Source organism: Roseibium alexandrii DFL-11, assembly GCF_000158095.2.
Taxonomy (GTDB): Bacteria; Pseudomonadota; Alphaproteobacteria; order Rhizobiales; family Stappiaceae; genus Roseibium; species Roseibium alexandrii.
The window spans coordinates 1,982,513-2,038,179 of the sequence record NZ_CM011002.1 but is presented as its reverse complement, the minus strand read 5'-3'; the positions used below and the strand labels follow the sequence as shown (position 1 = coordinate 2,038,179).

Here is a 55,667-nt window from a genome sequence, read left to right as displayed (position 1 = left end):
CCGCTCTTTAACGACTGGATAAGCTCCGGGTCGCTGTCTTTGTTGATGGCCATGTAAAGACCGCCGCTGATGTCGTCCAGCCGATAGATCCGATCAAACAATGCCGGATCCATATCCTCCAAATCGAGGTAGTATTGGAAAGCGGCTTCATCGAAGGCGATGAGATCCAGCCGGCTGAGCGCCAGTTTCCGGATGTTCAAAACATCTTCACCGACGATATCGAGATTTGTGAAGTTCTGGCTCTTAAGGTACTGATAAATCACATCCTCAACCGAAACGCCGATGCTGAAATCCTTTGCATCGGACAATGACTCGACGGTCAGATCCGTCCTGCTGGCCAGTTTGTAAAGGGACGTGTTGTAGGGCGCGATGACGCCGATCCACTCAAAAAGATCTTCCCGTTCCGGGATCCGGCCGATCGAAAAGATCACTGTGTTTTTGGTGTTCTGCGCAGTCAGATACGCCCGCGCCCAAGGCAAAAACAGGAACTCGGCGGCCAGTCCGGCTTGTGCAAGAACGGCTTGCACGACCTCACTCGAAAGACCTTGGGCCCGGCCGTTGTCCGAATAGTTGTAAGGTGGGAACTCCTCGGTGACGATCATTATGTCCTGCGCCCGGACAGGGAGCGCAAAGCACATGAAGATCAACGCCGCGCGCAGAATGCGCACCAGTGAGGATAAATACGCAAAAACCATGGCTCATTACCGCAGCAAATCGCCAAAACCTGCAAGTTGTGAAATCTGTCAGGAGCCGCGGCTTTAGAGCTGGTCAGGCACCGTGCAGGCCAGGAGAGTTCCCTACGCAATCGAAAAAGCCCGCGGCCAACACCCCCCAATTTCTCGTTTCTGATTGCCGCCTCCTGGCGAAGTTGAGGGCCTGAAATCAACCTTCGGGATCCGGCGCTTCTGGTATGCCGATGCAAAACTCTCAGGACTGGTGGTCAAACAGGCAGGAAGGGCACCGTGTGTGTCGGGGGAAGACAGATCCATCGTCTGTTGGTGGAAAAACTGGGCCAAGTCAAAAATCCCCTTGAACTCATGGGGTTTTGTTCGTAAACGGGGCCTACCGGAGAGGTGGCCGAGTGGTCGAAGGCGCTCCCCTGCTAAGGGAGTAGGCGGGCAACCGTCTCGAGGGTTCGAATCCCTTCCTCTCCGCCATTTCTCATAAACAATAGCGTTTGCGAACCCGTGTTTGGCGAGATCAGAGCAACACAATAGAATTTTCGAACCACTTGTAATCCGGTTTTACCTTATGTTGGCCAGTTCTTGGGCGAACTGTTTTCAAAGTGCGGCCAACATCGAAGGCAGCAAAGCGGACAATGCCGACGCAGGATCGCGAAAATTCCAAGCAACTTCCTTAGCTTGGTTGCACCCGTGCGGCGGCGATCAACGATAACAGGCGATCAAATTCGCGTCGCGTAATGAGTCGATGATCAATGCAAAACTCGGTTTCGCGAGTTACGGCCTCTCGACATGAAAGTATGAGCTTCTCAACGGCGGCTTCTCCTGTCATGCCGTCATCTCGGATCATTGGGAGGAAGCGGTTCCAAAACTCTGTCGTGTCCGATTGATGGACAATCACTGTATCCCATTCGGGGATGACGATGAGCGCCTGATTTCCTAGACCCCATGCCCAGAACGACCCTTCCGGTAATCCGGTATTCGGGCCAGGAATCCACCACAAGTATCCATGGCCCCATCTCAGGCCTTCCATGCCCGTCACGGTGAAATCGCTCGAAATCTTGTCAATCCAGGCTCCTGGAAGGATCTGTTGGCCATCAAAACGGCCTCCATCGAGATATAGTTGACCGAACCTTGCGAGGTCGCGGGCCGACATCTTGAACATCGCCGCTTTGTGCACAGAAAGGCGTGTATTGGAGATGTACGAAACCGAACCGGCGTCGAAATCGTCCATACTGATTGGCCGCGCGATCCCCGTTTCGAACGCCTCAGCGATACCGATGCCCGTTTCGTTTTCGAAGACCGTTGTAAGGGCGTTATAGTCCCAATTGTTGTACGCCCAGATCGTGCCCGGCTCGTTCTCCTTATTGCCCAGACGTCTGTCTATTTCCTCCTGCAAGCTGCCCGATGCAGCAGCGGGATGATTAATGCCTGAGCGGCTCATCAGCAAATCACGAACGGTCGTCTTCTTCTGCATCGTGGTCAGAGGTATCGTCGCGTCATCGAGACCCAACTCCTGCAACGTAGTTTCAAGCCGAATCTCGTTTGCAACCGACCCCCAGTGCCTTCCAACCAAAGCGCTCAGCACCGACTTCCGTATGGAATGAACGTTGTAGGGCTTTGAGAGATCGCCAAAAACACCAACGACCTTTCCATCAGTAACGATCATCAGAGTGTCAGTGCTCAAGGTAGCGACATCGGCAAACACCGCATCCAACCCTTGCGCCTTCCAGCCCAATCTTTCTGTATCTGTCTTGCTAAGCCGTGTTACGTCGAGGGTCCGAGCAGGCTGGGTCTGCTGCCCAAATCCGCGCTCTCCGGTCTGAACGAGATAACCAGCAAAGCTGACGATCAGCAGCGAGACGAAAAGATATGAAAAATGTCGACGTTTCATTCAGCATTATCTCCCGTGCATTCAACCATTTGATTTCGACTAATCGCTATTCGACTGTCCCATGCCGGGAAATCGGGTTCGAAGCAGCAGGTAGCGGCATCGCATGTGGCGCGTCAGTTGGACCAAACCCTTCCGAAGCGCAAAGACCAGCAGGAAGCCGCCACCGATAGAGGTTGCCAAATGACCGAAACTGCGGAGAACGAGGTAAGTCGCCGATCCTTGAGCCGGATCATGGCTGTCTGAAATCACATCTAAGAGAGTGCCAATCCCAATAATCCCTAGCAGCGATAGGACGAAGAAAAGGATCAGCGCTGTCAGCCCGAGCATCAGCAAGCTTGGAAGAAGGACCACGAGGTCAACTGCTGCCACGCCCCCTAACGCGATCACTGCCTTCCAGAAGTTTTGGGGTGTGTGATGCTCCTCCCACTGACGCAAGTCCATCTCGGCGCGCAGTTCCTGCGCCAACTGCCGCGGGTCGCCATGGGCTGCAACGACATCTTCGATGTCTCTGCCAGCGGCACGTGCCTCATCAAAATAGGAACAATAATCCGCAACAATTTCCTCGATGTCGTCTCCAGGAAGACCTGACAATTCATGACGTAGATCTTGAATAAATTTTTCCCGGGTCATTGGCTTTCTCCCAATATTCCATTGACCGCAGCTATGAAGACTCTCCAATCGCTCTTTTGTTCTTCAAGTCTCTGCCACCCGGCTTTGGTAAGGGTGTAATACTTCCGGGATGGCCCGCTACTCGTCTCCACAAGGCGAGACGCCACAAAACCGTCCTTCGCCATACGGCGCATCAAAGGATAAATCGTGCTCTCTCCCATTCCGACAGCGTCCGCGAGCGTACTAGAAATCTCGTAGGCATAGCTTTCCCTGCGGGACAACATGGCCAACACACACAACTCCAAGGCTCCCTTTTTGAGTTGTATTTGGGCGGCGTCGGACCCTGTCGAGCTAGTTTTCATAATATATATCTAATGCAGGGTACCTTGCATTACAAGGTATAGTGATGATCCCATAAATGGACTCGTGCGAGCTGATAGGCTCTGCGTCGGAGATTTGTACGCCCCGTGCGAAGACATGTGGCATAGCTGCGCACCCCCAAATGGCTTGAAAGGGCTAATTTTGACCCGCACCAAAGTCAGGCAGCGAGCTTAAAATTGCTTCCCAGTCTTCCAGATCTTTGAAAAGATAATCGAAAAAGTTCGGACTTGCTCCCAGCAGGTCCGCCACTTTGCTTCCAGAACAACACAGCTATCATCGCGCCGCGCCCCAGGAAAAGGGTGTACGGCGGCTGAGATCTGTTGCCTATCGAGCCGGTGCCGTTTATTCCGCTCTCAGCGCACTTTCAGATCGCTCTTTGGCTTTGGGGTGTCGGCGGTTTCGGTCCAGGTGAGGCGGAGGTCGATGCGGTTGGAGCCGCCGGAGCGCTCGGCGCGGACCCGCACCGTGATCAAGCCGCCAGGTTCCAGAACGATCTCTTCATCGCCGTCACTCAAGGTCAATTCGCCTTTGCCAATTCCCTTGGTCACCGCCTCCAAAAGGGCCTTGATGGACTTGCGGCTTTGAAGGGACTCGTGGCGGAAACTGCCGTCGCCGTTCTGCATCGGTGCACTCTTTTCTCAAAGATGATGTTCTGGCTTGAAATGTTTGACCCTTGGATAGTCGGAACTCAAGCCCACAACATCGCCGGAGGGGAAAATAAGCGTGGCGCCCGCGCCGATGCCGGTGAGGCCCTCCAGGCGCCGGGAGGTCCGGTCCAGCGTGATGTCGCCTTCCAGGTGCAACAGCCCGTTCTTGGCAAGGATCCGCTGGCCCTTGTGGTTGTTGACGTGGCCCTGAACGATCATCTTGATGCCAGCCTGATGCAGGAGCGCAACGCCTGAGGCCGTCAGTTGTCCGTCAACCGGCCGGTATTTGGTGCGGACCAGATTGGCAACCGGGCCGGAATAAAACGCAAACGGATCATCTTCGGCTTCCAGCCGGTAGCGCGTGTTGACAGCGGCGGGGCCGTCTTTGGCAAGCAGTGCGCACATAGTGTCGTCGATCCCGGCATGCAGAAAGACGATGGATCCGATCTGCTCGACCACATCCATGGCGGAATAAAACCAGCTGTAGGCACCATCCGGGCTCAAAAAGAGATCCCGGCACCGCAGGGACGCCGCATAGACCTCGCGCATGGTGAGGCCTTCCGCGTCCGCCTGTTTGGCGAACTGTTTTGCCTTTTTCTTCAGTTTCTTGAGCTCTTTTTCGATCCCCAATGGCGTCAGGTATGGCCCGGCCGCGGCCGGGAAGGTTGCCTTCCAGCTCGAGGACGGAAAGATCCGCTCCTGGCACTCCGCCTCTTCCGGCAAGCATGCCAGGTCTTCCGGTGTTACGTAGCGGGTGTTGATTTCGGCTAAGAGCGGCAGGATCTTGCGCCCCATCCGGACAAAAAGATGTTCGGTGAGCGGGGCTTTCGGCAGGGTCAGTGCCCGGATCGCAAGGCGCAGCCGGAGATCATGATTTCCCGCAAGCAGACGGACGTCGGCACCCAGATCAAACAGGCGGTTCAGCGCGTTCAGCATGTCGAGGTTGGACGGACCCTTATCGAGGCAATCGCCCCCGACGATGATTTTCGCCATCCGGCCGAAGGGCGTCAGGACAAACCCGTCGTTAAGGCGGCGGACCGCACCGGCTGAAACGAGGGAGCGCAAAAAGCCGTCGGCATCGGCATGCGGATCGGAGATGAAAACAACCGGTTTCTCCGGCCAGGTCCAGGTGCCGTGTGAGGCGGCTGCGATCAAGCTGTCGCGAACCGCGCCGGCATTGCCGCCTGAATGATCCTCATGGACCGGCCAGCGTTCAAGGTTGCGGGGAAGCGCTGCGAGTTCACCCGCATCATCGAAGACAGGGGGCAGCATTGGGTGCGATCTTGCTGCGCGACCGGTTTGTACTGCCATGATTGAAGGCCTAATCGAGCGTCTTGTCCGTTAGCTGGCGAATCTTCCACGTGCCGCCAGTTTGGGCCCATGTACCATTTTCTATGTGACAGAGATGTAACGGCCGGGCGTGGTGCATGCTGTATTGAGCGATCTGGTCACGGGTCAAGACACCGAGCTGGTGCGCCGCGTGCCGGAAAGAAGCACCATGGCCAAAATGCAGCGTCACCGTTCCAGCGGGTTGCTGAGCAGTTGTCCGTGTCAAATGATCTGCCACCCGCTGTCCCGCCATTATCAGCGATTCCGCACCTTGCAGCGGCAGGCAATAGTCGCTGTCCGATTTCCATGCCACGGGAGGCGTGTCAAAGCGGGGGTCTTCGGTAAGGATCGTTTCAATCTCCTCGAGCGTCAGGTTTGCTGCGCTACCGACCGAGCGTTCGGCCAGGGAAGGTGTCTGCTCGATGGTCAAGGTGTGCCCGTGTTTGATCAGGACATCACACGCGAGCCGGGCCGTCTGCCAGGCCCGTAGCTGACAGGACGAATAGACGATCGGATTGAGTGTCAGGCGTTGGTCTGAAAGCCACGCGGCAAGATCTTCGCCGCAGACTTCGGCTTGCGTTTTGCCCTTCTCTGTCAGGGGAAAGGGCTGCAGGGCACTGGGCACATTCTTGCGCTGGTGGTAGTCTCCGTGGCGGATCAAAACCGCGATGGGGCCAGTGGCAGCCGATCCGGTCATGCAAAGAGGTCCTTGCCCGCGGCGGCCAGTGCATCGAAATCGATGGCGCCGGTCACTTCGCGAATCCGGACTCTCTTGAGCTGCTGGAGATAAGCGTCCGGCTCCAGCGGTTCGTCATCGCGCAGGAAGACACCATTGGCATCCTGAAAGAACGGACCGGCACTTTTCATGATCGCACCCAGGAGATCGGGCCGCTCGGTGAGGTCTGCATCCACAAGGCGCGTTGGCTCAGTCGAAGAGCGGCTCCAGTTCAACACCCAGAATTCGGTGAGGGGCGCCGCGAATGACATGCGGTCCGGGCCATAGATCTCACTGATGAAAAGATCGTGCTTTTCTTCCAGTTGCCAAAGGTCTTCCGGCGGCATCTGCAGCAATTCCGCCTTTCTTTCGTCGGAAAGCAGAGGTGCCAGGCGCGGATTGTGCAGGATCGTCCCTGGGTTGATGCGCGGATTTTTAGGAATCCCGAGACCTTCTGTGCCCTTCGCTGCCGCGCGCACCATCAACCTGTCATTGGTGACAAAGCGGGTCGTATCGAGATCCATCATGCGCAAGATGGCGGTGGATTTTCCGCCGCCGGACAGCCCGGCAATCGCAAGGCCCTTGTGCCCATCGGTCACCGCAGCGGCGTGACAGATCTCCCATCCATCCCGCTTGCAGATGTTGAGGATTTGCGTGTTGATGAAGTTGATCACCTGATTGGGATAGGCGAGGCAGGGCCCGAACGCGGCAAGAGCTTGCGATGATTGCAGGAAGGTCATGCCCGTGCGGATCTTGTGCACCAGCCGGCCATCGTCCAGATCGACATACGCGTCCTTGCGGCCAGCTTTGCCCGGTTCGCGCGCCCAGTCGATCCAGTCCGGTTGGACGCTGAGGTTTTGTCCTTCCAGAACGTCGATGGTGGCCGCAACCGGCCCGGCTTCTGCGAGCGCTTCTTTCAGGTGGTGACGCAGCTCTACGGCCATCGGCACCTCGCAACGGACTGCAAGGCGCACCGGACCGGTTTCAAGATAAAGCGTTTCCGGCAAATCACCGCGGTTTAGCTGGGCAAGGACATCGGCGGCGGTCCTCATTGCGTCACCTTTGCAATCACATGATCGGCAAGGGCTGCGGCTGCATCGACACCACAGCCTTCCTTGGCTCCGCGATATCCGCCGAAGGCAGACACTTCAAAGACGATTGGTCCCTCGTCGGTCAACGCCACGTCGACGGTCGTGAAATCAAGGCCGAACGGTGCCTGTGCTTGCCGGGCAAGCTCGATCAGGCCGGCATCCGGCTCAAAGGGCGCATATTTGCCGCCGCTGTGGATCGTTGTGTTCCAGCTATCGGATTGGCTGACCCGAGCGTAGGTGCATAAGTAGTCGCCGCCCAGAAACACCATTCCGAGATCCTGGCCGGAAAGGTTCAGTTTTTGCTGGATGTACATCACCGGATGGTCTTCAGCGAACGCGGCGATCTCGGTCCGGGCGTTGGCGCCCGCTTCGATAATGCACATGCCGCGTGCCTTGGTGGAATACAGCGGCTTGAAGACGGCCGCGCCATAGCGCTCCACCGCCGCTTCGGCAGCTTTCAGATCTTCGGTCACAATCGTTGCCGGCATCGGCGCACCGGCCGCGCGCAGGGAAACCGTGCAGGCAAGCCGGTCGATCAGCCGCAATACGGCCTCAGGGCGGGAGAAGATCTTGACGCCGCGGCTTTCGGCAAATCGCAGAAGCTCCAGCCGGTCGAGCGCATGCGGGCTGTAGACTTCGCTGATCTTCTTGATAATGAGCCCGTCAAGCGCGCAAAGATCCTGTCCCTGGTACATGACAGAACCGGTTTCCAGATCGAGCGTCACGGCTGCCATGTCGGTCACCAGACGGTAGCCGGTTTTGGCCTCGATCACATCGGCAAGCGCTTCTGTGGACCATTTGCCGGGTATGCCAACGACCCCGATCTTGATGTCAGTCAACGAACAACTCCTTGATGGGCAGTTTGAACCGCTCCTCTTTTCCCTCAGGACACGCCAGCGCCTGTTCGAGCAAGAACCGGGCGCGGATGAACATGCGCCGGGCGTGAGACTTGTCGAACACGAACCGCGTGGAGGTGGCAAAGCTGCGTGCAAGGCCAAGGGCGAGGCGGTACTCATAGGTCCGGTCTTTCTGGGACCGGGCGAATTTTGCAGCGACCGATTGCAGGTCGCAGGCGACTTTGGCGAGCCGGCGGCGCACCGGAATGTCCTGGATTTGCAGCCGGTAGTTGGAAATCATGAAGACCGAGACGTCCTGGACATAGTCCATATAGCGGGAGCGGTGCAGGTCGATGAAATGCAGCTTCTTTTCGGCGGGGTCATAGATGACATTGTCGAGATTGAAGTCGCCGTGGATGTGGACGGAAAAGGCCGCTTCCAGTTTGTCTTCGCGCTCCGCGGCTTCCCGGACGAGTTCGTCGAAACCCTTCAGGCGGAGACCGCCGAAACCTTGCGGGTCAGCGCGGAATTCCGGATGGACGCGGTAAACCTCCGGCAGGCGCCGGGACAACTGGCGCATGGAGGCCATCACGGCTGGTTCTTCCATGCGGGTGCTGCGCCACACGTCGTTCAGGGTCATGGCCAGTTTCTTCTGGGCTTCCGCGAGAAGAGCGTCGTTTTCGTTGAGGACCAGCTGCTCAAATGTGTAGCCCGGCAAATGCTCGATCAACAGGGCGGCTGACTGGCCGTGTTTCTGATAGGATAGGATCTTGGGGGCCAGTCCTGGATAGATCGCGTGCCAGCTTTTCACGCCCGCCCGTTCTTCGCGCACCTTGCGCAGTTCTCCATCTTTGAAAACCGCATTGACCGGTTCCCCGTTTTCGCTGCGCGAACGGACGGAAGAGATCGCACTGCCGGACCGGGTTTCTGCCAAGGGCACCATGTCGACCGGCTCGTCGTCCTTGGTCGATGGCAGGAGGCTTTTCAGCGTGAAATAGCGTTCGAACTGGACCGGCTGCCCAAGATTGACCGATAAGATGGCCTCTGAAACCGATTGCAGCGCGTCTCCGATGCGCCGGACTTCGTTGGCAACCAGCAGGCTGTTTGCAAGATCGGCTGTGTGCTTGGACTTGCGCATGTCCTCCGTCAGTGTGCGGAACACCCGATCGTAAAGGTCCTCCATCTTTTCGCGGATCTGTCCGATCCGGACGGCGGACTTGCTGTCTGACCTGGCAAGGGCCGGCTGAATCAGCTTCAGACTGTCGCGAACCTGTTTGAGCACCTTGGCGTAGGTGTCGCCTCTTAGATACGCCTTGCGGTCCACAGTCTCAGCGTAGGTCAGGCTGCGCCGGGCAAGGCGGCTGATCAGGTCAAGGTTCTGCGCAATCAGTTCCACATTCCGCAGCAGGTTCTGCTGTTCGGAAGTGACCTTCTTCTGAGACAGAATTTGCGTGCTGGCTTTGGTCAGTTTTGAGGCGAGATTGTAGGAATACCCAGCGCGCAAAATGACCTTTTGCGCGGCTGCCTGGTTTGGGGACTTGAAATAGTCCTGCATCCCGGCGAGCTGGCCATCGATTTCCACGCTCAAGAAATACAGGTTCTCGTCAATGGATCGGGGGAGTTTAGCCATCAAAAACTCCCAGATAGACCGGTGCCGTGTCGGTCAGCGCTGCCGCGTAGGCCGGGCGGAACTCCGCCGCTCTTGAAGCCGGAGAGGCCCAGGTCGTCCCGACCTGAGACGGGTCGGGATGGGGTCCCATCACCGGCACATAGTTGTCGGACACCTCACAGGCGAACAGCAGCTCCAGCTGGTGCCGTTTCCCGTCCGCTTTGGTCTTGAAGACTTCGGCAACATGCAAAAGGGGCCCTACGGTCACGGTCGTACCGACTTCTTCCGCACATTCTCGGATTAACGCCTCTGCTGCCGTCTCTCCGGGATCCTGCTTTCCTCCCGGCAAGGTCAGATAGGCCGCAGAGCCGCGCTTTTGCTTCACCTGTACCAAAAGATCTCCGCTTCGATAGATGACGGCCCGGACGGTTGGGCGAATTGGTTCCAGAACGTTGGTCTGTTTCAGTATCATGGCGGTGTACAGTGGCTCTGAGAAGGAAACGTGACAGCAATTCAGAACCGTTGATAACACCGAATCGTTGGGCTGGTCTAAATGCTTCAAGGGCCTCCGCATATACGCACCGTGATAGACTTACAGACAGCCTGTCGGTGGAGACACTTTGAGATGAGGAAAATGGCCACGGAGTTGTTGCTTCTCTGCGCCGGCGCTGGTGCCAAGAATTGGGACGGTGCAGAACCGGACCGCCCCCTGCGCACTAAGGGAAAACGTCAGGCCCAGAAGATCGGGGCCTGGATGGGGCAGCACGGCTTGCTGCCTGGGAAAACGCTCACGTCAACCGATGAACGTGCTATGGCGACCGCGCAGAAAGCGCTAAAGGCTGGCGGCTGGTCTGCGCAGGGTGTGGTTCAATCACCGGATCTCACGAAGGGCGTCATGCCAGCGATTGCAGATGAAGACCGTGTGTTGCTGGTTGCATCCAAAAACACGGTCGCAGATCTGATCAGCGCTCTTGGCGTTCATGAAAGTCTGTCTCCGGGCGTGCTCGTTCACCTAGAGAAAACTCATGCGGGCACTGAAATCTGTAAGGTCATCGACCCGCAGGATTTGCCGGATCTCTTTCCCTATCCGGGGCCAGATGGTCCGGAGCTGCGTGAGCGGCCAGCCTATTACTACACCCAGTCCGCCGTCATTCCCTTCCGCCGCACGCCCGAGGGCAAGGAGATCCTGATAACGGGTTCCTCGAGCGGACGGCATTGGGTCGTCCCAAAAGGCATCGTCGATCCGGGTCTCAGCCCAGCAGAGTCAGCCAAGGTGGAAGCCCGCGAAGAAGCCGGTGTGGAGGGTGCCGTCAGCGACCAGCCGCTCGGAACGTTCACTTACGAAAAGTGGGGAGCGGTGTGTCGGGTTGAGGTCTTTGCGATGGAAGTTACCCGCATCCTGCCAGCAGATGCTTGGGAGGAAAGTCACCGGCAGCGCACATGGGTGCAGGCCGAAACGGCTGCAGCTATGCTGTACCAGAAGGCATTCGGTCCGTTCATCGCACAGCTCTGATTTGTCAGCCTGCTGCCTTGGCGGGGTTCTGATAGCCCTCTCGCAACTTCTGACCCAGGATCCTGCCGATGGTGTTGCACCTCACACATCCGCAATGCAGTCCCGGCCTTGAGCCGGGACCTGTTTGTTTTGGCCCCGGCTCTAGGCCGGGGCGGCAGCAGTGAGGGGCTAGGATCCGAACCTGATCAGGCGAGATCCGAGCAGATCCGCTGTTTGGCGTCGCGGTATTCCTGTTCGATCTGGTCGACAACCTTGCCAGCGGGGACGATGGACTTGATCGCCCCGATGCCCTGACCCGCGCCCCAGATTTCCTTCCAGGCCTTGGCCTTGGAAGATCCGGAGCTGAAGTTCATGGATGAGGGATCGGCGGATGGCAGGTTGGCTGGGTCAAGACCGGCACGTGAAATCGATGGCGCAAGATAGTTGCCGGAAACACCGGTAAAGAGAGAGGACGTGACGATGTCTTCCGCGCCGCTTTCGACCAGCATCTGCTTGTATTCGACCTGCGCGTTGGCTTCTTCGGTCGCGATAAAAGCAGATCCGACATACCCGAGATCGGCGCCGAGCGTCCGGGCGGCCAGCAGCGCTTCGCCGGTGCTGATGGAGCCTGACAGAAGCAGCGGTCCGTCAAACCACTCGCGGATCTCACGGATCAGCGCAAACGGGGATTGCTGGCCTGCATGGCCACCGGCTCCGGCTGCCACCGCGATCAAACCGTCGGCACCTTTCTGGATCGCCTTCTTGGCGAAGGTGTTGTTGATGATGTCGTGCAACGTGATCCCGCCGCAGGAATGGGCCGCTTCGTTGACTTCAACACGTGCACCGAGCGATGTGATCCAGATCGGGACCTTCCAGCGCGCGCAGATTTCAAGATCGCGTTCCAGGCGTCCGTTGGAGCGGTGCACAATCTGGTTGACCGCAAACGGCGCTGCCGGTGTGTCTGGGTTGGCCTGATTGTAGCGATCGAGCTCCTCGGTGATCTGCTTCAGCCAGATCTCCAGCATGATGGGCTCGCCATCCTTCTCACGGGCATTGAGCGCCGGAAAGCTGCCGACAATCCCGGCTTTGCACTGGGCAATCACGAGGTCCGGGCCGGAGACGATGAAGAGTGGGGCGGCCACGGCCGGAAGACGCAAACCTTGCAAGGCTTTCGGAAGGGTTTTGGATTTCAACATGCTTGGGTGTCACCTCGGTAGGACGGTTCTGCGACCGCTGATTTCGTTCTGCGTGAAGGCCATCATCACACCAAAAACGCGCTGAAACAGTCTGCGTATGACGCCTTCCGTATTGGTCATTATTCCACATGTCAGAATAGAATTCTGTATTTTTCTTGACAAGTCTCAAGATTTCAATTTGCAATAGTCTTTGAGCACAAAATCAGCTTTTGCGTGCAGTGCAGCAAATTGTCTGGCCGTCAAAACAGGGAAAACCCGGAAGCCGGCCGCTCAGGGAGGAAAGCATGAACTATCTGAAGTCACTTGTGGCGGCCGCAGCGCTTGCCACTTGCTCTATAAGCGTATCCAGCGCCGACACCGTGAAAATCGGCTATATCGATCCGCTGTCGGGCCATTTCGCCTTGGCCGGGGACACGGGATTGAAGCATTTCCGCTATGCCGCTGACCGGATCAACGAGGCTGGTGGTGCAGGCGGCATGACGGTCGAGATCGTGCCGTTCGACAACAAGGTCAATCCGAAGGAAAGCCTGGTACAGCTGCAAAAGGCGATTGACCAGGGCATCCGCTATATCGTTCAGGGCAATGGTTCTTCCGTCGCCTCGGCACTGATCGATGCGATCAACAAGCACAACAAACGCAACCCCGGCGAAGAGGTACTGTTCCTGAACTATGCTGCCGTCGACCCGGCTTTCACCAACGACCGCTGCAGTTTCTGGCATTTCCGCTTTGATGCGGACGCTGACATGAAAATGGCGGCGATGACCGACTGGCTCGCCAAGCAGGATCACATCAAGCAGATCTACATCCTCGGACAGGATTATTCCTTCGGCAAGGCGGTTGCCAATGCTGCCGTGACGATGATTGCCGAAAAGCGGCCGGATATCGAGATCGTCGGCAACGAACTGCATCCGCTCGGCAAGGTGAAGGACTTCACGCCGTACGTTCAGAAAATGATGACCTCGGACGCCGATGCGGTGATCACCGGCAATTGGGGGCAGGACATGACGCTGCTCATCAAGGCAGCGTCCGCGGCCGGTCACAACGTGCCGTATCTGACCTATTACGGCGGCGGGCTCGGAGCCGTGGCAACCATGGGCGAGGGCGCAATCGGTCTCGTCAAACAGATCACAGAGTTCCATCAGAATATCGACACGAGCGAAGAGCAGGTCGCCAACATGGACCGCTTCCAGGAGCGCTACGGCACCGATTACTACTATCAGCGGGTGTTCACGCTGATGGAGATGTTCGACAAGGCGGTGGATGAAGTAGGCGAGAACGATCCGATAAAGGTGGCCTTTGCCCTTGCCGGAATGGAGCATGAAACACCCTATGGTCCTGTCTCCATGCGCGAGGACAATCATCAGCTGATCCAGCCGTTGTTTATCTCCACCTTCTCTGATGACGTGTCGCGGACACTGGAAGGCACCGCTTTCGGATTTACTACCGATCCGGATGGTGAAATCAACGGCAATGCGACCCGCACCGCAACCACCTGCCAGATGGAAAGGCCAAGCTGACACCAGTTGGCTGCTGCTTTCATCCATTCAATAACGCTGCGCGCTTTCCATTAAAGCGCGTGGTCTTTCGGGCAGGACATACATGGAAACATTCTTTTTCTCTCTGCTGAACGGGGTGATTTACGGGCTCTTGCTGTTCATGCTGTCCAGCGGCCTGACCCTCATTTTCAGCATGATGGGCGTGCTCAATTTCGCTCATGCGAGCTTTTACATGCTGGGTGCGTATTTCGCCTACACGATCGGATCGGTCACCGGTTTCTGGATTGCGCTGTTTCTGGCGCCGATCCTGGTGGGGCTGGCAGGGGCCGGTATTGAACGCTGGGGGCTGCGCAAGGTTCATGCGAATGGGCACCTTGCCGAGCTTTTGTTCACCTTCGGCCTGGCCTATCTGATCGACGAACTCGTCAAGATCATCTGGGGCAAGATCCCGGTCCCATATGAAATCCCTGCAGCGCTCGATTTCCCGTTGTTCACGCTGTTTGGCGCACAATATCCAGCCTACCGCATTTTCATGCTGGGAGTGTCGATCGCGATGCTGGCTGGGCTGTGGTTCCTGTTGAAACGCACCCGCGCAGGGTTGATCATCCAGGCCGCACTGACTCATCCGCATATGGTCGGACACCTCGGTCACAATGTGCCACGCGTCTTCATGATGGTGTTCGGCTTCGGCTGTGCGCTCGCCGGGCTCGCCGGTGTAATCGGAGGCAACTACCTCGTCACGGAGCCGGCGATGGCTCTATCCATCGGTCCGATCGTCTTTGTTGTGGTGGTGGTAGGCGGCATGGGCAGCCTGGAGGGCGCGTTCATCGCCTCTTTGCTGATAGGTCTCCTTCAGACCTTTGCGATTTCCATCGATACGACCTTCGCTGAAATCTTCGCCTTCACGGGGCTGAACCCGCTCAGCGATCTTGGCGGCATCTCGATTGCCTCGCTGGCACCGATGCTGCCGTTCCTGTTGCTGGTTCTGGTCCTGATGATCCGCCCGCGCGGCCTGATGGGGGAGCGTGAAATTTGACTGACACACTGTCCATATCCCTCGCGCCGTCGCAGTCGGAGAAATTCCGCACGCGTGTGCTGCCGTTTCTGATCATGGCGGCCGTGCTTGCGGTGATCCCGCTGGCCGGGCCGTCGCGGACGACCTATTCGCTGTTGAACGCGATCGGCATCAACATGGTCTTTGCCCTGTCTTACAACATGCTGCTTGGCAGGGCAGGGCTGTTGTCCTTTGGCCATGCGGTCTATTTCGGCCTCGGTGGGTATGCTGCGATGCATGCCATGCAGGCGATTGAAGCCGGAACAGGCCTTTGGAGCATGTTTCCGGTCTTTGCCTTGCCGCTGGTCGGATTTGCGGGCGGTGCCTTTGCCGGGGCCGTCATCGGCTGGCCGTCCTGCCGGCGGGCCGGGATTCCTTTCGCGATGATCTCGCTTGGCATTGCCGAATTGGTCGCAGCTGCGGGCTTTATGTTCACCAGCCTCTTTGGCGGCGAAGAGGGCGTTTCCGGTGACCGCATGAACGGGCCGGAGGTTTTCGGCCTCAGTCTTGGCCCGATCAACGAAGTCTACTGGTTCATTGCCGCCTGGACGCTGATAGGAACCATCGCGATGTTCGCCTTTACCCGCACACCGCTGGGCAAGATGGGCGAGGCGGTACGCGACAATCCGGAGCGGGTGGAGTTCGTGGGCTACGATCCGCAGCGGGTGCGCTATCTGATTTTCATCTTTGCCGGCGGATTTGCGGGCCTTGCAGGCGGCATGGCTGCGGTCAATTACGAGATCTTCACCCCGGAAACTCTGTCGGTGATCCCGTCCGGGTTTGTTTTGCTGATGGCCTATGTCGGGGGCATCCGTTATTTCGCGGGGCCGATGCTGGGCGCGGTCCTGCTCACCTACATGCAGTCCAACCTCTCCGACTTTACCGAAGCCTGGCTTTTATACCTTGGGCTCTTGTTCATGATGATCGTCATGTTTGCACCGTCCGGTCTGGCCGGGATCCTTGTTTCCGTATTGCATGGGGTTCAGAGCTCGGATCGCGGGGAGATCCTGGGGCGCTGGGCGCGGTATGCGGCCGGTGCTCTGCTCGCCTTTGTTGGCATCGTCATCACCATCGAGGTGGCGGTCAGGGAGTCGAGCGGCTTCGGCGAGGTGTTTGAGCCCTTCGGCTTTGCCCTTGCGCCGGACAATCCCGTGACCTGGCTGCTTGCGCTTGGTTTGGTCGGACTCGGCGGTTGGATCATGCGGTCCAGCGGATCGGACAAAGAGGAGGCCTCGTCATGAGCACACCAGCCTTGTCGATCCGGGATCTCAACAAGAACTTCGGTCCCGCCGAGATCATCCGCGGGGTCACTCTCGACATCCAGCCGGGGGAACGGCACGCGATCATCGGACCCAACGGGGCCGGCAAATCGACCCTGTTCAATCTGATCTCCGGTTTGCACCGGCCAACGTCCGGCAGCGTTCATCTGGGCGACCAAAAAATCTCCGGACGCAAGGCCCACGTGATCAACCGAATGGGTCTCTCGCGTTCGTTTCAGGTCTCCAACATTTTCGCGAACATGACGGTCCGCGAGAACGTCCGATGCGCGGTCCTGTGGTCGCTGGGCACCGGCTACTGCTTCTGGCGTAACATCGGAAACTTGAGGCATGTCCAAGACCGCACGGCCGAGATTCTGGAAACCGTCGGCATGATCGACAAGGCGGCCTTGCCCGCGGCAAGTCTGCCCTACGCCGATCAGCGGACACTGGAGATCGCCATCACCATTGCGGGCGGGGCCGATGTCATCTTGCTGGATGAGCCGACCGCCGGGATGAGCCATTCAGAGACGGAGCGGGCCGTCGCGCTCATCGAGCGGGCTACGCGCGGCAAAACGCTGATAATCGTCGAGCACGATATGAGCGTCGTGTTTGGGCTGTCCGACCGCATTTCGGTGCTTGTCTACGGTGAGATCATCGCGTCGGGTCCCCCGGAGGCCATTCGAGGGGATGCTAAAGTGCGCGAAGCCTATCTCGGCGATGAAGCCGAGGATTTGCCGATGGTTGAGGGAGCAGCGTGATGAACGGGATGTTGTCTGTTCGCGGGCTGAATGCCTTTTATGGCAAAAGCCACGTCCTGCGCGGCGTTGATCTTGAGGTCGGCGAAGGTGAGGTGGTTGCGCTGCTCGGACGCAACGGCGTTGGCCGCTCGACCACCGTGAAGGCGATCATGGGCGAGGTTGCGCCAAAGGGAGACATCTGGTTCAAGGGTGAGAACATCTCGGGCCTTGCGAACCATGAGATTGCCCTGAAGGGTCTTGGCTATGTGCCGGAGAACCGGGATATCTTTCCAGGTCTTACCGTCCGCCAGAACCTGGTGCTCGGCATCAAGGACATGAAAAGGCCGGGGCGCTGGGCCATCGAGGACATGCTGACGATGTTCCCGAACCTTGCCGAGCGTGCCGATACGCCCGCCGGCGTCCTGTCAGGCGGCGAAAAGCAGATGCTGACGATTTGCCGGACACTGATGGGCGATCCGCAGCTGATCATGATCGACGAACCAACGGAAGGGCTCGCTCCGCGGATCGTTGCCCAGGTCGGGGAGCTTTTGTCAGAAATCGCCCGGGCGGGGGTCTCCATTCTGCTGGTGGAGCAGAAGCTCTCCATCGCGCTGAAAATCGCGTCCCGTGTTTATGTTATGGGGCACGGCGAGATTGTTTATTCCGGAACACCGCAGGACTTCCTGGCCCGCGACGACATCCGCAGCGAGTGGCTGGAGGTGTGAGCATCTCGGGTCTTTGCACTTCGCCGTCCCGGCCTTGAGCCGGGACCAAAACCGGCGAGCTGGGTTGGTTGGCGTCTACTACGGTGGCGCTGTCGGCGTTCAGCCTTCGGCTCGAATACCGGGGAGCAGAGCACGGATCAGCTCCGGGACGGCAGAGGGCGGTGGATGCTACATTGCCGACGGCTCATCCAAGAGATGCTGATAATTTCAATATAAAATATTAAATTCCACATATTGAAATTTCTTCGGGATGTGTTTAGGACTTTGTTCACGTACTAATCACTTGGACAGGGAGGCCTTGTGGTGACACAAAGCGTCAATCTGACACTCGAAGACAACATCGCCGTAATTGAAATCGCGAACCCGCCGGTGAACGCGCTCTCGCATGCCGTACGCTCCGGCCTTCAGGACGCGTTCCGAGGCATCGCAGAAAATGACGCGATCAAGGCCATCGTGGTATACGGAGCCGGACGGACGTTTGTCGCCGGAGCCGATATTCGCGAATTCGGCCAGCCGCCGAAAGAGCCGTTTCTGCCGGAACTGATCAACGAGATCGAGTCTTGCACAAGGCCTGTGATTGCCTCCGTTCATGGCACCGTTTTAGGTGGCGGATTGGAGCTCGCTCTTGGTGCGCATTACCGGATCGCAGCGCCGAAAACCAAGCTCGGCCTACCGGAAGTCTCGCTCGGCCTGTTGCCGGGGGCTGGCGGGACACAGCGGCTGCCGCGTCTTGTGCCTGTCACAAAAGCCATCGACATGATCACCTCCGGCAAGCCGGTGTCTGCCAACGAAGCGCTTGAGCTCGGTTTGATCGACCAGATCAGCGGCGAAGACGACATGCGCGCTGCCGGTCTCGCCTATGCGAAGGCACTTGTTAAACAGGGCGCCGGGCCGCGCCCGGTCAGTGGGCTTCCCTGCAACACGCCGGAAGACGGTTTGTTCGACAAGGCCCGCGCAACGCTCGCCAAGAAAGCGCGTGGTCAGCTCGCATCGCAAAAATGCATCGATGCCATCGAAGGCGCCGTCAATCTGCCATTTGCAGAAGGCTTGGCTCAGGAGCGGGCATTGTTCCGCGCGCTGATGGACTCAGATCAGCGCGCCGCGTTGATCCATGCCTTCTTCTCCGAGCGCCAGGTCGGAAAGCTGCCTGAAATTAAGGACGTCGAGCCGCGCATACTTGAAAATGTCGGGATCATCGGTGGTGGCACCATGGGCTCCGGCATTGCAACGTCAGCGTTGCTTGCTGGCCTTACGGTCACGCTGATAGAGCGGGATGCAGAGGCCGTTGCCAAGGCTGAGGGAACGGTCTCCAAGAACCTTGCCGGAGCGGTCAAGCGCGGCAAACTCTCTCAGGAAAAGTTCGACGCCATTATGGCTGGACACTTCAAGGCGGGCTCCGACTATGACGCGCTTGCCGAAGCCGATCTTGTGATCGAAGCTGTCTTTGAAAGCATGGACGTCAAGAAAGAGGTCTTCGGCAAGCTGGACAAGATCTGCAAGCCGGGCGCCGTGCTTGCCTCCAATACGTCTTACCTTGATGTTGACGAGATCGCGGAGATCACAAGCCGTCCGGCAGATGTGATCGGCCTGCACTTCTTCTCGCCCGCCCATGTCATGCGGCTTTTGGAAATCGTTGTCGGCGCTAAGACCGCACCGGATGTGGTTGCGACCGGTTTTGCGCTGGCAAAGCGTCTTGGCAAGATCGGCGTGCGCGCCGGTGTCTGCGACGGTTTCATCGGCAACCGCATCCTGGCAACCTATCGCAAAGCCATCGACGGCGCGGTGCTTGCCGGTGCCAGCCCGTTCGATGTCGACCGGGCCTTGGTGGATTTCGGTCTGGCCATGGGGCCATTCGCGGTCAGCGATCTCGCTGGCCTCGACATTGGTTACATGACCCGCCAGCGCTTGGCTGCGACACGGGACCCGCGCGAAGTCTATGCGGAGTTTTCCGACAAGCTCTGCGAAGATGGGCATCATGGGCGCAAAACCGGCCGCGGGTTTTACGACTACAGCGGCGAGCAACCGGTCCCGAACGATGACATTCTCGGCTACATTTCCGAGGAACGGGCGGCCAAGGGCATTGAAAGCCGGAGCTTAAGCGATCAGGAGATCATTGACCGCTACATGGCTGCAATGGTCAATGAAGCGGCGCTCGTTGTGGAGGAGGGGATTGCACAGCGACCGCTCGATGTCGACGTCACGTTGCTCAACGGCTACGGTTTCCCGCGCTGGCGCGGTGGTCCGATGCAATATGCGGACACGGTCGGCGTTGACAAGATCTTGAACGATATCAAACGGTTTGCTGAAGAAGATGACTTCCTGTGGCAACCCGCTCCCCTGTTGGAAAAATTGGCGGCTGAGGGCAAGACCTTCGCCAGCCTGAACGCGTGAGGCCCCTTTTCATGAAACAAGCAGTTATTGTCTCGACCGCCCGGACCGGGCTGGCGAAGTCCTATCGGGGCGCGTTTAACGAAACTCACGGCGCGACCATGGCCGGTCACGCGATCGAGCATGCCGTCGCCCGCTCCAAGGTGGACCCGGCTATCATCGAAGACGCTTTTGTCGGCTGCGGGTATCCGGAAGGCTGGACCGGCAGCAACATTGCGCGTCAGTCCGTTCTGCGCGCCGGTCTGCCGGTCACCACAGCGGCCGTCACCATCAACCGGTTCTGCTCCTCCGGCCTTCAGGCCGTTGCCATGGCAGCGCATGCAATTTCCGTCGAAGGTGCTCCAGCTGCAATTGCTGGCGGTGTGGAAAGCATCAGCCAGATGCCGCCGTCCCGCCCGCCCGCTGCGCGAGAGAAATGGCTCGATGAGCACAAGCCGGAGGTCTATCTCTCGATGATCGAGACCTCCGACATTGTCGCCAAACGCTACAACATCAGCCGTGATGCCCAAGACGAACTGTCTCTTGTCAGCCAGCAGCGCACTGCCGCAGCTCAGGCTGCCGGGAAGCTTGACGACGAGATCGTGCCAATCACCGTCACCCAGGCCTTCAAGGACAGGGAAACCGGAGAAGTGACCCGCAAGGAGGTCACGTTTTCCATGGACGACTGCAACCGTCCGAACACAACGCTCGAAGGCCTGGCCAAGCTGGAGCCGGTGCGCGGCGAAGGCAATTTCACCACCGCCGGCAACGCATCCCAACTGTCAGACGGCGCAGCGGCTCTGGTGTTGATGGATGCAGATCTGGCAGAAAAGCAGGGCCTTGAGCCGCTCGGCGCGCTGAAGGGCTTTGTCACGGCGGGTTGCGAGCCGGATGAAATGGGCATTGGTCCCGTCTATGCCGTGCCGCGCCTTTTGAAACGCCACGGTTTGTCCGTCGATGACATCGATCTTTGGGAGCTGAACGAGGCGTTTGCCTCACAGGCGCTGTATTGCCGGGAGCAGCTCGGTATCGATCCGGAGAAGTGCAACGTGAATGGCGGCTCCATTTCCATCGGTCACCCGTTCGGGATGACCGGCGCCCGCATGACCGGCCATCTGCTTCTGGAAGGCCGCCGCCGGGGCTCCAAGCTCGGCGTTGTTACCATGTGCATTGGCGGCGGGCAGGGCGCTGCCGGCCTGTTCGAGATTTACTAAGGGAGCTCCTCAATGGATCTGAGCTACACGCCTGAGGAAGAAGCATTCCGCGCCGAAGTGCGGGCTTTTCTGAGCGAAAAACTGCCGCGCCACCTCTCCGAAAAGGTGCGCCTTGGCAAACGGCTGACCAAGTCGGACATGGTAAGCTGGCATGCGATCCTGAATGCGCAGGGCTGGCTTGCTCCGAACTGGCCAAAGGAATACGGCGGCGCTGAATGGGATGCTGTTCAGCGGATGATTTTCGAGGAAGAAGCCTGTCTGGCCCATGCGCCGCGCATCGTGCCTTTCGGCCTTTCGATGCTGGCGCCGGTGCTCATGGCGTTCGGATCGGAAGAACAGTGCCAGCACTACTTGCCGCGCATCTTGAGCGGCGAAGACTGGTGGTGTCAGGGCTATTCTGAACCGGGGGCCGGATCTGATCTTGCCGCGCTTAAGACCAGAGCGGTCCGCGACGGCGATCATTATGTCGTCAATGGCCAGAAAACCTGGACGACACTGGGTCAGCACGCCAACTGGATTTTCTGCCTGGTGCGCACAGACGCGGACGCCAAGAAGCAGGAGGGCATCTCCTTCCTGTTGATCGACATGAACACGCCCGGCGTGACCGTGCGCCCGATCGTGCTGATCGACGGCGAGGCCGAGGTCAACGAGGTCTTCTTTGATGACGTCCGCGTGCCGGTCGAAAATCTCGTCGGCGAAGAAAACAAGGGCTGGACCTACGCAAAGTATCTGCTCACCCACGAGCGGACCAACATTGCGGGTGTCGGCTTTTCGAACGCTGCGCTGGCAACGCTGAAACACGTGGCCGCGAGCACCCAGTCTGGCGGCAAACCGCTCGATCAGAACCCGTATTTCGCGGCGCGCATGGCTCTGGCTGAAATCGACCTGATGGCAATGGCAACCACCAATCTGCGGGTCGTCTCCGCTGCAGCCAAGGGACAAGCGCCCGGCCCGGAAAGTTCGATGCTGAAGATCAAGGGTACGGTCATCCGCCAGGAACTGTCTTCTCTTCTGTGCCGCGCAGCTGGCCCCGACGCCATGCCGTTCCTTCCCGATTATCTGGATGGCGGCGACAATGTCCCGGCCGAAGGCCCGGAACACGCTCCGGCGGCTGCACCCAACTATTTCAACATGCGCAAGCTTTCGATCTTCGGCGGGTCCAACGAGATCCAGCGTACGATCATTACCAAAGCAATCCTGCAACTGTGAGGCATTGAGCAGATGGATTTTAATCTGACGGAAGAGCGCGGCTTGCTGCGTGACATGTTGCAGAAGTTTTTGGGCGAGAAATATGGCCACGAAGAACGGCGCAAACTGATTGCATCCGGCAAGGCCTATGATGCCGGGATTTATGCCGAGATGGCTGAACTGGGTGTTCTTGGCGCGATGTTCTCCGAAGACGATGGCGGCCTCGGCGGGGCCGGGTTTGACATTGCAGTTGTCTTTGAAGAGCTCGGCCGGGCTGGTGTCATCGAGCCGATCCTTGGCAATGCCGTCCTTGCTGGCAGCCTGATCGCAGAGCTCGGCACGGACAACCAGAAAGAGCTGATTGGCAGCGTTATTGCGGGAGAGACCCTCCTGGCGCTTGCCCATGCAGAACCGGCCTCACGGTACGACCTCAATCATGTCACCGCATCGGCGAAAACCGATGGCGGCCAGATTGCGTTGAACGGCACGAAGGCGCATGTGCTGAACGGCGCGCAGGCCAGCATGCTTGTGGTATCCGCCCGTGAGGCCGGAGCGGATTTCGACGAGACGGGCATTTCCCTGTTCCTTGTCCCTACTGATGCCAAAGGGGTGACCATCGTCGATCATCCGAATGTGGACGGCACGTCGGCCGCGACCATTCGCCTTGAAAATGTAGTCGTGGACGAAGGCGCAAGGCTGGGTGCATCTGGTGAAGCCTTTGCGGCGATCGAGGCAGCTGTTGCCCGGGCGACCCTCGCGGTTAGCGCGGAAGCTGTCGGCGCAATGGAGGCGGCCAAGGCGCTCACCATCGACTATCTGAAAGAGCGCAAGCAGTTCGGCATTGCGATTGGCAAGTTCCAGGCCCTGCAGCACCGTATGGCGGATGTTCTGATCGAGGTGGAGCAAGCGCGTTCCGCAGTGATCAATCTCGCCGGCCATCTGGACGCACCGCGCGCCCTGCGTGAACGGCATGTGAGTGCGACGAAAAACCTGATCGGCCGGGCGAGTGCCCTCGTTGGTGAGGAAGCTGTCCAGATGCATGGCGGCATCGGGATGACGGATGAATATGCCTTGTCGCATTTCGTCCGCCGCATGGTGATGATCGATCATCTCTTCGGGGATGTGGACCATCATCTGGAGCGCTTCATTTCCCTGAACGCGGCCTGATCCATGAGCGGGCTCTTTCGAAAAGAAGTGCACCCGGATCATCTGGTCCTGCTGAACACCAACACCGCCCGGCGCAATGCCCTGTCGCCAGAGTACTATGACGGTCTCCTGGACGGATTGGCGGAAGCGGCGAAAACGCCTGAAATCACGGCAGTGGTGCTTACCGGGGAGGGGGATTACTTCTGCTCCGGCGGCGATCTGAACCTTTTGAAAGAACGCCGCAACATGACGCTCGAGGAGCGCAAGGCCGCAATTGGTAAGCTCCATGACCTCATCCGTGCAATCCGGAGCTGCCCCAAGCCCGTCATCTGCGCGGTCGAGGGCGGGGCAGCCGGCGCCGGTCTCAGCATCGCGCTTGCCTGCGACATGGTTGTCAGCGCCAAGAGGGCGACGTTCACGCTCGCCTATGTGAAGGCCGGTTTGGTTCCGGATGGTGGTGTAACTCACGCGCTGATGAACGCCTTGCCGCGCGGCACGGTGTCCAAGATGGCCCTGCTGGGAACGCCGCTTACTGCGGAACGCCTCTATGACCTGGGCGTTTTGACCGAGCTGGCTGATCCCGGAGGAGCACTCTCCGCGGCCAAGGCGCTGGTCGCAAAAGTCGCAGCCGGTCCGGAGAACGCCATTGCCGCGATCAAGGGGCTTTTGACCTCCGCGGAGACCGCGAAGCTGGATGTGCAACTCGATGCAGAACGAGATGCCATGGCTGAGGCTTTGGGGGGCGAGGAGGCCCGCCGGGGCATCGCAGCCATTTTGAACAAGACCCGACCCGTGTTTCGCGACTGAGGGGCGGACAATAAACGGCTGACAAACGTTGCCTGAAGAGCGGCGACTGGGAGGAAACGCGATGCACAATCGCATTCATGATTTTCTGGATGATGCGGCCGCAAAACGGGGCGATACCGTTGCCATTCACGACTATGCTGACCGGGCATTTACCTGGACCGATCTGAAGGGCGCGGCGGGGGAAGCCGAAGACCTTTTGAGCTCATTCGGCCTGAAGGCCGGTGACCGTTTGGTGATGGTCTTTGAAAACTGCGTTTCGGTTCCGGCGTTCTTTTATGCCGCCAGCCGGATGGACGCCATTATCGTCCCGATCAACGCACGCCTGACCGATACGGAGCTGGAGCGGATCTTTGCGCACAGTGATCCGAGCGTTGTCATGTTCAGCGCGGATGTGTCTGACGCAGCCAATGCCCATGCCGATCACTTTGGCGCGGACAAGGTGACGGGCAGTTTCGGCGAAGCAGCGCTGATGCGCCGCGACGGGGCGGACGCCGAACCGGTTTTTGCAGACGGCCGGGAGCAGGTGGCGCTGATGCTCTACACATCCGGGACGACTGGAACGCCGAAGGCCGCCATGCTCACCCACGGCAATTTGAACAGTGCGGCGCTCGCGTCGGTCAAACTCCGGGGCCGGCGCGACGACGATGTGACCTATCTGGCGCTGCCCCTGTCGCACATTTACGGCTTTGTGGCTCTGCTGTCGGCAGCTGTCGCCCAAACCACATTGCGGCTTGAGCCGAGATTCGATGTCACAAGGCTCTATGAGGCCTTGCAGACCGATGTCTCGCTGCTGCCCGGTGTGCCGCAAATGCATGCTCATCTGTTTCACTACGCACGGGCCCACAACAAGGCGAAATACGATGCCGGCCACCTGCGATTTGTGTCGTCCGGCGGAGCCCCGCTCGATCCAGCTTGGAAACGGGAAGCCGAGGCCTTTTACGGATTGCCGCTTCAGAACGGCTACGGCCTGACCGAAGGGGCTGCTGGCGTCTGCGCAACTCTCAACGAGATCGGCGACCCGGATATCAGTGTGGGCCGCCCGATGGGCGAGTGTGTGCTGCGGCTGGATCTGGAAGCCACGGGTGCGGAACCGGGCAAGGGAATCGGTGAGATTCTCCTTGGCGGCCCGCAAGTCATGAAAGGCTACTTCCGGGATCCGGAACGGACGGTGGAGGTCATGACGGCCGACGGTTTCTTCAGGACCGGCGATCTTGGCCGGTTCGATGCGGAAGGCCGCCTGCACATCGCTGGCCGGTCCAAGGAACTGATCATTCGCTCCGGCTTTAACGTTTATCCGGTGGAGGTTGAGGGGATCCTGACCGACCATCCGGAGGTGATTGTTGCCGGTGTTGTCGGGCGTCCGGTGGAAGGCAACGAAGAGGTTCTGGCATTTGTGAAGGTCGCCAAAGGCAGTCCCGTGACCGAGGATGAATTGAAAGCGTTCCTGCACGACCGGCTCGCACCCTACAAGCGGCCGAGCAAGATCGTGATCGCCCATGAATTGCCGGCCGCACCCACCGGAAAAATCCTGAAATCCAAACTGATCGAGACCTTCGCGGAAGACCTGGCTGAGCCTGCATAAAACACAGGCCCCACAAAGGGTTGATCGAACAAGGTTGTTACAGAAATCAGCCTGTTTGCCGGGTTATACCTGTCCGGCGAGCGGCAAGTTTGAGGGAATGCACTTTATTCTTTCAAATGAAAAATAATTCCATATAGTGGAATAATCTAAGGTCGATGGAGGATGAGACCCTATGAAAGTTTTGAAGTCTTTGCTCGCAGGAGCGGTCCTTGCCACAGGACTGAGCGCGTCCGCAGCCGTTGCGGAAACCACGATTTTCTATGGCCATGCAGGTCCGGCGCGCGGCACCATTCCAACGGCACTGGAGTGGTTCAACAACCGGATCGGTGAGCTGTCCGGCGGTGACATGAAGCTGGACATTCAGTTTGGTGGCGCCCTGTTCAAGGCAAACGCATCCGCCAACGCCATTGGGTTTGGCGTTGCTGATGCCGGGTCGATTATCTCGGCCTATTTCCAAAAAGAGATGGCAGCCTATTCCATCGCCGATCTGCCGATCAGCGGGCCGAATGTCTGGGTCGGTTTGAAAGCCACGGACAAGCTGATGCGCACCACGCCGGAAATCACTAAGCAGCTGGCCGATAAAAACCTGGTCTATATCGGGACCTTTACCGCATCAGACGTCAACGTGGCCTGTACAGGCGGTGAAATCGCCTCGGTCAAGGATATCGCGGACAAGCGTATCCGCGGCGCCGGTGTCTACGGCAAGGTGTTCGGCCAAATGGGTGCCACCATGGTCAATCTAAGTGTCTATGAGGCTTATCAGGCGCTGAACAATGGTCTGATCGACTGCAGTCAGGGCTATACCTATATCATCCCAGCTCTGAAGTGGCACGAAGTGATCGACAGCTTCACGGTTCTGAACTGGGGCCAGATCGGTGGTTTCGGCATGTTCATGAACAAGCAGTCTTTCGACGCGCTGAGTGAAGAGCAGCAATCGATCATGCTGCAGACCGGCGAAGAACTGGCGGACGAGTTCGCGCAGATCGTCATGAGCCGGAACGCCAAGGCCCTTGAGGCCATGAAAGCCGGCGAATTCGAGCGAGACATCAAGGTGCTCGAGCTGAGCGTTGAAGACCGCGCCGCGATGAACGCTGCGACCCAGCCATTCATTGAGGAGTGGAAGGAAAACGCTAACAGCGTTGGGTTCGATGCTGACAAACTGATGGCGGCTTACACAGAAGCCGTTGCCGATTACACCAAGGAATTCGAAGAGAAGGGATATCCTTGGGAGCGCAATTGATCGCGCAGACAAACAGCCGGGGCGGCAACCGCCCCGGTTTCTTCAGCGGGGAGGGAACCTGATGCTTGATCGGTTGGAGCGGATTTTTGTCGATGTGGCCGTTACCGCGACCATTCTGCTTGCAGTGCTGATTTTTGCAGATGTCGTTGCATTGAACGTCTTCAATGCTTCCGTGCCGGACACGATTATCATCGTCCGGGAACTGATGGTCCTGGCTATCATCATGCCCTTGGCAGCAGCAACGGCCCGCCGGTCTCACATTGCCGTGGAATTTGTGACCAATTTCCTGCCCGACCGGGTCGTGAACTGGTTTGTCGTCTTTGGCGCTGCCTTCGGCGCGGTCGCGCTGATCCCGCTGATCTGGTCTGCAGCTCACGAGTTCATCTATCAGTGGCAAACGGGGAATGCGTTTTACGGCGATCTTGGACTGCCGCAATGGCCTGGCCGGTTGGCGTTTGTTCTTGGACTCGTTCTCTGCTGGATCCGGTTGGTGCTAATGCTCATCGGCGATGCGGTTTCGGCAATCCGCGGACGTGTGATCATTACCGGGACCCACTAGGCCGCCTTCAGCTTTCAGTCTGACACTCAATACTTTCAGGGAATGACTTTATGGATCCGGCAACCATTGGCTTGATTGCGTTTGCCTTCATGCTCATCCTGCTGGCGATGCGTGTGCCGATCGCTTTTGCGTTGATCGGCGTTGCAACGGCCGCTGCATTTATGATTTTCGCCCTGCGCACGGGCACCTTCATGCCGGAACGGGCGTTCCGGGCAACATCGGCAATGGTGTTTTCCAATTCGTTCGACCTGATCCATTCCTTCGATCTGTCGATGATCCCGCTGTTCGTGGCGCTGGGGAACATTGCCTACAAGGCCGGGATTACGACGGCTGTCTACAATTCTGCGCGCGTCTGGCTGGTGCAATTGCGCGGCGGCGTCGCCATGGCGTCCGTGATCGGCTGTGGCGGCTTTTCCGCAATTAGCGGATCCTCCGTTGCCTGTGCCTCGACCATGGGCAAGATCTGTACACCTGAAATGTTGCGGCTCGGCTACGATCCCAAGCTTGCAACGTCAAGTGTTGCGGCGGGCGGAACGTTGGGGTCTTTGATCCCGCCGAGTGTCCTGTTCATCATCTACGCAATCTTTACCGAAACCTCGGTCAGTAAACTGTTCGTCGCCGGTGTTCTGCCCGGCATCCTCACTCTTCTCGGCTTTCTTTTGGTGATTGCCGCCTGGATTGCCATGGACCCGAAGGTAGCTCCGGCAAAGGAAGCGCCTGCCAGCCTGGAAGAGAAGATCCAGGCTGCCAAGGAAGCCTGGCCGGCGGCGCTTATTTTCCTGATCATTGTTGTCGGGATCTACGGCGGTTTCTTTACCGCAACCGCCGCTGCAGCGGTGAGCGTGGTGGTCACAACCGCCATCGGTTTCATGCAACGCCGCTTGAGCCTTCCAGATCTATGGCATGCAGTGCGCGATACTGTTATTCAGACATCTTCGCTTTTCATTGTTGCTGCGGCGGCCAAGATTTTTGTTTCCGCCATTGCGCTCACCGGCATTGCCCCGGCTCTTGTTCAGGCTGTCTCAGAGGCACAACTCAGTCCGGCCATGCTGCTGTTCTGCATCTGCCTGGTCTACATCCTTCTTGGCATGTTCCTCGATCCGATCGGCATCATGGTGCTGACCCTGCCGCTGATGATCCCGCTGGTTGAAGCAAACGGTATGGACCTTATCTGGTTCGGCGTTGTCGTGGTCAAACTTCTGGAGATCGGATTGATCACACCACCGGTCGGCTTGAACGTCTTTGTTCTGGCCAATGTGGTCGGCAAGGAAGCGCCGGTTGGGACGATATTCGCCGGCATCTGGCGCTTCCTGGCTGTGGACCTGGTTGTGCTTGCGCTGATCGTCAGCTTCCCCGCAATTTCACTCATCCTGTCAGAAGCTGTGAAGTAACGTGGAGTTTCAGGATCCGGGCTATGCAAAGGCCAAGCGGTATTGGATAGATACAAAGTGGGACATCAATAAAGCGACAAAATATGCCCGATCTTAAGGATGACAAACGCTACGCGAATACTCTGGCCCGCGGTCTGAGCGTGCTCAGAGTTTTCCGGCCCACGGACAATGGGCTTGGGAACCTTGAGATATCCGAGCGAACCGGCTTGCCGCGTTCGACAGTGTCGCGCTTGACCTTCACATTGTGCGCTTTGGGCTACCTCACGCATGGCCGCCATCACGACAAATACCGCCTTGGTCCATCGGCGCTCGCGCTTGGCAACATTGCCGCGGCTGCCTTCGGGTTTATCGAAACGGCAACGCCGATCATGCAGAAGCTTGCCAACGATACCAAAACCCTGATCGGTGTTGCCATTCAGGACGATGGCGAGATGTTGATGGTCAAAACCTGGCGGCCGGAAAACTCCGCAACGATCTGGTTGAATGTCGGCTACCGGATGCCGGTTCTGAAATCGTCGACAGGCGCCGCCTATCTGGGGGCTTTGACCGATGAGGAGCGCCGCAAGCTGGTGGCACTTTTGCCCGGAGATCAGGCCGCTGAGTGCCGATCCTTGTCCATCAAATCTCAGGACCATCTGCTGGCGAATGGGTACATGTACTTGACTGGCGATGACCGGTTCTCCGCTTCGATCAACGCCCTGGCGACGCCGTACCGGCCGTCAGAATTCAGCGAGCCGGTCACGTTCTTGAGCGGCGCTGCCGCCGACGTTCTCACCGTTGCAAGAATGAAAGAAAGCGTCGGGCCGAAACTCGCGGGTGCGGTCGAGGAGCTGCGTAGGATTACAGGTCAGAATTATTCGGTGTTGCTGCCGGTCTAGCAGTTGCCTCCCGTGCCGGAGCAGGGGAGGCCGTCATTGGTTGTTCGGATTTAACCTGCCACCGGCGCAAAGAGATCCGCGTAGGTGTCCCGCAGAATGTTCTTTTGCACTTTACCCATGGTGTTGCGCGGCAGAGTGTCGACAACGATGAGCTTCCGTGGGTGCTTGAAGCGGGCAAGGCCGTCACTCACGGCTGCCTGGATGGCATCAAGATCGGGTTTTGCACCGGCCTCCGGGACAATCAGACCCACCACCGTCTCACCGAAATCGGTATGCGGCACACCGATGACGGCACTTTCCAGAACGCCCGGTTGTTCATCGAGGATCAGCTCGATTTCCTTCGGATAAATATTGTAGCCGCCGGAAATGATCAGATCCTTGTTCCGCCCAACGATGTGGACGTAGCCGTCGGCGTCGATTTTACCGAGATCACCGGTGATGAAGAACCCGTCGTCTCGCAGTTCTGCGGCCGTTTTCTCCGGCATTTGCCAATATCCCTTGAACACGTTTGCTCCCCGGACCTCGATCTGACCGACCTCGCCGTCCGGTAGGGTGACGCCGTTATCCGGATTGGTGATCTTGAGGTCGACGCCGGGCAGGGGAAAGCCCACGGTTCCTGGACGCCGCTCGCCGTCATAGGGATTCGACGTGTTCATGTTGGTTTCGGTCATGCCGTAGCGTTCCAGGATCCGGTGCCCGGTGCGCTCTTCGAACCGTACATGGGTTTCTGCGAGCAACGGCGCACTTCCGGAGATGAACAAGCGCATATGACTGGTCAGGTCCTTGGTGAACCGGGCATCGTCCAGGAGCCGGGTGTAGAACGTCGGAACGCCCATCATGGAGGTCGCCTTAGGCAGGTTGGCGATCATGGCGTCCAAGTCAAACCTCGGCAGGAAGATCATGGAACCACCGGCTGCGAGCATCACATTGGTCGCAACGAACAGACCATGTGTGTGGAAGATCGGCAGGGCGTGCAGGAGCACATCCGCGTCGGTGAACTTCCAGTAGTTCGTCAGCGTTTCAGCGTTCGAAAGGAGGTTCGCCTGGGTCAGCATCGCACCTTTCGAGCGTCCAGTCGTACCGGAAGTGTAGAGAAAGGCTGCCAGGTCATCTGCGGACCGGTCGACGACATTGAAGGTGGCCGGTTTGGATTTTGCTGTCTCGGTTAGAGATCCGGAGCCATCGGCATTCAGTGTCGCCAATTTGGCGCCGAGGCCGGTTGCAATCGGCGTGAGCGCGGGTTCGCTGCGCGCACCGCAGACAACAAGTGTGGCGCCGCTGTTCTCAATGAAATAAGTCAGCTCATCGACGGTATATGCTGTATTGAGCGGCAGGAAGATGACACCGGCCTGCGCACAAGCCGCATAGAGCGCAAGTGCCTCAGGTGACTTTTCAATCTGGGCTGCGAGCCGGTCTCCCGGCTTCAATCCGAATTCGGTCAGAGCATGGGCAATCTGCGCTGCTTGTCCCAGGAATTCGGCATGGGTGAGGGTGGCCCCGCTTGCCAGATGCAGAAAAGGCGTCGTCTTGCCGGCATGTTTGCCGAACAGCTGATCAAAGAGCGGGTTGGCCATCGGTCGGGCTCCTGTTGAGTGTTTTTTCAGCGGCCGCGCTGAGCGACTTGATATCCGAAGAGGCCGCAATTTCATGGGAGGTGGCGAAGCGCTCGTGGTTTTGCGAGACCTTCGACAGATTGTAAAGGTAGTTGACCATCACGCCGGCTGATTGCTGTTGACCCTTTTCAGAAAGGTCGGCGTCCGCATGAACTTGAAAAACCTGCGCGCCGTTGCCGAGATGGAAGCGGGCCACCGGGTCAAGCGGCAATCCGTTCCTGCGTTTCGCTGCGATCAGGTAATGGGCCGCGAGAGCCTTGAGCTGCTTTGGATCGTCGGGAAGCGGTCCGAGGTCGTTTTTGTCGATCCAATTGCGGAAACCCGGAATTGGCGACAGGGTTACGAAGGTTTTGAGGCCCGGCAATTCCAGGGAAAGATCGGCGGCAACCTGTTTGATCAGGGAATTGCCGAAGGAAATGCCCGCCAGCCCCTTCTGGCAGTTCGATATGGAATAGAAAACCGCTGTGTTGGCGTCTTCCGCCTCGATATGTTCCCGTTCCTCACTCAAAAGCCCTTGGATGGATGAGGGAACACCTTTGGTGAGGGCGACTTCCACGAAGATCAGTGGTTCGTCTGGCATGGTGGGGTGGAAGAAGGCGAAGCAGCGCCGGTCGGCGGGCTGCAGGCGCCGTCTCAGATCATCCCAGCTATCGATGGCGTGCACCGCTTCATATTCAATGATCTTTTCAAGGATATTGGCCGGGCTTTCCCAATTAATCGGTCTGAGCACAAGGAACCCTCTGTTGAACCAGCTTGCAAACAAGTGCCCAAAGTCGACGTTGAGCGCCTGTAGGGCGTCATCCTCCTTGCTGAAGCGCAGGAGATCGGCGCGCATGGCAACGAGGGACCGGGTGGCGTCCGGCACCTGGTTGAGACGGCGGATCAGCTCCTGCCGGCGCGGTTCGGCAGCGCGGACCAGGGTTTCGTAACTGGTTTTCGTTTGCCCCTTTTCATAGGTTTCAAGTGCCGCGCGAAGATCTTGAGGCGAGACAGCCATGTCTTCGGCCAAGTGCTGGAAAAAGGACAGCTTTTCGTCTTCCTCTGCTGTTTCATAACGGTCGAGGATAATCCGGGCGATCGTGCTGCCCGAAACCTCGCCCGACGCACCCAAAAGCGCGGCGGTGAGTTCCTCCATGGGCCGGTTGTCGGAGCTTCCGGGAAGAAACGTCCGGTACCGGCGGTCAAAGATTGAAGACAGCAGATCAGCCAAAAGGGTCATCGTGTTGGTCCCATCACAGCATCCGGCAACCAAGTTGCCAGTCCTGGGAAGAGGCATAACAGGATGATCGCGACGACCATACATCCCACAAAGGGTAAGGAGCCCTTCAGAATGGTCTTCAGCGAGATATCCGGTGCAATGCCATTGATGACATACAAGTTGAGGCCGACCGGAGGCGATATCAAGCCAATCTCCATGTTGATCGTCAGGACAACCGCAAACCAGATCGGATCAAATCCGGCCGTTGTGATGATTGGCAAGAGGATCGGGGCCGCCATTAGGATCACGGCAACCGGTGGCAGGAAGAAACCGGCGATCAGCAGGAAGATATTCACCGCGCCCATAAGAACCCAGCGGTTCACATCCAAAGTGCCGATCCACTCGGCAATCGCCTGCGTGATGAACAACGAAGACAGCATGTAAGAAAAGACACCGGCAGCTGCGATGATGAACAGGATCATCACGCTTTCCTTGGTGCTGTCGCGCAGGACAACCCAAAGATCTCCCGGGTTCCAGAGTTTGTAGATCACCATTGCGATGACCAGACACATCAGCGCGCCGACGGCCGCCGTTTCCGACGGTGTCGCGATGCCGCCATACATGGCGTAGAGCACGCCGACGATGATCGCGAGGAACGGCAGGACCCGAGGCAGGATCTCAAAACGCTCTTTCCAGGTGTAGCTGCCGGCACTCAAGACAGAGGCATCCCCGGAGCGCCAGGTGGAATAGAGTGACCATGCCATGAAGAGGCCAACCAGGAGCAGGCCCGGAATGACACCGGCAAGGAACAGGCGTCCGATCGAGGTTTCGGTCGCAATGCCGTAAACGATCATCGTGACCGATGGCGGGATCAGAATCCCGAGTGTACCGCCAGCGGCGATCGAGCCGGCCGCAACGCCGTCCGGATAGCCGCGCTTGCGCATTTCCGGAATGCCCATCTTGCCGATCGCCGCACACGTTGCCGGGCTGGACCCGGACATCGCGGCAAACAGCGCGCAGGCTCCGAGGTTGGAGACGACCAGCCCGCCTGGAACGCGGGTGAGCCACCGTTCCAGCGCCTCATAAAGGTCGGCACCAGCGCGGGTGGAGGCGATTGAAGCGCCCATGATGATAAACATCGGGATGGAAAGGAGCGCGAAGTTGTCGAGCTTGCCGAACAGGATTTCCGGCATCAGTTCCAGGGACCGCATGCCGTCGAAGATGATTAGGAAACCGGCTGAGACAATCAGAAGCCCCAGCGCGACCGACACACCGGAGAACAGGACGAAGATGGTGAAGAAGGCGACCAAGGCACCGAGGAGAAGCGGATCCATTATGCGTCCTCCAGGCCGAACGGGCGATCAACCCGTGTTATCACAGCTACCAGATCGGCAATCAGCTGCAGGAGAAGCAGGCCGAACCCTACGGGCAAGGAGAGATATGGGATCCAAAGCCGGACACCCCACACCGTGTCCGAGCGCCAGCCGCGGTCCCAGGCAAAGTGCCAGTATTCAAAGCCATAAAACAGCATGATCCCAACAATCAGGATTGACAGCGAGAGGGTAATCAGCGCGAGAAAAAACCGAGCCCGTGGCGGCAGCGACAGCGGCACCAGGTCCACATTCACGTGGCCGCGCAACCGCTGGACATAGGGCAAGCCGACAAGCGTCGCGGCAATCACCAGATAGATGACCGCTTCCGTCTGCCAGACCGTCGATCCGTTCAAGACGAACCTGACAAAGATCATCTGGCAGGTGATCGCAACGGCGGCGACGATCATGGCCGCCGAACACCATCCCGCAACGGTTGAAATGGCCGCGACAGCGCGCAAAAAGGGGTTATTACCGGCATGCGCTACGGCTGCCGAGCTGTGACCCGCCATGGGGAACTCCCGAAAAAGAAAAAGGGTAGCGAGAGACGGGGCCGGTGTGACACCGCCCCTGTCAAAGACTTATTGGACTGACAGAGCCATATCCAAGAGCTCCTGGCCGCCCGGGGTTTGCTCGATGAACGCCTTGTAGGAGGTCTCTTGCGCAAGGGCCCGCCAGGCGTCGAACTCTTCCTGGCTCATTTGCGCAATCTCGACGCCATTTTCTGCAAAGATATCGGCAGAAGCCGCATCCTGCTTTTTGGCTTCTTCCAGGTAGAACGCTTCAGCCTTGGCAGCGCCTGCCTGCAACGCGGCTTTTTGGGCATCGTTCAGGCCGTCATACGCAGACTTGTTCATCAAAAGCGGCTGATACATGAACCATAGGGCAAAGTCGCTGGCCGGTGTGTAGCACTTGACCTGCTCGTAGATCCGATAACTGACGAAAGATGAGGACGAGGTGTTCGCAGCTGTCAGAACGCCGGTTTGCATGGCGTTGTAGATTTCAGACGATGCCATGGACGCAATGGAGGCGCCAGCACCGGCAAGCATCTGCTCAAATGCCTTACCGGCTGCACGGGTTTGTTGTCCCTTCACGTGTTCCGGGGCGGTGATGCATTTGTCTTTGCCGACAAAGCCGCCAGCAAGATAGCCGTGAACCAAAACCATCACGTCATCGCCGGCCATGATCTCTTCAATTTTGCCCATGAACGGGCTTTCGTTGAGACGGGCTGCGTGATCGTGGTTCTTCACCAGACCTGGCATCAGGGTGAGGTTGTAGGCGGGCTGCTGGCCGCCGGCATAGCTCAGCGGAAACACAGTCATATCCAGCTGACCGCGGCTTAGCGGCTTGTACTGCTCGCGCGGCTTGAAAAGGGATTTTGACGGGAAGATCTTGATTTCAAGATCGACGTCGGCAGCGGCAACTTCATTGGCAACGATTTCAGCCACCTTGTGGCGCACATCGCCGGTGGACCACTGGTGCGACAGGCGCAGTTCCGTGGCATTGGCGGCAAAAGCCGAACCGAGCAGCGCGGCAGCTGCAACGGCGGATGTCAGTTTCATGGTCATTGTTGTTCCTCCCAAAGAGCGTGTGACGTTTGGTCAAGCTCGGAAGGCATCCTTGCACCGAATGTATTCTCCGTCAAATTTTTTGTATACAAGATGGAAATTATTGCGTGCAGAGAATAGGTGTGTTTATGTCAGCGGCATGGATAGGAAACGTGCAGATCTGATCGCCGACGAATTGGAGGGCTTCATTCTTGATGGCACCTACAAAGATGGCGCGCGTTTGGATGAAGTCCAGCTCGCCGAGCGGTTTGACGTCTCACGCACCCCGGTCCGGGAGGCGTTGCAGCGCTTATCCCAGTCAGGTCTTGTGGAGCAGATCCCCCGGCGTGGTGTCTTTGTGCGCCAGCCGGGTCCGGTCGAGCTTCTTGAAATGTTCGAGGTGATGGCCGAATTGGAAGCGGTCTGTGCGCGTCTTGCCGCAAGCCGCATCTCGGACCAAGCTTTGGCAGACCTTCATGCTGCCAATGCGCGCTGTGATGAAGCGGTCGCGGCCCAGGACACCGATGGCTATTACCTGGAAAACGAGCGATTCCACGCCATTTTGTACCGGCAGTCCGGGAACGGGTTTCTGGAGCAGGAGTGCCTCCGGCTCTACCGGCGCCTGCAACCCTTCCGCCGGATGCAGCTCAGGGCAAGAGGACGCTTGCCGCAATCCATGGCCGAGCACAAGGCCATCGTGACTGCACTGGAAAAAGCGGATGGCGAAGCTGCAGCTGCGGCCATCCGGGGCCACGTCGCGGTTCAGGGCGAGAAATTCCACCATCTCATGGCCAGCCTGAAACACGCAGCTGAATAGGTCACTTCAAGTCCGCAAGTGATCTGCGCGGCTTCGACCGAACGTGCCTGTTTGGACCCTCAAGCTATCAGCCAAACAGTGAGGCAGGGCGGGTCACACCGATCTCCTGAAAGAAAGTACTTCGGGCGCTCCTTTCTTTGATGTAGATGAGTAATCTGAAGACACAAATGATTTGGCGTGAGCTGCTAGCATTGGAAACATGAACAAAAGAGCTGAAGTTCCAACCAAAGACGCGAAATTCGAAGAAGGCGAACAGGTAGTTTTTGAGATCTTTGTTCAGCCCGGGTTTTCGGACCTGGAACTTTCTGCGGTTACGACAGTACTGCGCACAGCAAACGATATGCTCAACAATGACGTCTATTCCTGGAAAATCATCTCTGATGAACCGGGATTGGTGACCAGCAGCTCAGACTTGATCGTCCGTGCCGCTCCGGCCATTAGCGGCCAGTATTTGTGCGATTGCCTGGTCGTCATCGGCGGCCGTACCAACCCACCCGAGGCATGGCTGGCGCGCTTGAGGGCGATGCAACAGTTGCAACGACGCGTCATCCTGCTTTCTGATGCATCCCGCCAATATGTGAGGTCGGTCAATAACCTCGATGCGCCTACGACCGCGCACTGGCGTGACGTGTCTTTGTTGCAGGAAGTCGGCTCCTATCCGAAACTGACAGACAGTCTTGTGGAAACCCATGGCACTGTCCTGACCTGCGCCGGTCACGGTCATACCCTCGAAGCGATGATCGGCGTCCTGGAAGGTCAATTGGATCGGCGGCAGTGCGCTGAGATTGCAAGCTTGCTTGTGCTTGATCGCGTCCGGGGGTTCTCGTCGGAACAGCCCAAAGGCAGCAGTTACAGCTCCAGTTACTTCGAAAAGCGGCTGCAGAATGCCCTGCGGCTCATGGAGGCCAACATCGAACAGCCGCTGCGTCTCGCAGATGTTGCCAAGGAGGTCGGCCTGTCAACGCGCCACCTGGAGCGGTTGTTTACAGTCTATTTCAACACAACGCCGTCGAAACTCTATAAGAAAATCCGCCTGAAGAAGGCGCATGCGTTCGTCGTGGACACCCATCTGCAACAGATCGAGATCGCTCTTTCCTGCGGTTTTGGCTCCGCGGGATCGTTTTCGCTCGCCTACAAGGCTGAGTATGGCGAAACGCCGACGCAGCGCCGCAAAAGGATGCGATAGCTTCTTTAGTGATCTGATTGAGCTGCGGCTGGTTGATCCCGGTTTGGTTTTATTCGGATGAAAAAATAGGCGGCTCGTTTGAGCCGCCTTTTTGCAAATAGCTTCTGAAGCCGTTTATTCGGCAGCCGCCTTGGCAATCTCCAATTGCGCATCGATGTCGGCGGCATCGTGCCGCTCGGCGAGCTGACCGCTTTCGTCCCCAAACACCCGATTGACCATGCGGCCGCGGATTGCTGCCGGACGGGCGTCGATCTTTTCAGCCCAGGCAACGAGGTTCTTGTATTCATGGACGGAAAGAAATTCCGCTGCACTGTAAAGACGCCCCAGAACCAGGCCGCCGTACCACGGCCAGATCGCCATATCGGCGATCGAGTAATTGTCACCGGCAATGAAGGGCCGCTCGGCGAGCGCCTTGTCCAGCACGTCCAACTGCCGCTTCGTTTCCATGGAGAAGCGGTCGATCGGATACTGGAATTTCTCCGGCGCATAGGCGTAGAAGTGACCGAAACCGCCGCCGAGATAGGGCGCAGAGCCCATCTGCCAGAACAGCCAGTTGAGGGTTTCTGTCCGCTCAGGGCCTTCTGCCGGCAGGAATTCTCCAAACTTCTCGGCGAGATACATCAGGATCGACGCAGATTCGAAGACGCGGGTTTTAGCAGGTGTGCTGTGATCGACCAGGGCCGGGATCTTGGAATTGGGGTTTGCGCCGACAAATCCGCTTCCAAACTGATCGCCGTCGCCAATCTTGATAAGCCATGCATCATATTCCGCGCCCTTGTGGCCAAGGGCGAGCAGTTCCTCCAGCATCAAGGTGACCTTGACGCCGTTGGGAGTGGCAAGCGAATAGAGCTGCAAAGGATGCTTGCCAACTGGCAATTCCTTCTCATGCGTGGAACCGGAGACCGGCCGGTTGATGCTGGCGAACTGGCCGCCGCTCGGCTGCTCCCAGGTCCAGACTTTCGGCGGGGTGTAAGTGGTCGTATCGCTCATTTGGTCAATGTCTCCAGAACCGGATATTGGTCGATCTCGTCACGATGAAACGGTGTGACACCTCAAGTCATCGCATTATTACGATCAGATAGGCGCCAGCGGAGGTAATGCAACAGCATCCTTTCCAAATCCGCTTATCTTTGGAACGTTGTGCAACGTTCTTTGAACGATCAGGTGTGTGGAGGCGCTGGTAAGATGAATGTCAGATGAACCAACTCTCCGTACTGGCGCCTAAATCATCGGGCAGTCTCCTTTTCAGAAATGATGAGGAGCCGGAACGAAGGGGAGCCCGATGCACCTGAAATCACTTGCCGCAGCACTTTGCTTTGTTGCCATGCCGGTCGAGGCGAGCAGCCTTTATGTGAAATACGACATCTCGCTGACGGGGTTGAAGATCGGGGAGGGGGCACTTTCCATCGATCTTCAGGACCAGTCTTACAAGATCCACGGACAAGGCAAGATGGCAGCCTTCGGCAATTTTGTGTCTGATGGCTCCGGCAATGTGCTCGCGACTGGCTCCGTATCGCCGCAAGGTCTGAGCCCCGCCTCTTTTTCAATGGAGGCGGAAGAAGATGGCAAACCGAACACTGTTTCACTCTCGATGGCGAATGGCGCTGTCACGGGAACCAAGATCCACCCGGCCCAAGACCGGATGAACGAACGGATCAAGGTGACCGAGACACACAAGCGCGGGGTCATTGATCCTCTGACCGCGGTTTTGTTTCCAGCTCCGAAGGGCCTGCACCCGGACAGCTGCAAGCGCACCATCCCGATTTATGATGGCCGCGACCGCTACGACCTCGTGCTCGATTACAAGACAAAGTATCAAAAACGCGGTGGCCGGAAGGGCTACTCCGGCGGCGTCCTCACGTGCTCTGCGCGCTACAAGGCGATAGCCGGTCATAGGCCGAACCGCAGGACCATCCAGCAATTGGAAGCCAATACCTCGATGGAGATCCACTTGGCCGAGGTGCCGGGCAAACCGTATCTTCTGCTCTACAGAGCCAGCCTGATGACGCCCGTTGGGCCGCTCAACATCCAGAACGTCCGCTTCAAGAAGTTGAATTAAACAAAGGGCCGGAAATCCCGGCCCTTTGTTTGTTTTTGCACTGTCAGATCAGACCCTGACGACATAGACCGAACACTTTGAGTGCCGGACAACGCGGGCTGCGTTTGGCCCAAGCAGGAACTCCCGCAGTTGCGGCTTATGGGCGCCAATCACGATCAGATCCGTGTTGGTCCGTTTGGCCAGCTCCAGGATCTCTTCGTAAATCGAACCCGTCGCAACGACATGCCGGATCTCCTTGTTGCGCTCCTCGCCCAAGACACTGCCGACAATATCCGTCAGCTTGTTTTGTGTGTCGTTGACGATCTCATCCTGAAAGTTCTCATCGAAATAGGAGCTGACAAGCGTCACGCCGAAATTCGGCACCACGGTGATCACGTCGAGTTGGGCGTTGTCGAGCCGGGCGAGTTTGTCGGCGGTCTGAAGGACCTCGCGGTCTTCCGGATGAGAGATATCGACCGCGCAAAGAATGGTCTTGTTCATGCCGGAACTCCTTCCATTTCCTTGCGCTCGACACGGGCCCGCGGGCGTTGGAGCAGATAAATCAGGCCAAGCAGCAGAAGACCCGGGATGTAGATCAGCTCCTTCGGCATTTGCTCAAGAGACACCTGGGCTTTTGCGATCTGGACCGGGTCGTCCCCGTAGAAATCGAAGTTGCCGAGTGTTTCGAAGAACGGTGTGCCCGGGAAGGGTTCATCCATTTTCATGACCCCGTCTTCGTCAAAGACAGTCAGCCCGACGGCCGACAGGCGCGCCTCGGCATCAGCTTCATCGCCGACTGTGAGGATGAAGGTGGTCTCCGCTTTTGATCCGGTATCAAAGTCCGGGCCATTCACGGTTATCCGAATGTCATCGCCCGGATTCGCCTTGCCAACGGCCTCAACGAAACTGGTCGGCTGAACAATCTCGAACGGTGGCTGGATCCGGTTCATGAAGAAGTCCGGACGGAACAGGATGAAAGCAACAAGCACCAGAGCGATGCTTTCATAGATGCGCGAGCGGGTGACGAAATACCCCATGGTTCCGGCCGTGAAGGCCAATATGGCTATCGTTGCCATAATGAAGACCAAAATGCCTTGTCCCCAGCCGACATCGATCAGAAGCAGATCGGTGTTGAAGATGAAGACGAACGGCAGGGCGATGGTTCTGAGGGAATAGAAGAACGCCGTAAAGCCGGTCTTGATAGCATCGCCGCCCGACACCGCTGCCGCGGCAAAGGACGCAAGACCCACGGGGGGCGTCACATCCGCCATGATGCCGAAGTAGAAGACGAACAGGTGGACCGCAATCAGCGGCACGATCAGGCCGGATTGGGCGCCGAGCTCAACAACCACACCGGCCATCAGCGAGGACACCACGATGTAGTTCGCCGTGGTCGGAAGCCCCATGCCGAGGACCAGCGAAAGAAGTCCGACAAAGGCCAGCATCAGGACAAGGTTGCCACCGGACACCAGCTCGACGAGGTCGGCCATAACCTGTCCGATACCGGTCAGGGTCACCGTGCCGACGATGATGCCGGCGGTTGCTGTAGCAAGGCCGATGCCGATCATGTTGCGGGCCCCGTCGATCATGCCTTTGGCGAGATCAACAACGCCTTCCTTGAATTCCTCGACCATCTTGTTTTCGCCGCGGAAAATCGCCTTGATCGGCCGCTGCGTCAGAAGGATGACGAAGAGGAGGGTGGTTGCCCAGAAGGCGGAGAGGCCCGGGGACTTCTGCTCAATCATCAGGAAGTAAACAAGCACAACGATCGGCAGCAGGTAGTAGAGGCCGGATTTGTAGATGTCTGCGATTTCCGGAAGGACAATATGCTTGGCGTTCGGATCATCCGGGTGCAGATCCTCAACGCTTGCTGCGAGCTTCAGAAGCACGAGATACGCAACGAAAACCAGAACCGCGAGGATCCAGCTGGCGCCATCCGGCACTAGAGCCGTGATCCAGCCGATCGGGAACTTGATTCCATAACAAAGCGCGGCAAAGCCTGCGAAGAAGAAGAACATGCCCAGAACCGTACGCAAGGTGGACACGGTCTTGTGGCCAATGGTCGGCATGTTCCGTTTCACCGCTTCCAGGTGCACGATGTAGACCAAAGCGATGTAGGAAATGACCGCCGGCAGGAAGGCGTGGGTGATCACTTCAACGTATGAAATGCCAACATACTCCACCATCAGGAAGGCGGCAGCCCCCATGACCGGTGGCATGATCTGGCCGTTTACCGACGAGGCCACTTCAACAGAACCAGCCTGCTCATTGGTGAAGCCAACCCGTTTCATCAGGGGAATGGTGAAGGTGCCGGTGGTAACAACGTTCGCGATGGACGAACCTGAGATGAGGCCGGTTGCGGCTGACCCCACAACGGCCGCCTTGGCCGGGCCGCCTTTCAGGTGGCCGAGCGCTGCGAAGGCCATCTTGATGAAGTAGTTGCCCGCGCCCGCCTTATCGAGCAAAGCCCCGAACAGAACAAACAGGAAGACGAACTTGGTGGAGACGCCAAGGGCAATACCGAAGACCCCCTCCGACGTGATCCACATATGGCTCATCGCCTTTTGCAGCGAAGCGCCTTTCCAGCGCATGACTTCGGGTACCCATTGGGAAGACCCGAAGAAGACGTAAAGGAGGAAGATGGTGGCGACGATGGCCATCGCGGGACCCAGGGTCCGGCGTGCCGCTTCAAACAGGATTAAGATACCTGCGAGCGCAAACCACTTGTCGACATGGTCGGCAAGTCCGCCATTGTTGACGATCTTCTCATAGAAGAAAAGGCCGTAAAGCGCCAGAAACGCTCCGGAGAGTGCCAAGATCCAGTCTTGGATTGGAATGTGATGGCGTGGGCTGCTCTTCAAGGCCGGGTAAGCCATGAAGGCAAGGAAGATTGCAAATGAGAGGTGGACCTGGCGGCTGTTGTTGATCAGATCGCTCGGCAGGATGTAATTGGACAGGGGAGAGGCAAGAAGAACCTGAAATGCCGACCATGCCAAAGCCACGGCTGCCAGAAACAACCCGATTGGGCCGGCAGGATTACGCGACCCGGAATCGGACGCTGCGACCATTTCCTGAAGTTCTTCTTCAGACAGGCCACTCGACCCGGCCTTCTTGTTCGCCTGATACTCTTCAGACATCAATAGTTCCCCCGTTTGTCCGGCCCCCAATTTGCCGGTCCGAAAATTCATTTGGTCCTATGAGCCAAGCGGCTCCGGACAAAGGCTTCTCTTGAAAACAGCACGCGGTCTTCTGTGTGCCATGGCTGTGCTGGAAAAAGGCCCGGAGGCGTGCCCCCGGGCCTGGATTTCAAAAGATCGGATTAGTTGATCCAGCCTTTTTCTTTGTAGTACTTCGCAGCACCTGGATGCAGCGGAGCGGACAGACCGTCCTGAGCCATTTCTTCCGGCTTCAGGTTGGCGAATGCCGGGTGCAGCTTCTTGAAGGCATCGAAGTTTTCGAAGACCGACTTGACAAGGGTGTAAACGGTGTCTTCAGACACGTTTGCAGATGTCACGAAAGTTGCACCTACACCGAAAGTGCCAGTGTCAGCGTCGTTGCCGCGGTACATGCCGCCCGGGATGGTCGCTGTGCGGTAGTAGCTGTTGTCAGAAACCAGTTTGTCTACAGCGTCACCGCCAACTGTGACAAGCACGGAATCGCACGCAGTGGTGGCTTCCTGGATGGAACCAGACGGGTGGCCAACGGTGTAGACCATTGCGTCGATCTGGTTGTCACACAAAGCGGCGGACTGCTCTGCGGCCTTCAACTCGGTTGCGAGCTCGAAGTCGTCTGCGGTCCAGCCTTTGGCTTCCATCAGCACTTCCATGGTGCCGCGCTGACCGGAGCCAGGGTTGCCGATGTTGACGCGCTTGCCTTTAAGGTCATCGAAAGTTGTGATGCCGGAGTCGGCGCGAGCTACAACTGTGAACGGCTCCGGATGCACGGAGAACACAGCGCGCAGCTCTTCAAACGGACCTTTTTCCTCAAACTTGGAAGTGCCGTTGTAAGCGTGGAACTGCCAGTCAGACTGGGCAACACCAAACTCCAGCTCGCCTTCACGGATGGTGTTGATGTTGTACACAGAACCACCAGTGGATTCGACCGAGCAGCGGATGCCGTGGTCTTTGCGATCCCGGTTTACCAAGCGGCAGATTGCGCCACCGGTCGGGTAATAAACACCTGTGACACCGCCGGTGCCGATGGTGATGAATTCTTCTGCGGCAGCTGCGCCGGTGAAGGCGATGCTGGTCGCAAGAACGGCACCTGCAAGGTTCAGTTTCATCATCATTTGACTAGGCTTCCCTCTATTTCAGTTTTTGTTCCAGAGCGGTGCTCCCACCCTAGACATTTTCAAGTTCATCGAGCAAGCGATTGTGCCTGTCGACATTTTGGATCCGGGCTTCCGCCTCGGAACCGGCTCGCGCGACCAGCATGCCCGTAATGGTCTCAATGAGAACGAGCGTGGCCGCGTAAGATGAGAAAAAGTGTGGACTTTCAGTGCGCTGAATGAAGTGATGGTCTGCGAATTGCAACCCTGGAAACGCATGACTGTCCGTCAGGACGATCACTTTCGCACCGTTTTCTGCAGCAAGTTCCGCTGCCCGGACTGAGCGGTGGGCATACGGATGCTTGGAGACGATCACGATGCAGTCGTCTTTGGTGAGGCTTGCGAGCGCACCGCCAAGGGACGCGCCATTGCGCCCCGCTACAATCCAACTGTCGTTGAACCAATTGGCGAGATAAGCAAAGTAATCGGCAAACCCGGCCGACGCGAGTGCACCGACAACGACGGTTCTGCGTGCCTTCGACAGGCAGTCGACAACCTGTTCCAGCCGTACCGGATCAATGTCGTCGACGAGGGCCTTGATATTGTCGACACAGGCAGCTGCCTGGCGCGGCAAAAGGGGCTGATCTGCTTCGTTTCGCAACTGGCGAGCCTTGTCCTGAAAACTGCTGCCGCGCTGGCTCAGCTCCATCCGCGCCTGTTCGCGCAAGGCTTCGTAGTCTGAAAACCCGATGGCCCGCGCAAGCCGGGTATAGCTGGCAGGGGAGACACCGCTTGCGGCGGCTATCGCCCGGAGGCTGCGCGTCGCGATTTCAAGCTGGTTGTCTGCAAGGTAATCTGCGGCCGTCCGCAAAGTCTCGCTGAGATCAGCGTAATTTGCTGTGATGGCAGCCCGGATTTGTGGTCGCGCAGATTTCATGCGCGCACTGTTTCATTTGTTTTTTAGCTTGTCAATTTCTGAAACAATTGTTTCGTTGTATTCGAAATTTTGCATAGGAGATAAGTCGGGTCACGTTAGGTGACACAGCGCGTTTCGGGCCGCGCAAAAGGGTGTCGAAACATAGGAAATATAGACGGAAATCGGAGAGTGTTGGTGCGGGCTACTCGACGATGGTCTCGCAGTACGCCTTCACCTTCTCAAGCGGCATTGATGTGCTCTGGACTTCCATCCGGACGATTTTGCCATCGGCCCGCGTCAGGATTGCCAGATTGCATTCGTCGGTCAGCGGCTTCGGGTTCTTCTTTTCCGTATAGGTCCGCTCGTTGATAGACGACCAGTAGTAAACGAGCTCCTTGGGATCTCCACCCGGGTAGTTGATCGGATCTGCGCCTTTCGGGATTGCATCATAGGCAATTACGTCGGATGGCGGGCCGTATTTGAGGAAGAAGTCCGCCGAAGGTTTGCCGACATAGGTGCTCTTGAATTCAGGATTGGTCGAGGTCTGGCACGAGGCAAGCCCTAGGCACAATAGTGCCAAGAGGGCTTTTCCTGTTGCGGGAATTTGGCGTCCGCTGATCATGTCCGGTTTCCCGGCCGCTTCAATGCGCGGCCGTCAGTTGATTTGCAGCTCGAGAGATTTGTGCAGACGCTGAAGATTACGCAGGGACTTGGACTGCCACGGAATGGCTTTTGAGCCGAGGACGCGCACACCGATATCCGGTTGCTTGCGGATCTCGATGGTGAATTTCGCCAGAAGGTTGATGCCGGAACTGTTGAGGAACTCCAGACCGGTCAGGTCAAGTACGATTTCTTCCGGCTTGGAATCGAGCACATTGTTCATGAGTTCCAGGATTGGCGCATACGCCTCCGTACCAGACAGACGCATCGTGCCTTCATAATGGATCTTCGATCCTTCTGCCCAGACACGGTAGTCGTTGGTGCTGATTTCCATTCTAATCGTTCCCTCGGAATTATGTACGCGCTCAGGAGAATGTCAGCGCAGCTACAGTTTTCAAGTTGACCGAACCATTACTGGCATCCGGTGTGAAGCGCCAGCCGAGTTTTGCATCATAATCGCTCATTAGCGTCAAAAGCCCAAGTCCGGACCCGGAGGAGTCCAGATCGGTCGCGTTGGCTTCAATGCGTTCGAGAAGAAGTTCGCCCGGATCCCTTGCCAGGATTTCCCTCAAGAGCTCCTGAAACTTCTCCGCCGTGGCCCGATCGATCATATTGGAAATCTCGGATTCGAAATGATTTCCGTCCAGTGAGCAGCTGATCTCGATGTTGCCATCGTGGCGGAACTTCACTGCATTCTCCAATATTTCGTTCAGCAAGTAGCCGATGCTGTGGCGGGCGTCGACCTGATCGACCCCCTTTGCACAGCATTTTGCAAAATAATCGCCAAGAAAATCGGAGGTTGTTCCGCAGTGTTGCCAGCTCAGCTCCAGCGGTTCTGCGGCGAGGGTGATGTGGAGCGTGGTTGCTGACGGTCCATTCGTCAGCTCGGCGTGTCCGAATGTCACTGTCATAGCCTACCTGTGCTTCATCACCACAAGGGTAATGTCATCAAACATTTTTTGTGTGTCAATGTGTGCTTTTACTTCTGACAGTATCGCCTCAATGATGACTTTTGCTGGTTTGCCGGCATTGGCTTTGGCACAGGCGCACATCCTGTCGAAGCCGTAAAGAACGCCGTCCGGGTTTTCCGCCTCTGTCACACCGTCCGTGTGCAGCAGAAGAACGTCATCCGGACCGAAATTCAGGACTTCAGTCTGCACAAATGGCGCAATGTCCGCTTCCAGGCCAACCGGGAAACCGAGTTCGACCGTGTCGATCCGTTCGACATCGCCATTGGCCCGGATAATCAACACCTCTTCATGCTGGCCGGAGAGCGTGACCTTGCCGTCTTCATAATCAACGAAGGCCAGGGTCATGTGCTTGTCGGAGTTGGTCCGCGCGATGTTCTTGTAAAGAGCGCGGTTGAGGACTTCGAGGAAAGCAATTGGGTCGTTGTCGCCCTTTTCCTGCAAAGCCCGGGCAACGGACTGCACCATGAGCATCAGGACGCCACTTTCCAGTCCGTGCCCGGTCACATCACCAATACCTACTTTTACCCGGCCGCCGTCGTGGAGAACGTCATAGTAATCGCCGCCGACTTCATCCGCCGGCTCCATGTAGGCAGCGATTTCGATCTGGGCGATACCTTCCAGTTCACTGCGCCGCGGCAGTACCATCTCCTGGATGCGCTTCGCGACATCAAGTTCAGCGCCAAGACGCAGGTTTTCGTTTTGGAGACGCTTATTGAGCGCAACGATTTCCTTGTTGGCGGTTTCCAGTTTACCAGTGCGCTCTTCGACCAGTTTTTCAAGGTTTTCCGTATGATAACTGATTTCCTCAGCCATCCGGTTGAATGCCGTGCCCACGGCACCAACCTCGTCCTTGCTCGGGATTTTCACCCGGACGGAATAGTCCTTGTTCTGGAGCGCGCGCGCGGCGCTGGCCAGGGCGCTGAGACCAGCGGTAATCCGGCCTGAAATTGCGAAAACGGCGATGAACACGATCACCAAGCTGATGAGCAGGGCAGCGATCTGCCACTGTACGATGCTGCGTGTAGCCTCGGAGATCTCCTCTTGCACCTCGCCAAGCGTTTCGTACATCTCCTGTTCGGAGACAAGGAAGCCAAGGGTCAGGCTTTCTGAAATGATTGTTGAGCCATTCCACAGGTTCACCGGATCCAGTCGCTTCAAAACAACGATAAAGTTTTCCGGCCCATTGCCTTCATCAATTTCGAGGGTTTTGATCACCGTGTTGGCGTCTTCCGGCAACAGAAGGTTCGAGATCGCGGGATACCGGCTCTGGTTCAAAAAGCGGTTGATCCCGGTCACACCCTGACCCGTGGCATCGACTGAGATGAGGCCGAGCTTTTCCGCGCCAGTTTCACTTACGGCAATGACGTTGCCGGCGGAGCTGGTCAGGAAGCCAAAGCCCGTGTCAGCAATCTGCACGTTCTCAACCAACTCGCCGAACTGGTCAAGCGTTACATCAACAGCCGCCATCCCGGCGACGTCAGACCGGTCCTGGGTCCACAGCGGTTCGAAAAAGCTGACAATCAGAGCGCCGGTGATCGCGTCGATATAGGGCTCTGTTGCTACGATGTTTCGCTCAACCGGGCGCGAGGATGGATCACTGATCCAGTTCTGCCAGCCCTCATAAACGCCAGGAAAGAAGAAATTCCAGAAGTTCTCTTCATTATGGCCCGGATACAGCCGATCAAAAGTTTGCGCCTGAGTGGTGTAGGGCGTCGTCCTCATGATCGGTGTGTCTTTGGGCCCGACATAGTACATCTGCAGTTTCTGCGAACCCGATGACATTAGGGCAGGGGCCACCAGATTGAAGGCGGCGCTGTCAATGACTTCCTCTCTGGCGCTGGGCAGGAGGTTGCCGTCATCATCAAGCAAATAGCCCCAGATGCTGACAACAGATGGACCAGCAAGGTTCTGGGCCCAGCCGCCTTGCGGATCAAAGGTGATGTCCTGATCGCCCAGTTCCGGGTCACTTTCCACGGCTTCGCCGATCCGGATTTCCGTTTCCGGGTGATCGATCAAGGCCTGGAGCGAGCTGCCGAGGGTCTCAACTTCGGAGTATGTCTGATCAAGCAGCAGGTTCGTCCGAAGTGCTGTCGTGTCGATATAGGTGTTGAGGTATTCTTGCGTGGCTTCCGTCAGACCCTGGCTTACAGTTGCGGTTGCGTCTCTGGAAAGACGTTGAACGTTCCAGATGGCCACACCGCCGGCCAGCATGATGTCGAACAACACGGCCGCCCCAACCACAAGCAGGAACTTGGCGCGAAAGCTGTGCCGGGAAAAACGGCCGATTTCTTCTTCCTGATCGGCCTTGTCCGCGGTCGCGGGAGACTGGGTCTGTGTCATAGAGGCTTCCGTCCAGAGGCAACCCAGATCGGCCAACCAGCGTAGCCTTTGGGGTGCAGGGCAGCAAAAATGTGATCCTGGAAACCTTGCCGGAAACGGGCAATCTGTTCCGGACTGTCACCACGTTCAACGGCCATTTGGCCGGCATAAACGTTTTCCCAGGATTGGATGATGTCTGCGAAGTCTTGCGGATTGCCGTCAAGGTTGGTGACCATGAAGCTTTCCATCTTGATGTCTTCAAACCCGCCGTCGGCCAGATAGCGCCGGCTCTTGGGGCCGAGCTCGATATCCATATCGAAATGATCCCAGAGCTTGGCGACCTCGTTGTAGGTCCACTGAATGGTTTCCGAGCGCGGTTCGCCAAGGCAGTGTGAGTTTTTCTCGTTCGTGATGTAGACCCGGCCGCCCGGTTTGCAGATACGGTAGAGTTCTTTCAGGATCTCTTCCGGATGATCAAAAACCTGTAGGGCATGGCGGCAAGTGACGAAGTCGAACTGGTTGCTCTCCAGAAGCATCTCGGAGGCATCGCCATAAACGTACTCAACGCCCTTTACGCCAAATTCGGCGGCAACCTTGCGAGCATAATCAAGGCTCGATTTTGAGTGATCGAGCGCGACAAGCCTGCCAAGTTCGTATTCCTTTTGCGCCAGAATAGCGAAATCGCCAATTCCGCAACAGATGTCCGCCATCTGCATTCCGGGCTTCAGACCATGACGGCCGAGGATTTCGCGCTCGTGGTGCCAGGTCAGCTTGGTTTGAGTCCGCAGGATCGGAATGAAACCTCCTTCTTCCAGGAAGGTCTGACCGGGATAAAAGTCGCTGTCGTACTCACTGACCGTGATGTTCTGGTTTGCGCTTTCCAAGGCCTGGAATTTGCGTGTCGACCATCCGACACAGCTCGACGTCGTCACCTGGATGTTCAGGTCCGGACGATTGACGCAAGTATCGACCAGGTGCCGGGCAATCGCCTGAAACGCAACGTTGTTCATCCGCACAAGGCGGCGCACGTTCAGATAAAGTCGGCCCTTGACGGTGGACGTTGCAGTATCGAGGGCCTCCATGCAGCCATTGAGCTCATCGGCGGATTGTGGCCGCAAGCAGCCCTGCAGGGAGAATTCCTGATCGTTTTCATTGAAACGCCAGTCGAATGCGTGGCCAGTCGCTTGGGAAGTCACGATGCTTTATCCTCGAAAACAAGATCGGCCGTCAGGCAAATGCGGTTGTTTGATTGGTCGCGGGTCAGGCTGAATTCTGCCCCGTAGTCGACGCTCAACTCCAAAAGACCGAGCGATGTATCCGGGGTCTCAGTGGAGAATAGACGATCCAGATAGATGGCGTCTTTGTCTGGCCGCTTGGTCAACGCGACAGCATCATCGTAGAAGCGGGCAATGTCCTCGCTGCCCGGCATGTCGATCTCGATCCGGTCCCCATTCTCACGGCGTTTGAACCGGCACACGACCTTGCCGTTGTTTCCATGTCTGTGAAAAGTTGTCTCCATCAGCTCATTGAGCGCGGAGGAATACAGATTGGCAAACAGCATGGAATCGAGGCGGTTGTGGCAAACCATCCGGGAGACGTAGCTCGAAACAAGATCGCAGTTGGCCCAGTTTGAAGAAAAATCGCGAACATCCAGATCGATCTCGATCATCGGCGTTTCGCCCGCTCCGCTGGCGTTCGAATATGACACGTCGCCCAAACTCCATTATTGACGCCGAAATTTGCGCTCAGTTTTAGTTTCTGAACACAGATGACTGCGGCTCCCTATCACCGCGGCAGGAAGTATGACGTCGAAATCGTTAAGCTAGATCCAACCAGAATGGTAAATATTAGCCCCATGGGTAGTTCAACTGTTTGAAGTTTGAGTGTCAACCAGTATGAATTATCAAGGCTTTTGGCAGTTATCCTGAATATTGACAAGTTTTGCAGCTGGCGCGGGCGCAAGCATCTGGGGAATGTTGATTTTTCGCTGCTCGTGGACAGTGTATTTCCAAAATCAACAAACACCGTTAAATGACTGGCGGGACGGCTGTGGGAAGCGCGGCGAAAAACTCTGACTGTTATTGGAAACGGAAAATGACGGATTCGTTTTCATCTGATTCTCAAACCGGCGGGTACAGCGCATCTATGAATGATGAATTGGAAACCCTGCGCGCCGAGCTGGCAGAGCTGAAAGCCGAGCACGCTGATTTACAGCTTCTTTACGAAGCGACAATCGAACACGGCGAGGCCGTGGAAGATCAGCTTGCAGAGAACAATCAGCTGCTTCTGGACACCCAGCGCAGGCTTGAGGCAGAGTTGGCTGACGCCGGCCGATATGTGTTGTCGATCCTGCCCGAACCGAGGTCGGAAGGCCCGAAAGCGGACTGGCTTTTGGTTCCGTCAACGGAACTTGGCGGCGATTCCTTCGGCTATCATGACCTCGATGGCGATCATTTTGCCATATACCTGATCGATGTCTGCGGGCACGGTGTTGGAGCTGCGCTGCTCTCTGTCTCGATTATCAACGTGTTGCGCTCTTGTGCGTTGCCGGAAACAGATTTCCGGATCCCCTCCGATGTGCTTTTCAAGTTGAACAACGCCTTCCCAATGGAACGGCAGAACAACATGTTCTTCACCATCTGGTACGGCGTTTTTCAGAGGTCGACCGGTAAACTGTCTTATGCGTCCGGAGGGCATCCGGCAGCCGTTCTGTTGCCAGCGACCAAGGACGAGGGGGCGTTTTCGCTCATTGGAACGAGCGAAGGCATGGTGATCGGCGCCATTGAAGATATGACGTTCGACCAGTCCGAAGTGTCGGTACGCTCGGGCGATCGGTTGCTGGTCTTGAGTGACGGCACCTATGAGGTGGATGATCTTGAAGGCGATGTTTTAAGCCTTGAAGGTCTGGCCAACGCGGCGCTTGCCGCAAACGGCTCTATACCTTCACATATCCTGGAGTGGGTTCAGAAAAAGTCTGGTCAATCCGAGTTGCCGGATGACTATTCAATGATTGAATTTCAATTCTGATCGGATCCGTTGGAGCCCAACCGCAAGACAACCCGCGTCGTATTGGTGCCGTCTTTCCGGGAATGCGACACCTCTTCAGACACCTGATGAACCAGAAAGAGCCCCAAGCCGCCAACTGACATGTCCTCGGCGGACATCTCTGTCATATCGAGGACCGGCGCAGTCCCGGTGTCGAAAGAAGTCGCGTGATCTTCCAGGGTCAAGATGAGCCTGTCACCCTCTTTGGTGAGTTCGGTTTTGATGGTGTCAGCCACGGCCTCTGGATAGCCGTAGGACACAGTGTTGGAAAAAAGCTCTTCTACGATCAAAGACAGATGACGGCGGATGTGGTCATCAAGACCGTGGCGTGCAGCAAGGTCGTCCAGAAAGGTGTAGATCCTGGAGAGTTCGTCTAATTCGTTTGCAACTTCCAAAGTCCCGAGAACCGATGTCATACACCCGGCCTCCTTCTAGGGCGCTGAGCGCGCATAACGTCAGCTAGCCCCGTATCTCTGCCAAAGCATCATCGCGCCCCTCAACCACGCTGAGGATTTTGAGGAAGCCGGAGATCTTCAATACTTCATGGACCGATGGATTGACGCCGAAGAGGATCAGTTTGCGTCCTGCCGGAGCGATCTGTTTGGTGATGATCAACAAGGACCGCAGACCGAAACTGGTGACATAATCTACGCCGCTCATGTCGATCAGCAGGCTGGAATCGCTCTCTTGGGCGGCTGACTTGAGATGCGCTTCAAAGTCCTTTGCCGACAGGGTCTCCAGTTTGCCCTTGGGGCAAATGATCCGAATCCCGTCCACTGTTTCGTCGTCGATCGTGAGATGCGCCGCATCCGCCATTTGGACCATACCTTCCACAGGATTGATTAGGGGGCTGAAACTCGCCAGTGCGTGGATTTCCCTTGAAGCATGAAAATCTTATGAAATGAAGAACGCAACGGGTGTTTCCTGTCAATGACGTGGCGGTATATGTTCCGAGCCTGGACCGGTGATCCGGCAGCGCCGAATTGGGCCGCCGGGAGATCATGATGATGCGGGCTGTGACAAGGGAATACTCAAATGGCTGAAGAGATTGTAATTCCTGAGTTGTCCGATCCGCGGGCAGAGGTCGGCAAGGTCGCTCTGGCGAATACAGATGCGCAGGAAGAGTTCCGCGACAGTCCCGAATTCGAAGAGCTTGAAGCCGAATTCCGGAAAATGGAGATAGATGGGCCGTCTGCCGTCAACTGGAAGATGCTCAACGAGAAGACCGTCGATGTCTTGAAGGAAAACTCGAAGGATCTCGTTCTGGCGACCCGGCTCGCTTACGGTCTTTTTCTGGAGGAAGATTTCAAGGGTCTCGCGATTGGCGTCAAGATCCTCGAAGACATGTCCAAGGACCATTGGGAAGACATGACGCCACCGGTGCGCCGCGAACGCGGCCGGGCAGGGGCCTTCGACTGGTTTGCAGAAAAACTCGGGTCACTTGTCGAGGGAAAGACGCCAGAGGGCGATCAGGGGCTGGCTGCGCTTCAGGCGCATGACTACCTGCTTGAGCTTGATACCGCTCTCGAACAGAAATTCACCAAATCGCAAGCAGCTCTTGGTCCGTTGATCCGCGCGCTCCGCCCGATTGCAAAAAACGTGCGGTCGGTGCTTGAGGAGGAGGCGCGAAAGAAAGCCGAGGCGGAAGCGGCGGCCAAAGCCGCAGAAGAAGCCAAGGAAGCTGGCGGGGGGGCTGCTGCCAGCCCGGCGAGTGAGGCGGCGTCAGGCAGTGCTCCGGCAAATGCTGCAGCTGCAGCGGAGCCTGCTACCGGGGCTGTTGAACCGGCACAGTCTGCAGCGCCTGCGCCGCAAACAGCCTCGCCAAACCCGAGCGCTGTGCCGATTGCGGTGCCGGAGGTTGCTGTTGACGGCGACGCGGATGCAGCATTTACGTCATTGTTCAATGCGGCCGGAAAGGTGGCGTCCAGCAGCCGGCAACACGCGCCGCAGGATCCAAGAGGGTATTTGTGTGCCCGATTTGCTGTCTGGGGCCGGATCACCGTGATGCCGCCGGTCAACAGCGGGAAATCCAGCCTGCCGCCGCCTCAGAAAAACAGGATTGCGGAACTGCAAGCGCTCAAGGGGGCCGGAAACCATCTCGGGTTGATCCAATCAGCTGAAGGCACGTTCATGTCGTCGCCCTTCTGGATCGATGCGCACTTCATGATTTGCGAGGCTATGAGCGCGCTCGGCAGCGACTATGATGCCGCGCGTCTGTTGGTCGAGGGGGAGCTGGCCGGTTTCTTGAAACGCTTGCCGGACGTGCTGGCCCTATCTTTCAGCGACGGAACCCCGTTTGCGAGCGGTGAAACGAAAGCATGGATTAATGAGAGTGTTGCCGCCGGCGGCGGCGCAAGTGGTGGAGCAGACCCGCTTACGGGAGCCGCATCAACAGCCGCCAGCCTGGCTCAGGCCGGTAAGGTTGTTGAGGGATTGGCGGTCTTGAAAGACTATTGCGCCGGCTGCCGGGCGGAGCGGGACTGGTTCCGTGGGCAGCTGAAACTGAGCGAACTGTGCCTGCAATTCGATGTTCTTCAGCCGTTGGTCGCTCAATTGTCGCGGCTTCGAAAGACGGCAGAAGATGCGAATCTTGCGGCCTGGGAGCCGGACTTGGTCGTCGAATTGGCCCGGCTCTCATGGCGTAGCCTCAACCACAAAAACATCCGTCAGGTCATTTCTGACAATGATTTGGTGCCTTTGAAGGCCTCTGTCATGGAAACTTTATCGATACTGGACCTCGGCGCGGCTGCCGAGTTGACGGGCAAGCGCTGACCGCGCAAAGTGGTCTTGTTGTGTGCCTTTTGAAAAAAGTCATGTCTTTGAGAGGTCTTTTTTAAGACTCTTCTAGACAGATTTGACATGAAACAGTTCTAGAGTGCCCCCAGACAGGGGAACACCAGTTTTAAAACATGATTTCCGTAAGTGACATCGGAAGCTCGACTGACGTTAAGGAGAAGGCATGTCCAAAGAATCCTCCGTCGCTCCCAAGGAGCGGGTGAATATCAAGTACAAGCCCGCGACGGGAGACGCCAAGGAAGAAGTTGAACTTCCGCTGAAGCTCGTCATGCTTGGGGATTACACCATGCGTCCCGACGACACGCCAGTCGAGGACCGGTCCCTTATCAACATCAACAAGGACAACTTCAACGAGGTGATGAAAAGCCACGAGTTGAAGCTGGACATGGCGACAGACAACAAGCTGGTCGAACAGCAGGAAGGCGAAGAGCCGGAAAAGCTTTCTGTTTCGCTGAAGATCGAAAGCCTGGCCGATTTCTCTCCTGAATCCGTTGTGCGTCAGACACCGGAACTCAACAAGCTTCTGGAGCTGCGTGAGGCGCTTGTCGCCTTGAAAGGGCCATTGGGCAACGTTCCGGCGTTCCGCAAGGCAATCCAGAATGTTCTCGGCGATGAGGCTGCCCGCGAAAAACTTCTGGCCGAACTTACCAACTCCACCGGCAAATCCGGCGACGGCGAATAAGTGCCAATCAAATCGGCGGCGCAACCGGCGCGCGCTGATTTCATCTTTCCCGGACCACAGCAAGATCAGAGACCGTGAACATGGCTGACACCGAAAACCAGCAACAGGGCGCCGGCGCGC

53 protein-coding genes and 1 tRNA gene (2 of these 54 running past the window's edge) are annotated in these 55,667 nt (G+C 57.4%); 24 read left to right on the top strand and 30 right to left on the bottom strand.

Translation table 11 applies throughout. The features are described from left to right. Positions 1–695: the 5' portion of a substrate-binding periplasmic protein gene (locus SADFL11_RS09355; protein WP_050776088.1), read on the bottom strand. Its footprint begins 67 nt before the window's first position; only the first 695 of its 762 coding nucleotides appear in the window; the start codon lies at positions 693–695; its stop codon lies off the left edge, out of view. A 372-nt stretch (positions 696–1,067) separates the two neighbouring features. Between SADFL11_RS09355 and SADFL11_RS09350 the strand changes: the two genes are divergently transcribed. After that, positions 1,068–1,157 (top strand) — tRNA-Ser (locus SADFL11_RS09350). A 199-nt stretch (positions 1,158–1,356) separates the two neighbouring features. Here SADFL11_RS09350 and SADFL11_RS09345 read toward each other — a convergent pair. The 10 genes from SADFL11_RS09345 to SADFL11_RS09300 all read right to left on the bottom strand — a co-directional run bounded on the left by SADFL11_RS09345 (position 1,357) and on the right by SADFL11_RS09300 (position 10,263). After that, a complete protein-coding gene (locus tag SADFL11_RS09345; protein WP_008196469.1) occupies positions 1,357–2,574 on the bottom strand; it encodes a serine hydrolase domain-containing protein in 1,218 nt (405 codons plus the stop codon). Between the two features lie 39 nt (positions 2,575–2,613). Then, positions 2,614–3,204, bottom strand: a complete 591-nt coding sequence (locus SADFL11_RS09340; protein WP_008196639.1) for a DUF1700 domain-containing protein — start codon at positions 3,202–3,204, stop codon at positions 2,614–2,616. After that, positions 3,201–3,545 (bottom strand): PadR family transcriptional regulator, encoded by a 345-nt coding sequence (locus SADFL11_RS09335; RefSeq protein ID WP_040451774.1) that lies wholly within the window; start codon positions 3,543–3,545, stop codon positions 3,201–3,203. Before SADFL11_RS09335 ends, SADFL11_RS09340 begins: the two co-directional genes overlap by 4 nt. Positions 3,546–3,917: 372 nt before the next feature. Continuing rightward, the gene (locus SADFL11_RS09330) at positions 3,918–4,187 is read right to left on the bottom strand and encodes an amphi-Trp domain-containing protein (protein WP_008194155.1); all 270 of its coding nucleotides are present in this window, start codon (positions 4,185–4,187) and stop codon (positions 3,918–3,920) included. 15 nt (positions 4,188–4,202) lie between these two features. After that, positions 4,203–5,483 (bottom strand): metallophosphoesterase family protein, encoded by a 1,281-nt coding sequence (locus SADFL11_RS09325; RefSeq protein ID WP_008192243.1) that lies wholly within the window; start codon positions 5,481–5,483, stop codon positions 4,203–4,205. 49 nt (positions 5,484–5,532) lie between these two features. Then, entirely contained in the window at positions 5,533–6,237 is a 705-nt protein-coding gene (locus tag SADFL11_RS09320) for a histidine phosphatase family protein (protein WP_008196940.1), read from the bottom strand. Then, entirely contained in the window at positions 6,234–7,307 is a 1,074-nt protein-coding gene (locus SADFL11_RS09315; RefSeq protein WP_040451775.1) for an HprK-related kinase B, read from the bottom strand. The genes SADFL11_RS09320 and SADFL11_RS09315 overlap by 4 nt, the downstream gene beginning before the upstream one ends. Continuing rightward, positions 7,304–8,185: a GAK system ATP-grasp enzyme gene (locus SADFL11_RS09310; protein ID WP_008193901.1), complete on the bottom strand. Its 882-nt coding sequence runs from the start codon at positions 8,183–8,185 to the stop codon at positions 7,304–7,306. Before SADFL11_RS09310 ends, SADFL11_RS09315 begins: the two co-directional genes overlap by 4 nt. Then, a complete protein-coding gene (locus tag SADFL11_RS09305) occupies positions 8,178–9,812 on the bottom strand; it encodes a phosphotransferase (RefSeq protein ID WP_040451776.1) in 1,635 nt (544 codons plus the stop codon). Before SADFL11_RS09305 ends, SADFL11_RS09310 begins: the two co-directional genes overlap by 8 nt. Next, positions 9,805–10,263, bottom strand: a complete 459-nt coding sequence (locus tag SADFL11_RS09300; protein WP_008191048.1) for an NUDIX domain-containing protein — start codon at positions 10,261–10,263, stop codon at positions 9,805–9,807. Before SADFL11_RS09300 ends, SADFL11_RS09305 begins: the two co-directional genes overlap by 8 nt. 153 nt (positions 10,264–10,416) lie before the next feature. On the opposite strand from SADFL11_RS09300, the gene SADFL11_RS09295 reads away from it, so the two are divergent. Continuing rightward, positions 10,417–11,304: an NUDIX domain-containing protein gene (locus tag SADFL11_RS09295; protein ID WP_167578970.1), complete on the top strand. Its 888-nt coding sequence runs from the start codon at positions 10,417–10,419 to the stop codon at positions 11,302–11,304. A gap of 185 nt (positions 11,305–11,489) precedes the next feature. Here SADFL11_RS09295 and SADFL11_RS09290 read toward each other — a convergent pair whose 3' ends face one another. Next, on the bottom strand, positions 11,490–12,479 hold the full coding sequence (locus SADFL11_RS09290; protein ID WP_008196208.1) for an NAD(P)H-dependent flavin oxidoreductase: 990 nt from the start codon (positions 12,477–12,479) through the stop codon (positions 11,490–11,492). A gap of 284 nt (positions 12,480–12,763) precedes the next feature. Here SADFL11_RS09290 and SADFL11_RS09285 point away from each other — a divergent pair, with 284 nt between their 5' ends. The 15 genes from SADFL11_RS09285 (at position 12,764) to SADFL11_RS09215 (ending at position 30,122) form a co-directional block, all read left to right on the top strand. Next, positions 12,764–13,996, top strand: a complete 1,233-nt coding sequence (locus SADFL11_RS09285) for a branched-chain amino acid ABC transporter substrate-binding protein (protein WP_040453215.1) — start codon at positions 12,764–12,766, stop codon at positions 13,994–13,996. Between the two features lie 82 nt (positions 13,997–14,078). Beyond that, positions 14,079–15,011 carry a branched-chain amino acid ABC transporter permease gene (locus SADFL11_RS09280; RefSeq protein WP_008188967.1) on the top strand — a complete coding sequence of 311 codons (933 nt, stop codon included), beginning with the start codon at positions 14,079–14,081 and terminating at the stop codon, positions 15,009–15,011. Beyond that, on the top strand, positions 15,008–16,270 hold the full coding sequence (locus SADFL11_RS09275) for a branched-chain amino acid ABC transporter permease (protein ID WP_040451777.1): 1,263 nt from the start codon (positions 15,008–15,010) through the stop codon (positions 16,268–16,270). The genes SADFL11_RS09280 and SADFL11_RS09275 overlap by 4 nt, the downstream gene beginning before the upstream one ends. Then, a complete protein-coding gene (locus SADFL11_RS09270; protein ID WP_008196588.1) occupies positions 16,267–17,046 on the top strand; it encodes an ABC transporter ATP-binding protein in 780 nt (259 codons plus the stop codon). Before SADFL11_RS09275 ends, SADFL11_RS09270 begins: the two co-directional genes overlap by 4 nt. A gap of 8 nt (positions 17,047–17,054) precedes the next feature. Then, complete coding sequence (locus SADFL11_RS09265) at positions 17,055–17,750, top strand: ABC transporter ATP-binding protein (protein WP_040453217.1); 696 nt, start codon at positions 17,055–17,057, stop codon at positions 17,748–17,750. Positions 17,751–18,053: 303 nt separating this feature from the next. After that, positions 18,054–20,141, top strand: coding sequence for a 3-hydroxyacyl-CoA dehydrogenase NAD-binding domain-containing protein (locus SADFL11_RS09260; RefSeq protein WP_040453219.1), 2,088 nt, complete (start codon positions 18,054–18,056; stop codon positions 20,139–20,141). 11 nt (positions 20,142–20,152) lie between these two features. After that, positions 20,153–21,331, top strand: a complete 1,179-nt coding sequence (locus SADFL11_RS09255) for an acetyl-CoA C-acyltransferase (protein WP_008192062.1) — start codon at positions 20,153–20,155, stop codon at positions 21,329–21,331. Between the two features lie 12 nt (positions 21,332–21,343). Then, entirely contained in the window at positions 21,344–22,540 is a 1,197-nt protein-coding gene (locus tag SADFL11_RS09250) for an acyl-CoA dehydrogenase family protein (RefSeq protein WP_008197145.1), read from the top strand. A 12-nt stretch (positions 22,541–22,552) separates the two neighbouring features. Further along, positions 22,553–23,686, top strand: a complete 1,134-nt coding sequence (locus SADFL11_RS09245) for an acyl-CoA dehydrogenase family protein (protein ID WP_008192083.1) — start codon at positions 22,553–22,555, stop codon at positions 23,684–23,686. A gap of 3 nt (positions 23,687–23,689) precedes the next feature. Further along, complete coding sequence (locus SADFL11_RS09240; protein ID WP_040451778.1) at positions 23,690–24,472, top strand: oxepin-CoA hydrolase, alternative type; 783 nt, start codon at positions 23,690–23,692, stop codon at positions 24,470–24,472. Positions 24,473–24,533: 61 nt separating this feature from the next. Then, positions 24,534–26,054: a class I adenylate-forming enzyme family protein gene (locus tag SADFL11_RS09235; RefSeq protein WP_008195086.1), complete on the top strand. Its 1,521-nt coding sequence runs from the start codon at positions 24,534–24,536 to the stop codon at positions 26,052–26,054. 172 nt (positions 26,055–26,226) lie between these two features. Next, complete coding sequence (locus SADFL11_RS09230; protein ID WP_008191530.1) at positions 26,227–27,294, top strand: C4-dicarboxylate TRAP transporter substrate-binding protein; 1,068 nt, start codon at positions 26,227–26,229, stop codon at positions 27,292–27,294. 61 nt (positions 27,295–27,355) lie between these two features. Further along, positions 27,356–27,853 (top strand): TRAP transporter small permease, encoded by a 498-nt coding sequence (locus SADFL11_RS09225; RefSeq protein WP_008195286.1) that lies wholly within the window; start codon positions 27,356–27,358, stop codon positions 27,851–27,853. A gap of 50 nt (positions 27,854–27,903) precedes the next feature. Then, positions 27,904–29,244, top strand: a complete 1,341-nt coding sequence (locus SADFL11_RS09220) for a TRAP transporter large permease (protein WP_008195655.1) — start codon at positions 27,904–27,906, stop codon at positions 29,242–29,244. An 83-nt stretch (positions 29,245–29,327) separates the two neighbouring features. Further along, positions 29,328–30,122: an IclR family transcriptional regulator gene (locus SADFL11_RS09215; protein ID WP_008194372.1), complete on the top strand. Its 795-nt coding sequence runs from the start codon at positions 29,328–29,330 to the stop codon at positions 30,120–30,122. Positions 30,123–30,172: 50 nt separating this feature from the next. Here SADFL11_RS09215 and SADFL11_RS09210 read toward each other — a convergent pair whose 3' ends face one another. From SADFL11_RS09210 to dctP, 5 genes are all read right to left on the bottom strand, one after another. Further along, entirely contained in the window at positions 30,173–31,696 is a 1,524-nt protein-coding gene (locus SADFL11_RS09210; protein WP_008189006.1) for a malonate--CoA ligase, read from the bottom strand. Further along, positions 31,677–32,954: a malonyl-CoA decarboxylase gene (locus SADFL11_RS09205; RefSeq protein ID WP_008188874.1), complete on the bottom strand. Its 1,278-nt coding sequence runs from the start codon at positions 32,952–32,954 to the stop codon at positions 31,677–31,679. The genes SADFL11_RS09210 and SADFL11_RS09205 overlap by 20 nt, the downstream gene beginning before the upstream one ends. Further along, positions 32,951–34,267: a TRAP transporter large permease gene (locus SADFL11_RS09200; protein ID WP_008196638.1), complete on the bottom strand. Its 1,317-nt coding sequence runs from the start codon at positions 34,265–34,267 to the stop codon at positions 32,951–32,953. The genes SADFL11_RS09205 and SADFL11_RS09200 overlap by 4 nt, the downstream gene beginning before the upstream one ends. After that, entirely contained in the window at positions 34,267–34,815 is a 549-nt protein-coding gene (locus SADFL11_RS09195; RefSeq protein WP_008195858.1) for a TRAP transporter small permease, read from the bottom strand. Before SADFL11_RS09195 ends, SADFL11_RS09200 begins: the two co-directional genes overlap by 1 nt. A 69-nt stretch (positions 34,816–34,884) precedes the next feature. Continuing rightward, the gene (gene dctP / locus SADFL11_RS09190; protein WP_008196891.1) at positions 34,885–35,871 is read right to left on the bottom strand and encodes a TRAP transporter substrate-binding protein DctP; all 987 of its coding nucleotides are present in this window, start codon (positions 35,869–35,871) and stop codon (positions 34,885–34,887) included. Positions 35,872–36,010: 139 nt separating this feature from the next. Between dctP and SADFL11_RS09185 the strand changes: the two genes are divergently transcribed. Both SADFL11_RS09185 and SADFL11_RS09180 read left to right on the top strand, forming a co-directional pair. After that, positions 36,011–36,667: a GntR family transcriptional regulator gene (locus SADFL11_RS09185; RefSeq protein ID WP_008195601.1), complete on the top strand. Its 657-nt coding sequence runs from the start codon at positions 36,011–36,013 to the stop codon at positions 36,665–36,667. A gap of 199 nt (positions 36,668–36,866) precedes the next feature. Continuing rightward, positions 36,867–37,853 (top strand): GlxA family transcriptional regulator, encoded by a 987-nt coding sequence (locus SADFL11_RS09180; protein WP_008188622.1) that lies wholly within the window; start codon positions 36,867–36,869, stop codon positions 37,851–37,853. A gap of 114 nt (positions 37,854–37,967) precedes the next feature. Here SADFL11_RS09180 and yghU read toward each other — a convergent pair whose 3' ends face one another. After that, a complete protein-coding gene (gene yghU / locus SADFL11_RS09175) occupies positions 37,968–38,843 on the bottom strand; it encodes a glutathione-dependent disulfide-bond oxidoreductase (protein WP_008196410.1) in 876 nt (291 codons plus the stop codon). 292 nt (positions 38,844–39,135) lie between these two features. On the opposite strand from yghU, the gene SADFL11_RS09170 reads away from it, so the two are divergent. Next, positions 39,136–39,912: a DUF3108 domain-containing protein gene (locus SADFL11_RS09170; protein WP_008197201.1), complete on the top strand. Its 777-nt coding sequence runs from the start codon at positions 39,136–39,138 to the stop codon at positions 39,910–39,912. A 48-nt stretch (positions 39,913–39,960) separates the two neighbouring features. Here SADFL11_RS09170 and SADFL11_RS09165 read toward each other — a convergent pair whose 3' ends face one another. From SADFL11_RS09165 to SADFL11_RS09120, 10 genes are all read right to left on the bottom strand, one after another. After that, the gene (locus SADFL11_RS09165) at positions 39,961–40,392 is read right to left on the bottom strand and encodes a universal stress protein (protein WP_008195498.1); all 432 of its coding nucleotides are present in this window, start codon (positions 40,390–40,392) and stop codon (positions 39,961–39,963) included. Beyond that, a complete protein-coding gene (locus SADFL11_RS09160) occupies positions 40,389–43,028 on the bottom strand; it encodes a TRAP transporter permease (protein ID WP_008196253.1) in 2,640 nt (879 codons plus the stop codon). The genes SADFL11_RS09165 and SADFL11_RS09160 overlap by 4 nt, the downstream gene beginning before the upstream one ends. 182 nt (positions 43,029–43,210) lie before the next feature. After that, positions 43,211–44,179: a TAXI family TRAP transporter solute-binding subunit gene (locus tag SADFL11_RS09155; RefSeq protein ID WP_186009031.1), complete on the bottom strand. Its 969-nt coding sequence runs from the start codon at positions 44,177–44,179 to the stop codon at positions 43,211–43,213. A 52-nt stretch (positions 44,180–44,231) separates the two neighbouring features. Beyond that, on the bottom strand, positions 44,232–45,095 hold the full coding sequence (locus SADFL11_RS09150; RefSeq protein WP_008194049.1) for a MurR/RpiR family transcriptional regulator: 864 nt from the start codon (positions 45,093–45,095) through the stop codon (positions 44,232–44,234). 181 nt (positions 45,096–45,276) lie between these two features. After that, positions 45,277–45,696 (bottom strand): hypothetical protein, encoded by a 420-nt coding sequence (locus SADFL11_RS09145; protein WP_008196115.1) that lies wholly within the window; start codon positions 45,694–45,696, stop codon positions 45,277–45,279. Between the two features lie 33 nt (positions 45,697–45,729). After that, entirely contained in the window at positions 45,730–46,068 is a 339-nt protein-coding gene (locus SADFL11_RS09140; RefSeq protein WP_008194444.1) for a slr1659 superfamily regulator, read from the bottom strand. A 31-nt stretch (positions 46,069–46,099) separates the two neighbouring features. Beyond that, entirely contained in the window at positions 46,100–46,645 is a 546-nt protein-coding gene (locus SADFL11_RS09135) for a slr1658 superfamily regulator (RefSeq protein ID WP_008190921.1), read from the bottom strand. 3 nt (positions 46,646–46,648) lie between these two features. Beyond that, complete coding sequence (locus SADFL11_RS09130) at positions 46,649–49,045, bottom strand: SpoIIE family protein phosphatase (protein ID WP_008193723.1); 2,397 nt, start codon at positions 49,043–49,045, stop codon at positions 46,649–46,651. Further along, the gene (locus SADFL11_RS09125) at positions 49,042–50,220 is read right to left on the bottom strand and encodes a class I SAM-dependent methyltransferase (RefSeq protein WP_008192028.1); all 1,179 of its coding nucleotides are present in this window, start codon (positions 50,218–50,220) and stop codon (positions 49,042–49,044) included. The genes SADFL11_RS09130 and SADFL11_RS09125 overlap by 4 nt, the downstream gene beginning before the upstream one ends. Then, positions 50,217–50,732: a hypothetical protein gene (locus SADFL11_RS09120; protein WP_134852963.1), complete on the bottom strand. Its 516-nt coding sequence runs from the start codon at positions 50,730–50,732 to the stop codon at positions 50,217–50,219. The genes SADFL11_RS09125 and SADFL11_RS09120 overlap by 4 nt, the downstream gene beginning before the upstream one ends. 386 nt (positions 50,733–51,118) lie before the next feature. Here SADFL11_RS09120 and SADFL11_RS09115 point away from each other — a divergent pair, with 386 nt between their 5' ends. Further along, positions 51,119–52,051 (top strand): PP2C family protein-serine/threonine phosphatase, encoded by a 933-nt coding sequence (locus tag SADFL11_RS09115; protein WP_008195185.1) that lies wholly within the window; start codon positions 51,119–51,121, stop codon positions 52,049–52,051. Here the strand turns inward: SADFL11_RS09115 and SADFL11_RS09110 are convergent. Together SADFL11_RS09110 and SADFL11_RS09105 are read right to left on the bottom strand one after the other, a co-directional pair. Further along, on the bottom strand, positions 52,042–52,485 hold the full coding sequence (locus SADFL11_RS09110; RefSeq protein WP_008196930.1) for an ATP-binding protein: 444 nt from the start codon (positions 52,483–52,485) through the stop codon (positions 52,042–52,044). The genes SADFL11_RS09115 and SADFL11_RS09110 overlap by 10 nt on opposite strands. A gap of 43 nt (positions 52,486–52,528) precedes the next feature. After that, a complete protein-coding gene (locus tag SADFL11_RS09105; RefSeq protein WP_167578969.1) occupies positions 52,529–52,885 on the bottom strand; it encodes an STAS domain-containing protein in 357 nt (118 codons plus the stop codon). A 219-nt stretch (positions 52,886–53,104) separates the two neighbouring features. On the opposite strand from SADFL11_RS09105, the gene SADFL11_RS09100 reads away from it, so the two are divergent. From SADFL11_RS09100 to tssC, 3 genes are all read left to right on the top strand, one after another. After that, positions 53,105–54,841, top strand: a complete 1,737-nt coding sequence (locus SADFL11_RS09100) for a TssA family type VI secretion system protein (protein WP_008190482.1) — start codon at positions 53,105–53,107, stop codon at positions 54,839–54,841. 187 nt (positions 54,842–55,028) lie between these two features. Then, positions 55,029–55,547 (top strand): type VI secretion system contractile sheath small subunit, encoded by a 519-nt coding sequence (gene tssB / locus SADFL11_RS09095; protein WP_008191100.1) that lies wholly within the window; start codon positions 55,029–55,031, stop codon positions 55,545–55,547. A gap of 80 nt (positions 55,548–55,627) precedes the next feature. Continuing rightward, positions 55,628–55,667: the beginning of a type VI secretion system contractile sheath large subunit gene (tssC, locus tag SADFL11_RS09090; RefSeq protein ID WP_008195274.1), read on the top strand. It continues 1,448 nt past the right edge of the window; the window shows 40 of its 1,488 coding nt (coding positions 1–40); the start codon lies at positions 55,628–55,630; the stop codon falls past the right edge of the window.

What these genes read in the sequence shown, in the direction of transcription:
- SADFL11_RS09345 (WP_008196469.1), bottom strand. Translation starts at nt 2,574, where the DNA reads ATGAAACGTCGACATTTTTCATATCTTTTCGTCTCGCTGCTGATCGTC.
- SADFL11_RS09340 (WP_008196639.1), bottom strand. Translation starts at nt 3,204, where the DNA reads ATGACCCGGGAAAAATTTATTCAAGATCTACGTCATGAATTGTCAGGT.
- SADFL11_RS09335 (WP_040451774.1), bottom strand. Translation starts at nt 3,545, where the DNA reads ATGAAAACTAGCTCGACAGGGTCCGACGCCGCCCAAATACAACTCAAA.
- SADFL11_RS09330 (WP_008194155.1), bottom strand. Translation starts at nt 4,187, where the DNA reads ATGCAGAACGGCGACGGCAGTTTCCGCCACGAGTCCCTTCAAAGCCGC.
- SADFL11_RS09325 (WP_008192243.1), bottom strand. Translation starts at nt 5,483, where the DNA reads ATGCTGCCCCCTGTCTTCGATGATGCGGGTGAACTCGCAGCGCTTCCC.
- SADFL11_RS09320 (WP_008196940.1), bottom strand. Translation starts at nt 6,237, where the DNA reads ATGACCGGATCGGCTGCCACTGGCCCCATCGCGGTTTTGATCCGCCAC.
- SADFL11_RS09315 (WP_040451775.1), bottom strand. Translation starts at nt 7,307, where the DNA reads ATGAGGACCGCCGCCGATGTCCTTGCCCAGCTAAACCGCGGTGATTTG.
- SADFL11_RS09305 (WP_040451776.1), bottom strand. Translation starts at nt 9,812, where the DNA reads ATGGCTAAACTCCCCCGATCCATTGACGAGAACCTGTATTTCTTGAGC.
- SADFL11_RS09300 (WP_008191048.1), bottom strand. Translation starts at nt 10,263, where the DNA reads ATGATACTGAAACAGACCAACGTTCTGGAACCAATTCGCCCAACCGTC.
- SADFL11_RS09295 (WP_167578970.1), top strand. Translation starts at nt 10,417, where the DNA reads ATGAGGAAAATGGCCACGGAGTTGTTGCTTCTCTGCGCCGGCGCTGGT.
- SADFL11_RS09290 (WP_008196208.1), bottom strand. Translation starts at nt 12,479, where the DNA reads ATGTTGAAATCCAAAACCCTTCCGAAAGCCTTGCAAGGTTTGCGTCTT.
- SADFL11_RS09285 (WP_040453215.1), top strand. Translation starts at nt 12,764, where the DNA reads ATGAACTATCTGAAGTCACTTGTGGCGGCCGCAGCGCTTGCCACTTGC.
- SADFL11_RS09280 (WP_008188967.1), top strand. Translation starts at nt 14,079, where the DNA reads ATGGAAACATTCTTTTTCTCTCTGCTGAACGGGGTGATTTACGGGCTC.
- SADFL11_RS09270 (WP_008196588.1), top strand. Translation starts at nt 16,267, where the DNA reads ATGAGCACACCAGCCTTGTCGATCCGGGATCTCAACAAGAACTTCGGT.
- SADFL11_RS09265 (WP_040453217.1), top strand. Translation starts at nt 17,055, where the DNA reads ATGTTGTCTGTTCGCGGGCTGAATGCCTTTTATGGCAAAAGCCACGTC.
- SADFL11_RS09255 (WP_008192062.1), top strand. Translation starts at nt 20,153, where the DNA reads ATGAAACAAGCAGTTATTGTCTCGACCGCCCGGACCGGGCTGGCGAAG.
- SADFL11_RS09250 (WP_008197145.1), top strand. Translation starts at nt 21,344, where the DNA reads ATGGATCTGAGCTACACGCCTGAGGAAGAAGCATTCCGCGCCGAAGTG.
- SADFL11_RS09245 (WP_008192083.1), top strand. Translation starts at nt 22,553, where the DNA reads ATGGATTTTAATCTGACGGAAGAGCGCGGCTTGCTGCGTGACATGTTG.
- SADFL11_RS09240 (WP_040451778.1), top strand. Translation starts at nt 23,690, where the DNA reads ATGAGCGGGCTCTTTCGAAAAGAAGTGCACCCGGATCATCTGGTCCTG.
- SADFL11_RS09235 (WP_008195086.1), top strand. Translation starts at nt 24,534, where the DNA reads ATGCACAATCGCATTCATGATTTTCTGGATGATGCGGCCGCAAAACGG.
- SADFL11_RS09230 (WP_008191530.1), top strand. Translation starts at nt 26,227, where the DNA reads ATGAAAGTTTTGAAGTCTTTGCTCGCAGGAGCGGTCCTTGCCACAGGA.
- SADFL11_RS09225 (WP_008195286.1), top strand. Translation starts at nt 27,356, where the DNA reads ATGCTTGATCGGTTGGAGCGGATTTTTGTCGATGTGGCCGTTACCGCG.
- SADFL11_RS09220 (WP_008195655.1), top strand. Translation starts at nt 27,904, where the DNA reads ATGGATCCGGCAACCATTGGCTTGATTGCGTTTGCCTTCATGCTCATC.
- SADFL11_RS09215 (WP_008194372.1), top strand. Translation starts at nt 29,328, where the DNA reads ATGCCCGATCTTAAGGATGACAAACGCTACGCGAATACTCTGGCCCGC.
- SADFL11_RS09210 (WP_008189006.1), bottom strand. Translation starts at nt 31,696, where the DNA reads ATGGCCAACCCGCTCTTTGATCAGCTGTTCGGCAAACATGCCGGCAAG.
- SADFL11_RS09205 (WP_008188874.1), bottom strand. Translation starts at nt 32,954, where the DNA reads ATGACCCTTTTGGCTGATCTGCTGTCTTCAATCTTTGACCGCCGGTAC.
- SADFL11_RS09200 (WP_008196638.1), bottom strand. Translation starts at nt 34,267, where the DNA reads ATGGATCCGCTTCTCCTCGGTGCCTTGGTCGCCTTCTTCACCATCTTC.
- SADFL11_RS09195 (WP_008195858.1), bottom strand. Translation starts at nt 34,815, where the DNA reads ATGGCGGGTCACAGCTCGGCAGCCGTAGCGCATGCCGGTAATAACCCC.
- dctP (WP_008196891.1), bottom strand. Translation starts at nt 35,871, where the DNA reads ATGACCATGAAACTGACATCCGCCGTTGCAGCTGCCGCGCTGCTCGGT.
- SADFL11_RS09185 (WP_008195601.1), top strand. Translation starts at nt 36,011, where the DNA reads ATGGATAGGAAACGTGCAGATCTGATCGCCGACGAATTGGAGGGCTTC.
- SADFL11_RS09180 (WP_008188622.1), top strand. Translation starts at nt 36,867, where the DNA reads ATGAACAAAAGAGCTGAAGTTCCAACCAAAGACGCGAAATTCGAAGAA.
- yghU (WP_008196410.1), bottom strand. Translation starts at nt 38,843, where the DNA reads ATGAGCGATACGACCACTTACACCCCGCCGAAAGTCTGGACCTGGGAG.
- SADFL11_RS09170 (WP_008197201.1), top strand. Translation starts at nt 39,136, where the DNA reads ATGCACCTGAAATCACTTGCCGCAGCACTTTGCTTTGTTGCCATGCCG.
- SADFL11_RS09165 (WP_008195498.1), bottom strand. Translation starts at nt 40,392, where the DNA reads ATGAACAAGACCATTCTTTGCGCGGTCGATATCTCTCATCCGGAAGAC.
- SADFL11_RS09160 (WP_008196253.1), bottom strand. Translation starts at nt 43,028, where the DNA reads ATGTCTGAAGAGTATCAGGCGAACAAGAAGGCCGGGTCGAGTGGCCTG.
- SADFL11_RS09155 (WP_186009031.1), bottom strand. Translation starts at nt 44,179, where the DNA reads ATGATGATGAAACTGAACCTTGCAGGTGCCGTTCTTGCGACCAGCATC.
- SADFL11_RS09150 (WP_008194049.1), bottom strand. Translation starts at nt 45,095, where the DNA reads ATGAAATCTGCGCGACCACAAATCCGGGCTGCCATCACAGCAAATTAC.
- SADFL11_RS09145 (WP_008196115.1), bottom strand. Translation starts at nt 45,696, where the DNA reads ATGATCAGCGGACGCCAAATTCCCGCAACAGGAAAAGCCCTCTTGGCA.
- SADFL11_RS09140 (WP_008194444.1), bottom strand. Translation starts at nt 46,068, where the DNA reads ATGGAAATCAGCACCAACGACTACCGTGTCTGGGCAGAAGGATCGAAG.
- SADFL11_RS09135 (WP_008190921.1), bottom strand. Translation starts at nt 46,645, where the DNA reads ATGACAGTGACATTCGGACACGCCGAGCTGACGAATGGACCGTCAGCA.
- SADFL11_RS09130 (WP_008193723.1), bottom strand. Translation starts at nt 49,045, where the DNA reads ATGACACAGACCCAGTCTCCCGCGACCGCGGACAAGGCCGATCAGGAA.
- SADFL11_RS09115 (WP_008195185.1), top strand. Translation starts at nt 51,119, where the DNA reads ATGACGGATTCGTTTTCATCTGATTCTCAAACCGGCGGGTACAGCGCA.
- SADFL11_RS09110 (WP_008196930.1), bottom strand. Translation starts at nt 52,485, where the DNA reads ATGACATCGGTTCTCGGGACTTTGGAAGTTGCAAACGAATTAGACGAA.
- SADFL11_RS09105 (WP_167578969.1), bottom strand. Translation starts at nt 52,885, where the DNA reads ATGGCGGATGCGGCGCATCTCACGATCGACGACGAAACAGTGGACGGG.
- SADFL11_RS09100 (WP_008190482.1), top strand. Translation starts at nt 53,105, where the DNA reads ATGGCTGAAGAGATTGTAATTCCTGAGTTGTCCGATCCGCGGGCAGAG.
- tssB (WP_008191100.1), top strand. Translation starts at nt 55,029, where the DNA reads ATGTCCAAAGAATCCTCCGTCGCTCCCAAGGAGCGGGTGAATATCAAG.